The 56,867-nt window shown below is 32.8% G+C and carries 68 protein-coding genes, 3 tRNA genes and 1 rRNA gene (1 of these 72 running past the window's edge); 17 read left to right on the top strand and 55 right to left on the bottom strand.

The window, feature by feature from the left end; all coding sequences use genetic code 11:
• Nucleotides 1-644 carry the 5' portion of a glucose-1-phosphate adenylyltransferase subunit GlgD gene (gene glgD, locus BMY18_RS00360; RefSeq protein WP_092449433.1) on the bottom strand. It extends 478 nt beyond the left edge of the window, so the window shows 644 of its 1,122 coding nt (coding positions 1-644); the start codon lies at nt 642-644; the stop codon falls past the left edge of the window.
• On the bottom strand, nt 644-1,915 hold the full coding sequence (locus BMY18_RS00355; protein ID WP_092449431.1) for a glucose-1-phosphate adenylyltransferase: 1,272 nt from the start codon (nt 1,913-1,915) through the stop codon (nt 644-646). The genes glgD and BMY18_RS00355 overlap by 1 nt, the downstream gene beginning before the upstream one ends.
• 287 nt (nt 1,916-2,202) lie before the next feature.
• Between BMY18_RS00355 and murC the strand changes: the two genes are divergently transcribed.
• From murC to BMY18_RS00335, 4 genes are all read left to right on the top strand, one after another.
• Nucleotides 2,203-3,609: a UDP-N-acetylmuramate--L-alanine ligase gene (murC, locus tag BMY18_RS00350; RefSeq protein WP_092449429.1), complete on the top strand. Its 1,407-nt coding sequence runs from the start codon at nt 2,203-2,205 to the stop codon at nt 3,607-3,609.
• Nucleotides 3,610-3,858: 249 nt separating this feature from the next.
• Nucleotides 3,859-5,031 carry a DnaD domain-containing protein gene (locus BMY18_RS00345; protein WP_092449427.1) on the top strand — a complete coding sequence of 391 codons (1,173 nt, stop codon included), beginning with the start codon at nt 3,859-3,861 and terminating at the stop codon, nt 5,029-5,031.
• Between the two features lie 26 nt (nt 5,032-5,057).
• Nucleotides 5,058-6,065 (top strand): ATP-binding protein, encoded by a 1,008-nt coding sequence (locus tag BMY18_RS00340; RefSeq protein ID WP_092449426.1) that lies wholly within the window; start codon nt 5,058-5,060, stop codon nt 6,063-6,065.
• Between the two features lie 119 nt (nt 6,066-6,184).
• Nucleotides 6,185-7,366: a ribose-phosphate pyrophosphokinase gene (locus tag BMY18_RS00335; RefSeq protein ID WP_092449424.1), complete on the top strand. Its 1,182-nt coding sequence runs from the start codon at nt 6,185-6,187 to the stop codon at nt 7,364-7,366.
• Between the two features lie 69 nt (nt 7,367-7,435).
• Here BMY18_RS00335 and BMY18_RS00330 read toward each other — a convergent pair whose 3' ends face one another.
• Together BMY18_RS00330 and BMY18_RS00325 are read right to left on the bottom strand one after the other, a co-directional pair.
• Nucleotides 7,436-8,368, bottom strand: a complete 933-nt coding sequence (locus BMY18_RS00330) for a YwmB family TATA-box binding protein (protein WP_092449422.1) — start codon at nt 8,366-8,368, stop codon at nt 7,436-7,438.
• A 258-nt stretch (nt 8,369-8,626) separates the two neighbouring features.
• The gene (locus tag BMY18_RS00325) at nt 8,627-9,067 is read right to left on the bottom strand and encodes an ATP synthase subunit I (protein WP_092449420.1); all 441 of its coding nucleotides are present in this window, start codon (nt 9,065-9,067) and stop codon (nt 8,627-8,629) included.
• Nucleotides 9,068-9,184: 117 nt separating this feature from the next.
• Between BMY18_RS00325 and BMY18_RS00320 the strand changes: the two genes are divergently transcribed.
• On the top strand, nt 9,185-9,664 hold the full coding sequence (locus BMY18_RS00320; protein WP_092449418.1) for a ribonuclease FAU-1 family protein: 480 nt from the start codon (nt 9,185-9,187) through the stop codon (nt 9,662-9,664).
• A 240-nt stretch (nt 9,665-9,904) separates the two neighbouring features.
• Here the strand turns inward: BMY18_RS00320 and BMY18_RS00315 are convergent, their stop codons facing one another.
• From BMY18_RS00315 to BMY18_RS00270, 10 genes are all read right to left on the bottom strand, one after another.
• The gene (locus BMY18_RS00315) at nt 9,905-10,390 is read right to left on the bottom strand and encodes a deoxycytidylate deaminase (protein ID WP_092449416.1); all 486 of its coding nucleotides are present in this window, start codon (nt 10,388-10,390) and stop codon (nt 9,905-9,907) included.
• A gap of 46 nt (nt 10,391-10,436) precedes the next feature.
• Entirely contained in the window at nt 10,437-11,066 is a 630-nt protein-coding gene (gene upp / locus BMY18_RS00310; protein ID WP_092449414.1) for a uracil phosphoribosyltransferase, read from the bottom strand.
• Nucleotides 11,067-11,089: 23 nt separating this feature from the next.
• A complete protein-coding gene (gene rpiB, locus BMY18_RS00305) occupies nt 11,090-11,521 on the bottom strand; it encodes a ribose 5-phosphate isomerase B (RefSeq protein WP_092449412.1) in 432 nt (143 codons plus the stop codon).
• Between the two features lie 97 nt (nt 11,522-11,618).
• A complete protein-coding gene (locus BMY18_RS00300) occupies nt 11,619-12,080 on the bottom strand; it encodes an arsenate reductase/protein-tyrosine-phosphatase family protein (RefSeq protein WP_242940921.1) in 462 nt (153 codons plus the stop codon).
• Nucleotides 12,081-12,151: 71 nt separating this feature from the next.
• Entirely contained in the window at nt 12,152-13,207 is a 1,056-nt protein-coding gene (locus BMY18_RS00295; RefSeq protein ID WP_092449410.1) for an L-threonylcarbamoyladenylate synthase, read from the bottom strand.
• Between the two features lie 25 nt (nt 13,208-13,232).
• Nucleotides 13,233-13,961, bottom strand: coding sequence for an N-acetylmuramoyl-L-alanine amidase CwlD (gene cwlD / locus BMY18_RS00290; protein ID WP_092449408.1), 729 nt, complete (start codon nt 13,959-13,961; stop codon nt 13,233-13,235).
• A gap of 36 nt (nt 13,962-13,997) precedes the next feature.
• Nucleotides 13,998-16,070: a glycosyl hydrolase family 18 protein gene (locus BMY18_RS00285; protein WP_092449406.1), complete on the bottom strand. Its 2,073-nt coding sequence runs from the start codon at nt 16,068-16,070 to the stop codon at nt 13,998-14,000.
• Between the two features lie 309 nt (nt 16,071-16,379).
• On the bottom strand, nt 16,380-16,589 hold the full coding sequence (locus BMY18_RS00280) for a hypothetical protein (protein WP_092449404.1): 210 nt from the start codon (nt 16,587-16,589) through the stop codon (nt 16,380-16,382).
• Between the two features lie 82 nt (nt 16,590-16,671).
• On the bottom strand, nt 16,672-17,217 hold the full coding sequence (locus BMY18_RS00275) for a hypothetical protein (RefSeq protein WP_139197189.1): 546 nt from the start codon (nt 17,215-17,217) through the stop codon (nt 16,672-16,674).
• A gap of 37 nt (nt 17,218-17,254) precedes the next feature.
• Complete coding sequence (locus BMY18_RS00270) at nt 17,255-18,667, bottom strand: serine/threonine-protein kinase (RefSeq protein WP_170841237.1); 1,413 nt, start codon at nt 18,665-18,667, stop codon at nt 17,255-17,257.
• 300 nt (nt 18,668-18,967) lie between these two features.
• On the opposite strand from BMY18_RS00270, the gene BMY18_RS00265 reads away from it, so the two are divergent.
• Nucleotides 18,968-19,867, top strand: a complete 900-nt coding sequence (locus BMY18_RS00265; RefSeq protein WP_092449397.1) for an adaptor protein MecA — start codon at nt 18,968-18,970, stop codon at nt 19,865-19,867.
• 79 nt (nt 19,868-19,946) lie between these two features.
• Here BMY18_RS00265 and BMY18_RS00260 read toward each other — a convergent pair whose 3' ends face one another.
• Nucleotides 19,947-20,153 (bottom strand): DUF1858 domain-containing protein, encoded by a 207-nt coding sequence (locus BMY18_RS00260; RefSeq protein ID WP_092449395.1) that lies wholly within the window; start codon nt 20,151-20,153, stop codon nt 19,947-19,949.
• A 339-nt stretch (nt 20,154-20,492) separates the two neighbouring features.
• Here BMY18_RS00260 and pflB point away from each other — a divergent pair, with 339 nt between their 5' ends.
• The 5 genes from pflB to BMY18_RS00235 all read left to right on the top strand — a co-directional run bounded on the left by pflB (nt 20,493) and on the right by BMY18_RS00235 (nt 24,236).
• The gene (pflB, locus tag BMY18_RS00255) at nt 20,493-22,532 is read left to right on the top strand and encodes a formate C-acetyltransferase (protein ID WP_092450200.1); all 2,040 of its coding nucleotides are present in this window, start codon (nt 20,493-20,495) and stop codon (nt 22,530-22,532) included.
• A 71-nt stretch (nt 22,533-22,603) separates the two neighbouring features.
• On the top strand, nt 22,604-22,777 hold the full coding sequence (locus BMY18_RS00250; RefSeq protein ID WP_242940919.1) for a hypothetical protein: 174 nt from the start codon (nt 22,604-22,606) through the stop codon (nt 22,775-22,777).
• Between the two features lie 24 nt (nt 22,778-22,801).
• The gene (gene grcA3, locus BMY18_RS00245; protein ID WP_092450198.1) at nt 22,802-23,044 is read left to right on the top strand and encodes an autonomous glycyl radical cofactor GrcA3; all 243 of its coding nucleotides are present in this window, start codon (nt 22,802-22,804) and stop codon (nt 23,042-23,044) included.
• Nucleotides 23,045-23,211: 167 nt separating this feature from the next.
• Nucleotides 23,212-23,964 carry a pyruvate formate-lyase-activating protein gene (pflA, locus tag BMY18_RS00240; RefSeq protein ID WP_092449391.1) on the top strand — a complete coding sequence of 251 codons (753 nt, stop codon included), beginning with the start codon at nt 23,212-23,214 and terminating at the stop codon, nt 23,962-23,964.
• A gap of 101 nt (nt 23,965-24,065) precedes the next feature.
• Nucleotides 24,066-24,236 carry a DUF362 domain-containing protein gene (locus BMY18_RS00235; RefSeq protein ID WP_092449388.1) on the top strand — a complete coding sequence of 57 codons (171 nt, stop codon included), beginning with the start codon at nt 24,066-24,068 and terminating at the stop codon, nt 24,234-24,236.
• A 104-nt stretch (nt 24,237-24,340) separates the two neighbouring features.
• Here the strand turns inward: BMY18_RS00235 and BMY18_RS00230 are convergent, their stop codons facing one another.
• The 9 genes from BMY18_RS00230 to BMY18_RS00190 form a co-directional block, all read right to left on the bottom strand.
• The gene (locus BMY18_RS00230; RefSeq protein ID WP_092449386.1) at nt 24,341-24,949 is read right to left on the bottom strand and encodes a helix-turn-helix domain-containing protein; all 609 of its coding nucleotides are present in this window, start codon (nt 24,947-24,949) and stop codon (nt 24,341-24,343) included.
• A 171-nt stretch (nt 24,950-25,120) separates the two neighbouring features.
• Nucleotides 25,121-26,470 (bottom strand): replicative DNA helicase, encoded by a 1,350-nt coding sequence (dnaB, locus tag BMY18_RS00225; RefSeq protein ID WP_092449384.1) that lies wholly within the window; start codon nt 26,468-26,470, stop codon nt 25,121-25,123.
• A gap of 141 nt (nt 26,471-26,611) precedes the next feature.
• A complete protein-coding gene (gene rplI / locus BMY18_RS00220) occupies nt 26,612-27,061 on the bottom strand; it encodes a 50S ribosomal protein L9 (RefSeq protein WP_092449382.1) in 450 nt (149 codons plus the stop codon).
• Entirely contained in the window at nt 27,061-29,121 is a 2,061-nt protein-coding gene (locus BMY18_RS00215; RefSeq protein WP_092449380.1) for a DHH family phosphoesterase, read from the bottom strand. Before BMY18_RS00215 ends, rplI begins: the two co-directional genes overlap by 1 nt.
• Nucleotides 29,122-29,766: 645 nt before the next feature.
• A complete protein-coding gene (locus tag BMY18_RS00210; RefSeq protein ID WP_092449378.1) occupies nt 29,767-30,120 on the bottom strand; it encodes a type II toxin-antitoxin system RnlB family antitoxin in 354 nt (117 codons plus the stop codon).
• A gap of 14 nt (nt 30,121-30,134) precedes the next feature.
• Complete coding sequence (locus tag BMY18_RS00205; protein WP_092449376.1) at nt 30,135-31,226, bottom strand: type II toxin-antitoxin system RnlA family toxin; 1,092 nt, start codon at nt 31,224-31,226, stop codon at nt 30,135-30,137.
• A gap of 134 nt (nt 31,227-31,360) precedes the next feature.
• Complete coding sequence (locus BMY18_RS00200; protein ID WP_092449374.1) at nt 31,361-32,593, bottom strand: tyrosine-type recombinase/integrase; 1,233 nt, start codon at nt 32,591-32,593, stop codon at nt 31,361-31,363.
• Nucleotides 32,594-32,620: 27 nt separating this feature from the next.
• The gene (locus BMY18_RS00195; RefSeq protein ID WP_092449372.1) at nt 32,621-32,809 is read right to left on the bottom strand and encodes a hypothetical protein; all 189 of its coding nucleotides are present in this window, start codon (nt 32,807-32,809) and stop codon (nt 32,621-32,623) included.
• A gap of 166 nt (nt 32,810-32,975) precedes the next feature.
• Nucleotides 32,976-33,173 (bottom strand): helix-turn-helix domain-containing protein, encoded by a 198-nt coding sequence (locus BMY18_RS00190; RefSeq protein ID WP_092449370.1) that lies wholly within the window; start codon nt 33,171-33,173, stop codon nt 32,976-32,978.
• 108 nt (nt 33,174-33,281) lie between these two features.
• Between BMY18_RS00190 and BMY18_RS00185 the strand changes: the two genes are divergently transcribed.
• The gene (locus BMY18_RS00185; protein WP_092449368.1) at nt 33,282-33,503 is read left to right on the top strand and encodes a helix-turn-helix domain-containing protein; all 222 of its coding nucleotides are present in this window, start codon (nt 33,282-33,284) and stop codon (nt 33,501-33,503) included.
• Between the two features lie 180 nt (nt 33,504-33,683).
• On the opposite strand, the gene BMY18_RS00180 is transcribed toward BMY18_RS00185, so the two are convergent.
• The 5 genes from BMY18_RS00180 to BMY18_RS00160 all read right to left on the bottom strand — a co-directional run bounded on the left by BMY18_RS00180 (nt 33,684) and on the right by BMY18_RS00160 (nt 38,679).
• Complete coding sequence (locus BMY18_RS00180) at nt 33,684-34,574, bottom strand: sigma-70 family RNA polymerase sigma factor (RefSeq protein ID WP_170841236.1); 891 nt, start codon at nt 34,572-34,574, stop codon at nt 33,684-33,686.
• Nucleotides 34,575-34,640: 66 nt separating this feature from the next.
• Nucleotides 34,641-36,890, bottom strand: coding sequence for a hypothetical protein (locus tag BMY18_RS00175; RefSeq protein WP_092449364.1), 2,250 nt, complete (start codon nt 36,888-36,890; stop codon nt 34,641-34,643).
• The gene (locus BMY18_RS00170; RefSeq protein ID WP_092449362.1) at nt 36,887-37,141 is read right to left on the bottom strand and encodes a hypothetical protein; all 255 of its coding nucleotides are present in this window, start codon (nt 37,139-37,141) and stop codon (nt 36,887-36,889) included. The genes BMY18_RS00175 and BMY18_RS00170 overlap by 4 nt, the downstream gene beginning before the upstream one ends.
• 367 nt (nt 37,142-37,508) lie before the next feature.
• The gene (locus tag BMY18_RS00165) at nt 37,509-37,799 is read right to left on the bottom strand and encodes a hypothetical protein (protein ID WP_092449360.1); all 291 of its coding nucleotides are present in this window, start codon (nt 37,797-37,799) and stop codon (nt 37,509-37,511) included.
• Between the two features lie 58 nt (nt 37,800-37,857).
• The gene (locus tag BMY18_RS00160) at nt 37,858-38,679 is read right to left on the bottom strand and encodes a hypothetical protein (RefSeq protein ID WP_092449358.1); all 822 of its coding nucleotides are present in this window, start codon (nt 38,677-38,679) and stop codon (nt 37,858-37,860) included.
• A 210-nt stretch (nt 38,680-38,889) separates the two neighbouring features.
• On the opposite strand from BMY18_RS00160, the gene BMY18_RS00155 reads away from it, so the two are divergent.
• A complete protein-coding gene (locus BMY18_RS00155; protein ID WP_092449356.1) occupies nt 38,890-39,219 on the top strand; it encodes a hypothetical protein in 330 nt (109 codons plus the stop codon).
• Here the strand turns inward: BMY18_RS00155 and BMY18_RS00150 are convergent.
• From BMY18_RS00150 to BMY18_RS00120, 7 genes are all read right to left on the bottom strand, one after another.
• The gene (locus BMY18_RS00150; protein WP_092449354.1) at nt 39,216-39,425 is read right to left on the bottom strand and encodes a Thoeris anti-defense Tad2 family protein; all 210 of its coding nucleotides are present in this window, start codon (nt 39,423-39,425) and stop codon (nt 39,216-39,218) included. The two genes, BMY18_RS00155 and BMY18_RS00150, sit on opposite strands and share 4 nt — an antisense overlap.
• Nucleotides 39,426-39,496: 71 nt before the next feature.
• Nucleotides 39,497-39,721: a hypothetical protein gene (locus BMY18_RS00145; protein ID WP_092449352.1), complete on the bottom strand. Its 225-nt coding sequence runs from the start codon at nt 39,719-39,721 to the stop codon at nt 39,497-39,499.
• Between the two features lie 15 nt (nt 39,722-39,736).
• Complete coding sequence (locus tag BMY18_RS00140) at nt 39,737-40,873, bottom strand: AAA family ATPase (protein WP_092449350.1); 1,137 nt, start codon at nt 40,871-40,873, stop codon at nt 39,737-39,739.
• Complete coding sequence (locus BMY18_RS00135) at nt 40,789-41,184, bottom strand: hypothetical protein (RefSeq protein ID WP_092449348.1); 396 nt, start codon at nt 41,182-41,184, stop codon at nt 40,789-40,791. The genes BMY18_RS00140 and BMY18_RS00135 overlap by 85 nt, the downstream gene beginning before the upstream one ends.
• An 11-nt stretch (nt 41,185-41,195) precedes the next feature.
• Nucleotides 41,196-41,879 (bottom strand): hypothetical protein, encoded by a 684-nt coding sequence (locus BMY18_RS00130; protein WP_092449346.1) that lies wholly within the window; start codon nt 41,877-41,879, stop codon nt 41,196-41,198.
• A gap of 37 nt (nt 41,880-41,916) precedes the next feature.
• On the bottom strand, nt 41,917-42,120 hold the full coding sequence (locus tag BMY18_RS00125; protein WP_092449345.1) for a DUF6462 family protein: 204 nt from the start codon (nt 42,118-42,120) through the stop codon (nt 41,917-41,919).
• Between the two features lie 17 nt (nt 42,121-42,137).
• Entirely contained in the window at nt 42,138-42,323 is a 186-nt protein-coding gene (locus BMY18_RS00120) for a hypothetical protein (protein WP_092449343.1), read from the bottom strand.
• 195 nt (nt 42,324-42,518) lie between these two features.
• On the opposite strand from BMY18_RS00120, the gene BMY18_RS00115 reads away from it, so the two are divergent.
• Nucleotides 42,519-43,229 (top strand): helix-turn-helix domain-containing protein, encoded by a 711-nt coding sequence (locus BMY18_RS00115; RefSeq protein WP_092449341.1) that lies wholly within the window; start codon nt 42,519-42,521, stop codon nt 43,227-43,229.
• Nucleotides 43,230-43,260: 31 nt separating this feature from the next.
• Here BMY18_RS00115 and BMY18_RS00110 read toward each other — a convergent pair whose 3' ends face one another.
• The 3 genes from BMY18_RS00110 to BMY18_RS00100 form a co-directional block, all read right to left on the bottom strand.
• On the bottom strand, nt 43,261-43,497 hold the full coding sequence (locus tag BMY18_RS00110) for a helix-turn-helix domain-containing protein (protein WP_092449340.1): 237 nt from the start codon (nt 43,495-43,497) through the stop codon (nt 43,261-43,263).
• A 319-nt stretch (nt 43,498-43,816) separates the two neighbouring features.
• The gene (locus BMY18_RS21295) at nt 43,817-44,152 is read right to left on the bottom strand and encodes a helix-turn-helix domain-containing protein (RefSeq protein WP_092449338.1); all 336 of its coding nucleotides are present in this window, start codon (nt 44,150-44,152) and stop codon (nt 43,817-43,819) included.
• A 301-nt stretch (nt 44,153-44,453) separates the two neighbouring features.
• The gene (locus BMY18_RS00100; protein ID WP_092449336.1) at nt 44,454-44,696 is read right to left on the bottom strand and encodes a helix-turn-helix transcriptional regulator; all 243 of its coding nucleotides are present in this window, start codon (nt 44,694-44,696) and stop codon (nt 44,454-44,456) included.
• A gap of 383 nt (nt 44,697-45,079) precedes the next feature.
• Between BMY18_RS00100 and BMY18_RS00095 the strand changes: the two genes are divergently transcribed.
• Nucleotides 45,080-45,439, top strand: coding sequence for a hypothetical protein (locus BMY18_RS00095; RefSeq protein WP_092449334.1), 360 nt, complete (start codon nt 45,080-45,082; stop codon nt 45,437-45,439).
• Between the two features lie 333 nt (nt 45,440-45,772).
• Here BMY18_RS00095 and BMY18_RS00090 read toward each other — a convergent pair whose 3' ends face one another.
• The 11 genes from BMY18_RS00090 to BMY18_RS00040 form a co-directional block, all read right to left on the bottom strand.
• Nucleotides 45,773-46,171: a PBECR3 domain-containing polyvalent protein gene (locus BMY18_RS00090; protein WP_092449332.1), complete on the bottom strand. Its 399-nt coding sequence runs from the start codon at nt 46,169-46,171 to the stop codon at nt 45,773-45,775.
• A 293-nt stretch (nt 46,172-46,464) separates the two neighbouring features.
• Nucleotides 46,465-46,734, bottom strand: coding sequence for a 30S ribosomal protein S18 (rpsR, locus tag BMY18_RS00085; protein WP_092449330.1), 270 nt, complete (start codon nt 46,732-46,734; stop codon nt 46,465-46,467).
• Between the two features lie 17 nt (nt 46,735-46,751).
• Nucleotides 46,752-47,204 carry a single-stranded DNA-binding protein gene (locus BMY18_RS00080; RefSeq protein ID WP_092449328.1) on the bottom strand — a complete coding sequence of 151 codons (453 nt, stop codon included), beginning with the start codon at nt 47,202-47,204 and terminating at the stop codon, nt 46,752-46,754.
• 43 nt (nt 47,205-47,247) lie between these two features.
• Nucleotides 47,248-47,538, bottom strand: a complete 291-nt coding sequence (gene rpsF, locus BMY18_RS00075; protein WP_092449326.1) for a 30S ribosomal protein S6 — start codon at nt 47,536-47,538, stop codon at nt 47,248-47,250.
• A 102-nt stretch (nt 47,539-47,640) separates the two neighbouring features.
• Nucleotides 47,641-47,823 carry a DUF951 domain-containing protein gene (locus tag BMY18_RS00070; protein WP_092449324.1) on the bottom strand — a complete coding sequence of 61 codons (183 nt, stop codon included), beginning with the start codon at nt 47,821-47,823 and terminating at the stop codon, nt 47,641-47,643.
• Nucleotides 47,824-47,839: 16 nt separating this feature from the next.
• A complete protein-coding gene (locus BMY18_RS00065) occupies nt 47,840-48,574 on the bottom strand; it encodes an NAD-dependent protein deacylase (RefSeq protein WP_408644743.1) in 735 nt (244 codons plus the stop codon).
• A 47-nt stretch (nt 48,575-48,621) separates the two neighbouring features.
• Nucleotides 48,622-49,209, bottom strand: a complete 588-nt coding sequence (locus tag BMY18_RS00060; protein WP_092449321.1) for a P-loop NTPase family protein — start codon at nt 49,207-49,209, stop codon at nt 48,622-48,624.
• 32 nt (nt 49,210-49,241) lie between these two features.
• On the bottom strand, nt 49,242-50,057 hold the full coding sequence (locus BMY18_RS00055) for a YveK family protein (RefSeq protein WP_139197188.1): 816 nt from the start codon (nt 50,055-50,057) through the stop codon (nt 49,242-49,244).
• 26 nt (nt 50,058-50,083) lie between these two features.
• Nucleotides 50,084-51,004, bottom strand: coding sequence for a nucleotidyltransferase family protein (locus tag BMY18_RS00050; RefSeq protein ID WP_092449317.1), 921 nt, complete (start codon nt 51,002-51,004; stop codon nt 50,084-50,086).
• 51 nt (nt 51,005-51,055) lie between these two features.
• The gene (locus tag BMY18_RS00045) at nt 51,056-51,940 is read right to left on the bottom strand and encodes a hypothetical protein (protein ID WP_092449315.1); all 885 of its coding nucleotides are present in this window, start codon (nt 51,938-51,940) and stop codon (nt 51,056-51,058) included.
• A 46-nt stretch (nt 51,941-51,986) separates the two neighbouring features.
• Entirely contained in the window at nt 51,987-53,681 is a 1,695-nt protein-coding gene (locus tag BMY18_RS00040) for a diguanylate cyclase domain-containing protein (protein ID WP_092449313.1), read from the bottom strand.
• A gap of 248 nt (nt 53,682-53,929) precedes the next feature.
• On the opposite strand from BMY18_RS00040, the gene BMY18_RS00035 reads away from it, so the two are divergent.
• Both BMY18_RS00035 and BMY18_RS00030 read left to right on the top strand, forming a co-directional pair.
• Nucleotides 53,930-54,160, top strand: a complete 231-nt coding sequence (locus tag BMY18_RS00035) for a hypothetical protein (protein ID WP_092449311.1) — start codon at nt 53,930-53,932, stop codon at nt 54,158-54,160.
• A 39-nt stretch (nt 54,161-54,199) separates the two neighbouring features.
• A complete protein-coding gene (locus BMY18_RS00030; protein ID WP_139197187.1) occupies nt 54,200-54,484 on the top strand; it encodes a hypothetical protein in 285 nt (94 codons plus the stop codon).
• Nucleotides 54,485-54,693: 209 nt separating this feature from the next.
• On the opposite strand, the gene BMY18_RS00025 is transcribed toward BMY18_RS00030, so the two are convergent.
• From BMY18_RS00025 to BMY18_RS00005, 5 genes are all read right to left on the bottom strand, one after another.
• Nucleotides 54,694-55,803: a hypothetical protein gene (locus BMY18_RS00025; RefSeq protein WP_092449307.1), complete on the bottom strand. Its 1,110-nt coding sequence runs from the start codon at nt 55,801-55,803 to the stop codon at nt 54,694-54,696.
• A gap of 413 nt (nt 55,804-56,216) precedes the next feature.
• Nucleotides 56,217-56,287, bottom strand: a tRNA-Cys gene (locus BMY18_RS00020).
• A 58-nt stretch (nt 56,288-56,345) separates the two neighbouring features.
• Nucleotides 56,346-56,417 (bottom strand) — tRNA-Glu (locus BMY18_RS00015).
• Between the two features lie 31 nt (nt 56,418-56,448).
• Nucleotides 56,449-56,520 (bottom strand) — tRNA-Asn (locus tag BMY18_RS00010).
• 264 nt (nt 56,521-56,784) lie between these two features.
• Nucleotides 56,785-56,867, bottom strand: a 23S ribosomal RNA gene (locus BMY18_RS00005); the annotation flags it as partial.

Below are 56,867 nucleotides of genomic sequence, written 5' to 3'. Positions count from 1 at the left end.
AAATCATGCCTGTCTTCTTCAGCCGCCTTCTCAATCAGCTCAATCAACAATCTTCTTCTAATAACATATATTCCTGTTGAAACAGTTGAAAGGTTCGTTTCAATTGGCTTTTCTTCGATCTCTGTAATTCTACCTTCTTGCGTCATACTTACTAAACCAAATCTTCCAAAATCGGATTCATCATCAAGTTTCTTAACTACAAGCGTGATATCCGCTTTCTTCATAATATGATATTCCAAAACTTTATTGTAATCTAACTTATATACTCCATCTCCAGAAGCAATTACCACATATGGTTCATGACTAGATTTTAAGAAATCTAGATTTTGATATAATGCATCTGCTGTTCCTCTATACCAATAGCTGCTATCTGATGTGATTGTTGGAGTAAATACAAATAATCCACCTTGTTTTCTTTCAAAATCCCACCACTTTGATGAGCTCAAATGCTCATTTAACGACCTTGCATTATACTGCGTTATTACAGCAACTTTCTGAATATGTGAATTTGTCATATTACTAAGTACGAAATCTATACTTCTATAGCTTCCCGCTACTGGCATCGCTGCTATAGCACGCTTATTTGAAAGCTCTTTCATCATTTTGTTATTACCACCGGCTAAAATAATTCCTATCGCTCTCATTAATCTTCACCTGCCTTAATTATATTGCCGCCACTTACAAGAAATCCATCTACATAGTCCTCTTCTTCGGTAATCCCGAAGATAGCTGTATTCTTTCCGATTTTGACGCCATTGGGAATAATTGAGTTTTCACCAATAGTTGCGATTCCTGAATTATATACTTTAGGAAATTCTACATTCGGAGTATCTTCTCCTATTCCAATTTCAACATTATCACCAATCACAACATCTTCTGCAATAATTGCTTTATAAAGTGCTGAATTCTTACCAATAACGCAATTTTTCATAATAATAGAATCATGTATAACTGCATCTTCTTCAATTACCACACCTGTTCCTATAACCGAATTGTACACCTTTCCATATATTTCGGAGCCTTCACCGATTATACTCCGTTCAATATGAGCCTTATCGCCAATATACTGCGGTGGCAAGGTATCAGTCCTTGTATAAATTTTCCAAAATTCTTCGTATAAATTAAAGACTGGAATAATATCTACTAATTCCATATTTGCTTCCCAATATGAATTAAGCGTACCAACATCTTTCCAATAGCAATTATATTCGTATGCAAATATCCTCTTATTATTTTCAAAACAATATGGTATTACATGATTACCAAAATCACATTCGTTTTGATTTTTCAGCTTAATCAATGTCTCTTTTAAAACTTTCCAAGTAAATATATAAATTCCCATTGATGCCATATTGCTGCGTGGATTAATGGGTTTTTCTTCAAACTCTGTAACTCTATTGTCGCTATCTGTAATTAAAATTCCAAACCTACTTGCCTCTTCCACCGGTACCGGCATAGATGCAATTGTAATATCAGCATTATTTGCCTTATGGTAATTAAGCATTATCTTATAATCCATCTTTGAAATATGGTCACCTGATAAAATCAATACATATTCTGGATTATAAGTTTCCATATATTCTAGATTTTGATAAATAGCATTCGCGGTTCCTGTATACCACTCACTGCTTGTGCTCTTTTCATATGGAGGCAAAACGGTTACTCCCCCAACGTTACGATCCAAATCCCAAGGAATCCCAATTCCGATGTGTGTATTAAGCCTTAATGGTCGATATTGTGTGAGCACTCCCACCGTATCTACCCCTGAATTAATACAATTGCTTAGAGGAAAATCAATAATTCTGTACTTTCCCCCGAAAGCAACAGCCGGTTTAGCTACCTTAGCAGTTAAAACTCCGAGTCTGCTACCCTGACCTCCTGCCAATAACATTGCAATCATTTCTTTTTTAATCATGCCATTACCTCTGCTGTTATTTTTTCGTTTTTCCATACTAATTATATCACATTTCATTTTGCAAGTAAAAGTTATTTTGTACTTCTTTACATGTTTTTTTGTGTTTTATGTTTAATTGCAACCCTCTTTGTGGTATAAAATGCACAATTCGTAATATTTAGGTTAATTTTCTGATTATAACCAAAACCATATTCTTATAAGATTATAAATAATTTTGTTTATAATTTAATAAGATAGGTTTATAATAGAAGATATAGATAATTATAATCAGAAAGGTATTTAACAAAATGTACAAAATCAATTTTAACAATCCAATTCATGTTCACTTTATTGGTATAGGCGGTATTAGTATGAGTGGATTAGCAAAAATTTTATGTAATAAAGGATTTACAGTTTCAGGATCAGATTCAATGGAATCTGCCTTAACTGATGAATTAGAACAAGATGGCTGTATTATCTCCTATCCACAAGACGCTGATAATATAAATGCAAGTATAAATTTAGTGGTATATACAGCAGCAATACAATCAACTAATCCTGAATTGGCAAAAGCAGTAGAATTTGGTACACCCACAATTACTAGAGCTGAGCTTCTCGGTCAAATCATGAGCAACTACAAAGTATCAATTAATATAGCTGGCACTCACGGAAAAACCACTACTACATCAATGGTTTCTGAAATGCTAATTGCGGCCAATACAGACCCTACTATTTCATTAGGAGGAATTCTTGATAGTATCGGTGGAAACATTCGATTAGGTAATTCCGACATATTTGTAACTGAAGCTTGTGAATACACAAACAGTTTCTTATCATTTTTCCCAACAATCAATTTAATTTTAAATGTTAAAGAAGATCATCTTGATTTCTTTAAGGACATTGATGATATCCGTCACTCATTTAAATTATTTACAGAAAGACTTCCCGACAGTGGAACACTTATAATTAATAGCGATATTGATAACATCTCATATTTTTATCAAGACAGTAAATGTAATGTTATTACAGTAGGCTCGGATCCCTCTAAAAGTAAATATAGTGCAAAAGATATTATATATGACGCTTTGGGATGCTGTAGTTACACCTTGTTAATAGAAGGAACCCCCTCCGGAAACATCACTTTAAAAGTTCCTGGAATCCATAATGTATATAACTCATTGGCCACAGTGGCTTTGGGGTTTGAACTAGATATTCCTTTTGAAACGATTCAAATTGGACTTTTATCTTTTAGTGGTACGAAGCGTCGTTTTGAGAAAAAAGGTACGCTTAACGGATTTACCATTATTGATGATTATGCTCATCATCCAGATGAGATCAGAGCAACTTTAAACTCTGCACAGCACTATCCTCACAATAGAATTTGGAGTGTTTTTCAACCTCATACTTATTCAAGAACTAAAATTTTACTCGATAAATTTGCTCAAGCGCTTTCATTTTCAGACATAGTTGTTCTTGCAGATATATATGCATCCCGTGAAACAGATGATTTAGGAATCAGTTCTGTTGATTTAATGAATGAAATCAAAAAATTAGGAACCGAATGCTATTATTTTTCATCTTTTAACGAAATAGAAAAATATTTATTTGAAAATTGTATCAACGGTGATTTGTTGATAACTATGGGAGCGGGTGACATTTATAAAGTTGGCGAAGATCTGTTAAAACAAGACTTTTCCACCGATTCTAATATATGATCGCATAGTTATCCACATTATCCACCGAATCCACATATAAATTTGTGTAAAACTCATTTTATATGTGGATTTTTTGTTTATAACTTATAATTTTAAATTCTAGGCTTTACCCGATTTATTAACTATTATATGTTTTTATCCACATTATCCACATTATCCACAATCTTATCCACTTAATTTAGTGCCTATTTTAATTTCAAAATGACTGTGTTATAATTACGCTAATCAATTGAAAGGTACGTGTTCTATATGAAATCACTAATATTAAATAACAATAATTCAAACTCAATAATAGTATCTAATCTATTTTTAGATAATTTTATGCCTAATGCCAATGGAGAATTCGTAAAGATTTATCTCTATTTAATTAGATGCATTTCAGATCCCAGTATGCAGATATCTATATCATTACTTGCGGACAAGTTTAACCATACTGAGAATGATGTAATTCGTGCATTAAGATATTGGGAAAAATCTGGTCTTATTTCGCTTTTATATGATACTAGCAAAAAGGAGCTTGTTAGCATAACATTATTGTCTTCCGATGATACTAATTATATGAAAGAACTCTCTGATAAGAATTCTAATAATAAAAATAGTAACATTGATAATACAGCTGATATTAATAGTACTTCCAATAATAGTAACACTACGAATCATACGGCAAGACAGGATGTCCCAAATATTGATGTACCAATCATAATAGAATCTATTGCTGAACGTAAACCCAAACCAAGCTATACTTCAAGTCAATTAAAGCAATTTTGTGAAAAAGATGATTTAAGTCAGCTTCTATACATAGCACAGAAGTATTTAGGAAAAACACTTACTTCGACCGAAACGAATTCAATCATATACTTTTATGAAGCATTAAAGTTTCCATCCGATTTAATCGAATATCTAATTGAGTATTGCGTATCAAAAGAACATAAAAGCATGCGCTACATTGAAAAAGTAGCTATATCTTGGGCTGATGCTGGTATAGAAAGTATCTCACAAGCAAAAAAAGAAATCACATTTCATAATAATAACATTTATTCTGTCATGAAGGCATTTGGTATCAGTAATCGTAATTTAGGAATCCGCGAGCAGGAATTTATAAGCAAATGGAATGATGTTTATTGCTTTGATTCCGAAATCATTATTGAAGCTTGTAATAGAACAATTCAAGTAACACATCAACCAAGTTTTGAGTATGCCGATTCTATCCTTTCAAAATGGAAAGAAAAGAATATTACTCGTTTAAGTGAATTGAAATCTTTAGACGAACAATATGTGCAGTCAAAGAATACAAAGGAACGTATTTTAACGCAAAAGACAACCGGTTCATCAAATTCGTCTTCTAACAAGTTTAACAATTTCACTCAACGAGACTATAACTTTGATGAACTTGAGAAACAACTAATTGGAAACAACAGCTAGGACATCATAGAAAACTGAGGAAAATAATGGCACTTACGAATTCACAGCATGACGCTATTATGCGTATGTATAATTTAATTCAAATCAAAAATAAACACCTCCTTGATGAAAGAACTCTTGAAGTTTACGCGGCTTGTCCAAAAATCAAGGAATTGGAAGATGAAATCATTAATCTCTCTATCACAAATGCTCCATTAATTATCCAATTAGGCGATGTTGCACTCGAAAGTTACAAAACAAAGCTTAACGAATTAATTTCTAAACGAATTAGCCTTATGAATGATATGGGGTACTCTTACGACTATCTAGATGAAATCTTTGATTGTTCTTTATGTAAAGATACTGGAATCGTAAATGGAGAACAATGTTCATGTTTCAAAAAAAAAGTGATTGACGTATTTTATCTGCAGTCAAATCTCAAAAACATTTTGACAAAAGAGAACTTTGATAATTTTTCTTTTGAATGGTATTCAAAAGACTCAATTGATTCCACAACTGGTCTCACACCCTATAATAATATGCAAAAAGTTTTATTAATATGCAAAGATTTTATCCGAAATTTTGACTCTTCATTTAATAATCTATTATTTTTTGGCGATACCGGTGTTGGTAAAACGTTTTTATCAAATTGTATTGCTTGTGAAATTTTGAATTCCTCCCACAGTGTAATTTATTTGACTGCAATAGAACTATTTGATATATTTGCAGAACATGACTTTTCACATAATAAATTTAATAACGTTGGAGAAACTATGAGTACATACATTATCAATTGTGATTTATTAATTATTGATGATTTAGGTACTGAACTAAGCAATTCATTTACTAATTCAAAGTTATTTTACTGTATAAACGAAAGAATACTCAAACAAAAATCAACGATTATATCTACCAATTTATCTATTAGAGATTTAGCTTCTACTTATTCAGAAAGAATTTTTTCACGTATTTCAAGTTCTTATACTATGTTGAAATTACATGGCAGTGATATTCGTGTAGAGAAACGTAATAACAATAAAGTAAAAAATTCTTGACTTATTGATTTATAATGATAATATTAATGATGTTTGTTATTTTTATAAACATTATAATTTTAAAATATACCGAACAATTAAATTTTATTAATTGACAAAACACAATGGAGGAACGAATAATGCCACGCGACGAACGTCATACAGAAACAATCCCAGTTGGTACTTTAGGTCTCATCCCAGCAATTAGCTGCGCAAAATTGGGAGAGAAAGTTAATCAATACTTGGTCGATTGGAGGGAACAACGCCAAAATACACATGCGGAAACACTTGCTTTTTCTGGATATCAGAGTGATTCTTATATTGTAAGCGCCCAAACGCCTAGATTTGGTACAGGTGAAGGAAAGGGTGTTATTAATGAATCAGTTCGTGGTTACGACCTGTATATTATGGTTGACGTATGTAACTATAGTTTATCTTATTCTTTATGCGGATATCAAAATAGAATGTCACCTGATGATCATTACCAAGACCTTAAGCGTATTATTGCAGCTGTGGGTGGTAAAGCAAGAAGAATAACCGTTATTATGCCATACCTTTACGAAAGCAGACAGCACAAACGTACAGGTAGAGAATCTCTTGACTGTGCACTTGCATTGCAAGAATTAACAAATATGGGCGTTGACAACATAGTTACTTTTGATGCTCATGATCCACGTGTGCAGAACGCAATTCCTCTGAAAGGATTTGAAACCGTTCCTGCGTCTTATCAATTTATCAAACATTTATTATTAAATATTGATGATCTTGAAATTGACAGTGATCATATGATGGTAATCAGCCCTGATGAAGGTGGAATGGGACGTGCTGTATACTTTGCAAATGTTCTAGGAATCGATATGGGTATGTTCTATAAAAGGCGAGATTACACAAAAGTTGTTAAAGGACGTAATCCAATTGTTGCTCATGAGTTCCTTGGTGCCTCTGTAGAAGGAAAAGATGTTTTCATTATCGATGATATGATTTCTTCTGGCGAAAGCATTCTTGAGGTTGCTGCCGAGCTTAAGAGAAGAAAAGCTAGACGCGTATTTGCGGCTAGTACATTTGGTCTTTTCACGAATGGTTTCAATAAATTTGACGAAGCATATGAAAATGGGACTATAGATAAAATACTTACAACTAATCTTGTATACCAACCAGAGGAACTCCTCTCAAAACCTTGGTATATCAGCGTAGATATGAGTAAGTACATTGCGCTACTTGTTGATACATTAAATCATGATGCATCCATCAGTGAACTTCTAAGCCCAGTTGAACGTATTCAAACAAGAGTTAATGAATATAACGAAAAACATAATAGATAACCAGCACGAAAAAGTAGCTCCTTTTGATATTAAATATCAAAAGGAGCTGTTTTTTTTATTAGGTAATACCTAGTAATCTTCGCTACTAATCGGCGTTGCAACATACACATTCGTTTCATCTTTTTGTTCATCGTAATTCATCATAATATTTACATTTATTTTGTTTGAACTAACGGTTATATATTCATCAATATCTGAAGTATAACCATAGATAGTATACAAATCATCTGTTTTATTTTCAGCTACCACATTGACATCCATTGAGTCGATGAAATTACTCGCTATTGAATTTTTAAGCGCAATATCAAGTTTTCCTTTCACTGCACCCTTCAGATTAACAGTAACTGTTGTATCTATTTTAAGATTTTCAACAATATCTTTAACGATTTTTTCATATGAAAAGGCCGATTGAATCGAATTATTTAGTATTACATTAATATAAATATATTGCTTCGCTTGTATGACATTTTGCTCTACGACTGTTTCTACCGTAACTAGTTTACATATTACTTCTCCATTTTGCCCAGTTTGACTGAGTGTTGTAGTTGAGTTGTCATCTTCACGTGTAGTTTCAATACTATATTTATTTATACCAATTTTAGTTGCAACATCTTTTAATATCGTGTTTTTAGCATCTTGGCTTAAATATAACACTCCATATTCTCCAAATGTTTCAATAGATGCACTCATTTCCATAAGAGAAGCATTATTAAATGCTGTAACTATATTATTTGCAGGCATAGTAGATGTATTATCAAACCATATTATTTTCAATAAAGTGGCTATCCATAATGCAACACCAATATAAATTGCGATTCGTTTATATAAATAGCCTCTTACTCTATATTTATTTTTTCGTATTTTTTTATCAACAATATTTTTCTGTTCGTCTGTTCTAATTTTTCTATTATTAGAACTTTGACTTATATATCGTTTTCCATATTGTTTTCCATAACGTTTTCCAGATCGTTCTCCATATTGTTCACCATTCAAATATTTCATAAAAAAGCTCCTTCCAAATAGATTCCCAATTTATTTTCTAAATTGTTACCATTTAAAGGATATTTTATACATATTTTTTAATTATATAATTTTTTTCTATATTTCTGTAAACTGATTCTATATATTTTTCTAAATACTATTTCTATATATTTTTTCTCTATACTATTTTTATATATTTTTCTTTATACTTTTTCTATATACTTTTTCTCTATACTTTTTCTCTATACTTTTTCTCTATACTTTTTCTATATACTTTTTCTATATACTATTTTTATGGTTCTTTTCTATAATCTTTTTTATGATTTCATGTGTAAAAGATTGTAAATACGCAGATAATTTTAATGCAAACATCCCGATTAATCCAGCCAGAAGATTTCCTACTCCTGTAACATACATTCCACAAAATATTAATGCAATAAAAGACATTCTTATTACATATGCAACGATTGATCTTTTTACTGCTGATTTTTCTAAGTGATGTAATGCATGCTCTAATGTGATTTTCATATGAATTGTAGAAATAATGGAAATAACAACGCCAACTAAAAATCCTATTGCATAAAGTTTCTTATTTGGCAAAAAAGCCAAGATTACAATCTCACCTAAAATAAGATACAAAATATCCACAATTGTCATATCTATCAATACTGATGATGTATTTATATATACATTTATAAATGTTTTTTTTAATTTATTCATTATATCACGTTCCTTTCGGCCGAGAATCAATCTTTATCTTTATTTAATATTAATAAGTGATTGTGTTTTTTATGTCGAATTGTTATAATTTAGAAAAGGCGCAAGGAGGAATATATTATGTCAACACTTTATCGCAAAAGACTAATACCGGACGAATGCATTTGCCTTAATAATGACGATATTATTGTTCAAAATAATACTCAGATAATTACCATATGGAAAACCTTGCATCCTAAGACTGAATTTGCAAAAGGCATATCTTATTATGTAATTGATAAAGGCTGGAAAATCAGCAAATTTTACAGTGAGCAGGATGAATTGGTTTACATTTATTGTGATATTATTGATACTTTTTATGATGAAAATACTGATTCTTATACATTTACTGATCTTTTAGCTGACGTAATTGTAGAAAATAATGGCGATGTTAAGGTAATTGATTTAGATGAACTTGCAACAGCACTTAAATCTGACATTATTAGTAGTCACATGATTGTTACTGCTCTTAATCGTTTAGATGCTTTGCTTAAAATTATCTACAGTGGTGAATTGCAAGAATATATTAACATACTTGATCAATATTTGATTTTACTATAATTAATTGGATAACGGGCGAAAAAACATATATATAGCCTCTTGTTCGCGGATTGAAACGACTACCTTACAATAATGTTTGCATTTGGCTTGACACAAGTGTCAGCCACCTGCAGACATTATTGTAAGGTAGTCGTTTCAAATGCGGACAATTGAGGCTATATATATGTTTTTTCTACGATATGCCAACTAGTTTAGAGCAAAATCGGGGGCTTGGGGGGATGGCCACTCAGATACTCTATTTTATAAATCGATTGTGATTTGGCGGCCGGAGTTTATATACTTTGTGTATTTGACGCGGGATGCGTCGAACATTCGCTTGGATGCAACTACTGATGGAGTATCGGCATATTTGTCTATTGCATATACAACATCTTTAATTCCAGCTTGAATAATTGCTTTCGCACATTCATTGCAAGGAAATAACGATACATACATCTTTGCACCTTCAAGGCTTCCACCTCTATAGTTTAATATTGCATTAAGTTCACTGTGGGCAGTATATATATATTTATTATCCAAAGGATCACCTTCTCTTGACCAAGGGAATTCATCATCTGAACATCCACTTGGTAATCCGTTATATCCCATAGATAAAATCTTGTTATCTGAGCTTACAATACAAGCTCCAACTTGAGTACTCGGATCTTTTGAACGCATACCTGAAAGAACTGCTACACCCATAAAATATTCATCCCAGGATATGTAATCTTGTCTTTTCTCACTCATTTTACAAACTTCCTTTCTCCATAATATCAACGATTTAGTAATATAATTATTTTGTGCCAAATATTCTATCCCCAGCATCTCCTAGACCTGGAACAATATATTTATTTTCATTTAAATATTTATCAAGCACTCCAATATAGATTTTAACATCTGGATGCTCTTGCTGTAATCTTGCCAAACCTTCTGGTGCAGCAATAATACACATAAATCTTATATTCTTAGCGCCTCTTCTTTTCAACAATGTAACTGCTGCTGATGCGGAGCCACCTGTTGCAAGCATTGGATCTACCAAAAATATTTCTCTTTCAGGAATATCCTCTGGGAGTTTACAGTAATACTCAATCGGTTCATGAGTTTTCTCGTCTCGATATAAACCAATATGACCAACTTTAGCCGCTGGAATCATCGCAAGCATTCCATCTACCATTCCAAGTCCTGCTCTAAGAATAGGAACAATTGCAAGTTTTTTTCCTCTAAGTTGCTGAACAACAGTTTCACAAATTGGTGTATCTATAGTAATATCTTGTAATTTCAAATCTCTAGTAGCCTCATAACACATAAGCATTGCAACTTCACTTATTAACTCTCTAAAATCCTTTGATCCTGTTTCAACATTTCTCACCAACCCAATTTTGTGCTTTATCAATGGGTGTTCCATTACAACTACTTCTGACATTAATAATTCCTCCGTTTTTAAGTTTATTCTTCAATTAGACCAATTCTTCTGATATGCCTTTCATCATTAGAAAAGTCAGTGTGTATAAATGTATCGACGATTTTAAGTGCATGTCCATCTCCAGTAACACGTGCGCCTAGACATAAAATATTAGCGTTATTATGTTGCCTTGTGGCCTCTGCGCTAAAACAGTCTCCACATAACGCTGCCCTAACGCCGGTGACTTTGTTAGCGGCTATCGACATTCCGATACCTGTTCCACAAATAAGAATTCCTAACTTACATTCGCCATTTACCACTGAATTTGCTACTACTTTTGCATAATCAGGATAATCACAAGATTTTACATCATTACAACCAAAATCTTTAAATTCTATACCTTCTTTTTTCAGATAACTAATTATCTGTTGTTTTAACTCAAATCCGCCATGATCACATCCTAATGCTATTTGCATTATTTTCTCCATTCCTGTGGCTTGCTTTAGCAAGACACAATCAAATATTTGTGTTGCAAATGTAAATATTATTATAAATAAGGATGATACTCTTTATTTAATCAACTTCATCCTCAAATAGTATATCTGCTGCTTTATTAATCAAAATATATAATTTTTCGTAACACTTAATATATTCTTCAATACCTTTCCCATAAGGGTCTTCGATATCTCCATCCTGCGAGCCAACATACTCTTCCAATGTATATACATTTATTGCATTTTCAAATTGAGCATATATCTTCTGCTTTTGTGCATCGCTCATAGTAAGTACTAATGTATCATTATTAAAATCTTCTTTTTCTAGCTGTCTTGATGATTTACTTGGCATAATTAGCCCATGACTTGACACAACGGCAACGGCCTTAGGATTATATGGTTCTGGAAAAAGCACCACCATCCCCCTTGAGGAGACCAATATATCTTTGTCTTTTTTTCGGCTACTCATTATTGTTGCTGCCATCGGGCTTCTGCAAGTATTCGCTGTGCAAACAAATATTATCATATTATATTTCTTCATATTCTACACCACTGCACTAAAAATCGCAATATTTAGTCCTTTCATTAATAAAATCATAATATCTTCTACCATTAAACATTTATTATAGTATGTCCTGCTGCTTTAATGAGTCTATTCATTACTGCTTGTCCAACATTGTCCCTAGAGAATCCTTCAGAATATATATAATCCACTTCTAATTCATCAAATTCTCTTAAAACTTCATATAAATGTTTTGCGACAGTCGCTTCATCGCTTCTAGTTCCTACGCTTCGAACATCACCTTGTGTATACCTATGAAAGCTTTCGTCAGTAGACATAATTCCAATTTTAAATCCTTTTGTAATTTTTTCTCTTGCAATGCTGTTTATCTTAGCAATAACATCGGTCTCTTTACCTTCCACAATAGTCAAATCTGCTTGTGGTGCATAATGTTTATATTTCATTCCCGGTGCTTTGGGCACTGCCGAAGTTACTCCACCTTCAACAATTGCCATATCGACTTCGACTTTTCCGAGAACTTTACCAAGCATTTCCTTTGTTATATAACCTGGCCTTAATATGATTGGAATATCTCCAGTCAAATCAACGATGGTTGATTCAATTCCGATATCCACTGTATCATCTTTAATTATCATATCAATTTTACCATTTAAGTCTTTCATTACATGTTTTGCCTTCGTTGGACTCGGATGTTGTGAAGTATTGGCACTAGGTGCTGCGATATACAATCCTGACCGTTCAATCAAATGTCGCGCAGTTGGATGGCTAGGCATTCTAATCGCAACCGTTCCAAGCCCACCTGTAATTTCATTAGGAACGATATTCTTCTTTTTGAGAATCATAGTAAGTGGACCTGGCCAAAATTCATCAGCAACTTTCAAAGCCATTTCATTGACATCTACAGATAAATCATAGAGTGCAGAAACATCCGCAATATGAACGATTAAAGGATTATCTGAAGGTCTTCCTTTCGCGGCATATATTTTCCTGGATGCTTTAGGGTCAAGTGCGTTCGCACCTAATCCGTATACTGTTTCTGTCGGAAAGGCTACTAGCCCACCTTTTTTTAATATTTCTGCTGCTTTACTATATATTTCCTCGTCTTTTTTATTATTTCCACTAATCTCTAAAATTATAGTTTCCATTGATTTTCTCCTGCATTTTCTTAACTCACTCATCAATTAAGTATGTAACTATCCCATTATACAATGCCTCTGCGATACTATGTTGATATTCTTCTGTATTAAGAAGTGCATCCTCTTGCGGATTAGACAAAAATCCACATTCTGCAATTACGATTGGTATTTTCGTATTTACAAGCATGTAGTATGATTTATTTGCCTTTTCAATTCTAGTATTATTATTGTTCACCGTTTCTTTAAACGAATTCTGTAAAATACCAGCAAGTTTCTTGCCTTGTGCTGAATATGTATAATAAAAAACTTGAGCTCCACTTACATCTGAATCAGGGAAACTATTTTGATGGATGCTAATCGCCAAATCCGCATTACTATTATTAATCATCTGGCATCTTTTTTTCATATCTGATACTTTTTTGTTAGAATCATTCTCATTATATAGCCCTTTATCATCAGTTCGAGTCATTATCACATTAATTCCATCTGCCTCTAAAATGGCTTTTAATTTCAAAGCGATACTTAGGTTAATGTCTTTTTCAAACACACCAGCTTTACTTTCTTTTCCGCCATCAACTCCGCCATGTCCACTATCGATTACAACTGTTTTACTATTGTCCGATTTAGTGGAAGCCGCACCTTCCGATGCTAATTTTTTGTTATTTGCAGAAGCCTGTGCAATTGGGAGCCCGTAACTCACTGTAATATATACAGCTACAAGTAATATAATAGACATCACAAGTTCAATACTATTATGTTTCATTACATAACCTCAAAATAAATACCTTTATACATTCTATTATTGGTTATACTTTGCTATTACACTCCAAACCGATTTATTTTCAAGTCCTAACTTCCATTGGGCTACGCCAGCCAATTCATAATGCTGAATTAATTTCATTTTTTCTTCTATTGAATGATCTTCTTCTAACCATATTTTTACGACTACATTATCTAATTCATAGGAACCAAAGTATTGTCCTACGGTTTCATCCCAAATTGCTGGTGCTTTATTCGCATTTAAATTATCTATTGCTACTTGCATTCCAACCGCTTTGCTCGTTGTAACAGTTTCTCCATTCGTTGTTGTTAATGTCCAAACTCTAGTGAAGAACGGAATTGCATCAATTAACTTTTTACTGGAGACTTGCGCAAGTGCACCCGTAATTCCTTCTTCAACGAATCCAATGGACGCGACTGATCCACTTTCTGATCCTGAATAATGCTCATCATATCCCATAATTACTAAATAATCAACAAATGCATTCTGTTCTGCCAAGTCATAAAATGAATTAAACTTAGCTGGTTTATAATTATCTGTTGAAAGTACAATATTATTATTTCTACAAGCAACAGATAGTTCTCTAATAAACTGCAAATAATGTTTTGCGCTTTCTATAGTAACTTTTTCAAAATCAATATTGATTCCATCATAGCCATATTTTTTTGAATCATTGATCAAAGTACTAATCATCTTTTTTCTCGCCGTTTTGCTTGAATACAACGTAACACCATTAATGCTAGAATCAAAATCATCCACTAGCGGCCATACTTCAATTCCTCTTACATGCATCTTATCAACAAAATCTTTCGTAGCCAAACAGCTCATATCGCCATTATTACTTGTAATAGAATACCATGTTGGCGAGAGCGTCGTCACTTTTTGTGTTCCATCCAAATAATTTCCAATACTATTATTTGCGGTTGTATTGGTAACTTGGAACCATGCTAAAGATATCTTATAATCCTTTATAATTGATGAAATATTATCTGTATATACATTTTCTCTTTTTTCAGTAAAAGTTTCGCTTACACAATCGCTTTTGATATATCCCAAAAATCCAGATTCAGTAGTAACTTCCACCCAACCGTCTATACTCTTATTATAGCGGATCTTCGTATCTTGGGCTACCTCTTCAAGCACTAGACTTTTTATTCCACCTCTATATCTTACAACTGTGTCCTTCGTTACTGTAACATAATCCACATCATTGAAATCGTTACTAATCACAACTCTATTGGGATCTTGATAGTAGCTATATGTAAAATTTGAGTATTTGCTAACGTATTCAAAGTCAATATATAGTTTCCCATTAACTTCATCCACTATATCAAAGTCCTCAGAGTAGGACTTTCCTTTTGAATCTGTATATGTATTATGATTGATATTATATGTATAAATATCTGTAGCAGTTGTATATAAAATCGTCTTGCTCTCTGTGTCAAAGTAAAATCTTTGGTTTAATTTTTGCGCGATAAAATCACAGGAAAGATATAATCTTCCATTATTGTAAATTCCCGTAGTATCTATGGTTTCATTATTTAACATAACGAGTACATCATCACCTTGAATCACATCAAAATAGGTATACCCTGACATATGTTCCTTTGTTGGCGTATACTTATTAATGATAGCAATAACGCTAATAATAATTCCTATAACAACCGCACCCGTCATTCCAAGTAAAACAACTTTTCTTTTTTTTCGCTGTTTAACTGAACGATTTGATCCTAAACCTATTCTTTTCTTATCTTTTCTAACGCTTACATTTTTCCCCTTTTTAGATGTTAACTTTCCAAAAGCTTTTAACTTTTTATCCTCATCTGTTAAGGCATCCTCATCACCAATCTGAAAGTTGTCATCTTCAAAATTATCATCTAATAATTCATCATCTTCAAAATCATCATTATCTAGCAATCCATCATCATCATCGATCAATTCATCTTCACTATCATCATCCAGTAATTCTTCATCTTCACTATTTTCATCTAGTAGCTCTTTATATTCAACATCATTGTCTAATAATTCTGTATCCTTAATATTATCATCTAATAATTCTTTATCTTTTTTATTAACTGTATACTTCTCCATATCTTCCCTCCAAATTTACACTTCAGCCCCTAATCGTCTGATTTCTCAGGCCCCTAATAATTATACCGACTACGTTTTATTTTTAATATTACTAACTTAATAAATAGATTAAACTTAAAATATAATAATTAGCTCTATTAAAAATAACCTTTAATATTATACCATTATTTTGATGATTAGTCACCAAAATAATATGACGTAACATAAAATCCCCATTTTGTGCAGCAAGGGGATTGCCTACAAAACAGGGATTTTATACCGGTACATAAAGGGGATCTCATTGTCCGGGTTACATTTTAGTAAATAATGTCAAAATGATGTAAGAATATCATAATTAACTTGTATACACTCACCATCATCGTCTTCAATATAATCTTTCATGCAACAATCTTCTTCATGTAAAATGTCACTTGAAATATCTGTTTCTTTTGTTATTTCATAACCATTGTAATTCACCTTAATACCTGAACCAAGCAGTTCCAATATCTCTTCTGTGACTGCTTTTACTTGCTGTCCCATTTACTATTCTCCTTAGTTTACCTCCAATTTTTTTGTCTAATATAATATTTGTGATATACTATTTTCCAAAAGATATTGGATATTAATTTAATTTTTTCTCAATCCATTCCATATGGTTACTTCCTATATAAAATGGATTTTCTTCAAATGGAATTTGTCCTATTTTGACTTTATATTTATCTTTTATTATTTTATCTACTTCACGATCTTTTGATAATGAAAGAAATTCACATGCAGAAATTTCTGAGATTTTCTGCATATTTTCAAAACAATCAAAATATTCCTGCGCCTTCCATTTACTCAAACTCCCCACTATAATCTTTTTATGGCTCCTTAAAAATTCATTTCTTCCTAATATATAATTACTTGATACATCTAATATTAAATAATCATAATTACTAGCCATAATTTTAGGGATATCTTCGTATGAAATATCCTCATAAAAGTCCATTCCATTTACTTCAAAACATGTTTTGTAAATATTCGAACACTTCATATTCTTAATTTCCGTATATGAATTATTTCTATTAAGTTCCAATAATGCCACTTTTTTTCCCAAACCGTTTACAAGATAATTTCCCATCATAATTGTCAAGTGTGTGGTCCCTACACCACGTCCAACTCCCATTACACCAACTATGTAGGGGTTTTGATGGTAATTTTTCTTAACTTTTTTTCTTTTTAAGAATTTCAGAAATACATCTCCTTAATATTGTATTTTTTTTACTTTTTATTCCATACCAATTAGGAAATAAATCGTTAAAAAGCTCTTTAAATACTTCATCGGTTATCTCATCATTAGAATACCAATCATATTTACATGGCATTCTGTACATTTTTTGCTTGGGGCTATTATTTTGTATGTATGAATAGAACTGTTTTCCACTGATATGGTTTAAAATACATACACAGTTTTCATACTTATCAAGTGCATTTTGTAACTCGTTTTGTTCGTAATACTTTCCAACCCCTACTAATATTAGAGCCTTGTTATTACCTTCTGGCAAACTATTACTGTCGATTTCGCTAGTTACTCCTAGATCCTTAACAATTATTTTATATTCCTTTTCTAGTTCAACATTAATACATTGATTATAATTTGGTAGCAGGTATGCCCCGTATAACTTGTATGTGCCAAACGAAGTAATATTTCCTTTTTCAACAAGACCTAGCATATTATTAGTATTAGTACAATCCATACATACTGTTTTTATACCTATCTTATTCAAATAATTGGTTAGGCAAATACTAATATGTGTAGTTCCAATTCCATGTTTTATTCCAACTATATTTATTTCTAGAGATTCTTTAGAGCATTCCTTAGATAATTCATTCAATATTTTTTGCAAATCCAGTTTCACTTTACAAACTTCATTATATCGCTGTATTGAATTATGTTTCGTACATTTTTTGATTATTTTTTTTAGATTCTTGTGACGTAATGTTTCAACGCAAGACTGTATATATCCACTTGTTGACATATACAATAATAGAATTCCTAAACCATATATATCTGCAGTCTTTCCTACGTTCAGTCTGTGATACTGTTCAGGTGCTGCAAATCCTTTACTTCCAATGCATTGTTTCAATTCTTGATTTTGATATGAAGCATTATCGTAGTCAATGATTTTAATTATATTATCATCATTTATCATTATGTTATCTGGCTTTAAATCCAAATGTAAAATACATTCATTTTTTTCGCTTTCTTTTCCATTTGAATGCAAATAGTCTAAAATATCACATATTTGTATCCCAAACTGACAAATCGCTTTTAAAGACAGTTGTTGTTTTTCTAACATAAATGATGTCATTGATTTTCCAGAAATATATTCTTCAATAATACATATACTATTTTCATCTTCATCAATATCATAAATAATTGGAATTCCGGAATGTTTAAGATTCTTAATTAGATTAGCTTCTTGCAAATACCTTATACTATTTGCTTCGCTTTTTTTGATATACTTGACAGCACGTAATACATTAAGCTTTTTGTGTTTTGCTAAATATACTTTTGTGTGAGTTCCGTGCCCTAACTCACTAATGATTTCATATTTATCAGATATTATATTCAAAATTTATCTTATTATTTCAACCTCCTTCTCACTAAAGAATCTATAAGCATCTCATAATCTAATTATATCTCTTGTTTATAATTTATGCAACAGTTATTTATCAGAAATCGTATATTTTAATTCGTAATACCGTATATTTGTTCATTAATTATTATAGTTCATTTTAATAGGTAAAAAATGTTATAAATGTGGGAAAAATGTACTTGGAAATAATTAAATTTTTATATATTTCCTTTACAGATCTATCTAAAATGGTATACTATTAAAACAAGAAATATTTCAAAGTTAGGAAGTGATTTTATGAAAATAGAAAAATTAAGTGACAATCAAATACGCTGTACCTTAAACAAATCTGATTTGGCTTCCCGCGAGTTGAAAATCAGCGAGCTTGCCTATGGAAGCGAGAAGGCTAAAGATTTATTTCGTGATATGATGCAACAGGCTTCCTATGAATTAGGTTTTGAAGCGGAAGATATCCCGTTAATGATTGAAGCTATTCCAGTTTCTACTGATTGTATTATACTTGTAATAACGAAAGTTGAAGACCCTGAAGAACTTGACACAAGATTTTCAAAATTTGCACCAGATATTTCTGATGATGAAGATGAGGATATGGATTTTTCATATGAAAATGATTCTTTAGATATGATTGATCATCAAACCGAACCTGATAATAGAGCTGATGATGTTATTAATCTATTTAGTAAAGTCAAAGACTATTTAAATAGTAATGTTGACGATATAATTGAAATACCTAAGAATAAAACTGATAATTTTATTCCATTTAATAAATCTCTAAAAAATTCAGCGATTAATTCTACACCTAAAGATTTTAATACTACACCCAATACATTATCAGACACAACTAGCAAAGATACGAATGATTCTACAAAAGAATCTGAAGTTAATGTAATTCGAATATTTCAATTTGATGATCTTAACATTATTAATAATGCTGCAAATATAATTAGTTCCATATATTCAGGCGATAATTCTTTATATAAAGATGTTAAGAATAACATTTATTACTTGGTTATTGAAAAGTCTGATTGTTCGCCTACAGAATTTAATAAAGTATGTAATATTCTTTCTGAATACGGAAACAAGATACATTTTTCATATGCAAGTCATGCATTCATTGAAGAACATTGTGAAACTATTATTAAAAGTAATGCAATTCAAATTCTTGCAAATTTGTAATTCATGGGTTAGCATTTATTTACCTAAAAAGAAGCCTTTAGCAATATAACAGAGCTAAGGCTTCTTATAGTAAGTATAATTAATTATTAGATTCTATATAGTCATTGATATCTGACATTAATGCATCCGCATCTAAACCATGAACCATTGCTGCTTCTTCAATGGATTCTCCTTGCGCTGATGGACATCCTATACAGTGCATTCCTGCGCTCATAAGAATAGGAATGATTCCTGCATCTATCTTAATTGCATCGCCAATAGTTGTTTCTTTCGTTATTTTATTCATTGTTGATCCTCCTATTATTATAAAATTATGTTTTCCTCCAAATGGAAGGGTAAACTATGTATATCATAATATTCATAAATATAAATGTCAAGGTTAAGTGCTTATAATTTATGCAATTTTAATATAAATTGTTTTTTTTCTAGTAATTGATAAATTATAGACGATTGTTTTTAATAAAGCACAAGCATCCTATTGACGTGTATACAGTATTCTTATATAATGAACCTGTCGTAAAGACGTACTATAGCATTAAAAAAGCCAGTATTTATGGGCTTTCTTGGGAATTGTTTACAGTAATCACATATTATACTATATTTATCATAGGAGGAATTTTAAATGATTAGAACAGAATGGAAAGATTTCGTAGGCGGCAATTGGACCGAAGAAATTGATGTAAGAGACTTCATCCAAAAAAATTACACACCATATGATGGTGATGACAGCTTTCTTTGCGGACCTACAGATGCAACAAAAACTCTTTGGGCACAAGTAATGGATTTATCAAATCAAGAACGTGAAGCAGGTGGTGTTCTTGACATGGATACTAAAGTTGCTTCAACACTCCTTTCACACGGAGCTGGTTACCTAAACAAAGATCTTGAAACGATTGTTGGTTTCCAGACAGAAAAGCCTTTTAAGAGATCTATGCAGCCTTATGGTGGTGCAAGAATGGCTCAGAAAGCATGTTCAGATAATGGATATGAAATGGATAAAGAAGTATTTGAATTTTTTACAACACATAGAAAAACACATAATGCTGGTGTTTTCGATGCCTATACTCCAGAAATGAGAACAGCTCGTTCAAACCATATTGTTACTGGTCTTCCAGATGCTTATGGCCGTGGTCGTATCATTGGTGATTATCGTCGTATCGCTTTATATGGTGTTGATGCGTTAATCATTGATAAAGAAGAACAAAAAGCTACAACAAAACAAGTTATGACCGCTGAAACAATCCGTGACCGCGAAGAATTATCAGAACAAATCAAAGCATTAAAAGAACTCAAAAAATTAGCTAACATCTACGGATGTGATATTTCAAAACCTTCTACTAATGTAAAAGAAGCTATCCAAGGATTATATTTTGGTTACTTAGCTGCTGTTAAAGAACAAAACGGCGCTGCTATGTCACTTGGACGTACTTCAACATTTGTTGATGTATATGCACAAAGAGATTTGGCTAATAAAACATTTACAGAAGATCAAATTCAAGAATTCGTTGATCATTTCATTATGAAATTAAGACTTGTAAAATTTGCTCGTACTCCAGAATATAATGCAATATTCGCTGGTGATCCTACATGGGTTACTGAATCAATCGGTGGTGTTGGTATTGATGGACGTCATATGGTTACTAAGATGTCATTTAGATATCTAAATACACTTCATAATTTAGGAACAGCTCCAGAACCTAATCTTACAGTTCTTTGGTCAACAAGATTACCAGCTAACTTTAAGAAGTTCTGTGCTAAGGTATCTATTATGTCATCAGCAATACAATATGAAAATGATGATTTGATGAGAGTAACTCATGGTGATGATTACGCAATTGCTTGTTGTGTTTCTTCAATGAGAGTTGGTAAAGAAATGCAATTCTTTGGTGCTCGTGCTAACTTAGCAAAATGTTTATTATATGCCATTAATGGTGGTGTTGATGAATGCACCAAAATACAAGTAGGTGCTAAGTACAGACCAGTTACAACTGAATATCTTGATTACGATGATGTTATGGAAAAATATGATGATATGATGTCTTGGTTAGCTAGCCTTTATGTTAATACATTAAATGTTATTCATTATATGCATGACAAATATTGCTATGAAAGAATTCAAATGTCTCTTCACGACAGAGAAGTAAAACGATACTTTGCAACCGGTATTGCTGGTCTATCCGTAGTAGCTGATTCACTTTCAGCTATGAAATATGCCAAAGTTAAAGTTATCAGAGATGAAGACGGTTTAGCCGTAGATTATCAAGTAGAAGGAGATTATCCTAAATATGGTAACGATGATGACCGTGTTGATAAGATTGCTGTAAATATCGTGAAAAAATTTATGGCAAAAATCAAATCGAATGAAACATACAGAAATGGTGTTCCAACTACTTCAATATTAACAATTACTTCAAATGTAACTTATGGTAAAAATACAGGCTCGACTCCTGACGGACGACATAAAGGCCAACCATTTGCTCCAGGTGCTAATCCACTCCACGGCCGCGACACTCATGGTGCAATTGCATCATTAGCATCAGTTGCCAAGCTTCCTTTCAAAGATGCTCAGGATGGTATTTCTAACACTTTCACAATCGTTCCTGGTGCTCTCGGTAAAGCAGATCAACTTTTCACTGGAGATCTTGATATTGATTTAAATTTATAATTTCAAAAATAATACCAAAAGGATCGTGAACATAGATGGATAACGAAAAAAATATCGATGATATTGTATCTATGATAGATCAATTTATGGCTGGCAACGGTGGACACCTTAACGTGTCCGTTGCCGATGCCAGCAATATAGATTTACAAAAGACTACACAGACTACAAATTCTTTAGAATGTGCTGCCGGGAACTTAGCATGTAATGTACCAACACTTCATAACGGCCTAGATGGTGAAGAATAATTTTTAGAAGGAGAAATAACTATGATGAATCCAAGTGAATCACAAATCGATAATCTTGCAGCAATGCTTGACGGCTATGTAGCCAAAGGTGGACATCACCTTAATGTTAATGTTTTAAATAGAGAAACACTTCTTGATGCGCAAGACCATCCAGAAAAATACCCACAATTAACAATAAGAGTTTCAGGTTATGCTGTAAACTTTATCAAATTAACAAGAGAACAACAAAATGACGTTATATCACGTACATTCCATGATGTAATGTAATTACTCATTGTTAAGATACATATAATAACCCCCAGCATAATCTGTGTTGGGGGTTATTATCATTATTGAGATATTATCACGAATGATATATTATTTATTGAGATATTATCGTTATTGGTATATTATAATAACGGACTATATTTAAACATGAAAGGAGTAAACGTATTATGAATGGACGTATACACTCAATAGAAACATTTGGTACAGTAGATGGTCCCGGCACACGTTTTGTTATATTTTTTCAAGGCTGCCCTATGAGATGCAAATATTGTCACAACCCCGACACCTGGGAAACGAATGGTGGTACTGAAATGACTTCAGACGAAATATTAGAACAATATGAAAACAATAAGGTGTTCTATACAAAAGGTGGTATCACGGTTACTGGTGGTGAGCCCCTTCTGCAAATTGATTTCTTAATTGAATTATTTGAAAAAGCTAAGAAAAAAAGCATTCATACATGCATAGACACTTCTGGAATAACATATAATCCAAACAATAATATATATAATGAAAAGTTAGATAAGTTAATGGGATTAACCGATTTAGTTATGCTTGATATTAAGCACATTGATCCCGTAGAGCATATTAAGCTTACAGAACAACCTAATGATGGTATTCTTGCCTTTGCAAAATATCTTGATACAAAGGATGTAGATATATGGATTCGGCACGTAGTTGTGCCAGGCATTACAGATGATCCAAAGTTTCTCCATGGACTAGGGTTATTTATTGGACAACTTAAAAATTTGAAGGCTCTCGATGTTTTACCTTACCATGATATGGGTAAAGTTAAGTATGAGCAACTTGGAATTGATTATGTTTTAAAGGATGTTGAGCCAATGAGTGAAGAAGGTGCAATTATGGCAAAAAAGGTAATTATTGATGCCATCAAGGAAGTTCGAAATAATATAAAGTAAAATATTACTTAATTACTAATTAAGTTTGTAAAAATATTGTTTTTTCTATCAATTTAACGTATAATTGTAACTGTAAAATAAACTATTAAGGAGGTTCTATTATGGCATATGTAATTAATGACGAATGTATCAATTGTGGCGCTTGCGTTGCTGGATGTCCTACAGAGGCAATTTCAGAAGGCGACGTACATATGGAAATTAACGCTGACACATGTATCGATTGTGGTGCTTGTGCAGATGTTTGTCCAGTTGGTGCTCCAAAAGCAGAATAATATTTCAAGCAATTAAAACAAAAATAGTGATGTAATTAAATTAATTACATCACTATTTTTTTTCTTTTATCTATTACGCCGATATGCTTGAACCAATTCCTGTTCTATGCATGTCCCATTACCCTTTTTTGTTTTTTCTTGATTAGGTGGTTCTGTCTCTTATTTTCCTTATAAGATAGTCCGATCTCTTGTCTATCTTTTTGATAACTTCTTATCGTCTCGTCTAGCCTTCTAAATCTCTCATCCTCGAGTTCTTCTTGCATTCTTAATAAATAGTCCACCTGCTTAATTACTTTGTCGCTAATCTGAATTCCCATTTCCTTTCCATGCTCATTCATTGTCTGCAACATTACCTCACTAAGAATTTGTCTAAATTGATTCATTTTATCATTAGGGTTTTTAACTTCTATTTGATTTTCTTCTTGATTTCTATAACTATTTGTAATTGATGGTATTGGCATTGGGATAATATTATTGGTATTTGTTAAATTATTATGGTAAATTGCATTTTTTATTGCCTTTAATTGATAACCTTGTTCTTTTAAATTATGTATTTTATTAAATATTTCTATATGGCAATCTAAATAGTACCTATGTCCTAATTCGTTACGTGGTATTTCCAAATCTAATTCCTTTTCCCAATATCTAAGCACATGTGCTTCTAATCCTGTTTTTTTTGCAACATCTGAAATAATCCATCTATTCTTTTCCATAATACTTTTCCCCTTTTTATTTACATCTACCGCCCTGTAACTGCTTTAGTTTTCCTATTAGCTACAATATAAATTATAGCAAATGGTCTGATAAACAACAAGAGAAACTGTTCAACAAAAAATGCTACAAATCGCCATTATATGCGGTTTATAGCACTTTTATTACTTTAATTATTCGTTTTGTGTATTGGGCTGTCTTTGCATATCTGCAAACTTTGTTTGTTCAGCAATCCAAGCCATATTTATCGTACCAACTGGACCATTCCTCTGTTTCGCAATGATTACTTCAGCCACTCCAGGAATATCTGTATCCTTATTGTAATAATCGTCACGATATAAAAACATAACAACATCTGCATCTTGTTCTATAGCTCCAGATTCACGCAAATCAGAAAGCATAGGTCTATGATCTGGTCTTTGCTCAACCGCACGGCTTAACTGTGACAACGCTACTACTGGCGCCTCTATTTCTCTAGCCAAAGATTTTAATGAACGTGAAATATCTGAAATTTCTTGCTGCCTAGATTCTGACTTTCCACTGCCAGCCATCAACTGCAAGTAATCAATGATAACAAGTCCAAGATTCTTTTCCATTTTATATTTTCTACATTTTGAACGTAGCTCCGCAATTGATATACCTGGTGTATCATCGATAATCAAATTAGATTTTGCAATATTATCTGCACCCTCTATAAGCTTACCCCAATCAGATCCATCAAGGCGACCTTTTCTAATCTTATCAGCCTCAACACTTGATTCTAATGAAAGCAAACGATTTACAAGCTGAACATTTGACATTTCCAAGCTGAATACAACCGTAGAAATACCCTGTTTTAATGCGACATAGTCTGCAATATTAAGCACAAATGCAGTCTTACCCATAGATGGTCTAGCTGCAATCAAAATGAAATCTGATGGCTGCAACCCTGATAATTTGAAATCCAAATCTTTAAATCCTGTTGGTATTCCAGTAACTGCGCCCCTATTCCTTGCTGCCGCTGAAATCTTATCAAGTGCTTCTAATACAACTTGATCAATTGGTGTATAATTATGCTGACCTTTATTCTTAACTAACTCAAATATTTTTTTTTCAGTATCCGCTAATATATCTTCCGTTTTTTCACGTCCAACATAACAAGCATTAGATATCTCTTCATTAACCTTTATAATATTTCTTAAAATAGCTTTTTGTTTAACAATATTCGCATATTGACGGATATTTGCAGAAGTCGGAACTGCTTCAAGCAACTCGCGTACAAACTCGAGACTGTATACTTCCGGTGGAACATCTTTTTCCTTAAGTCGCGCCTGAAACGTAACCAAATCGACTGGTTTACTTTCGTTATTCATTTCAATCATTGTCTGAAACATGATTCCGTATTGTTTGTGATAAAAATCTTCTTGTACAAGGATTCCACTTGCAACAATAATCGCCTCTTTATCCATCAACATAGAACCTATTACCGACTGTTCTGCCTCCACGCTGTTAGGCATAACTCGTTTAATAAGAGCCTCTTCCATAAATTCCTCCGAATCTTACTATCGCTTATATCTTTTGCATTCATTACTTTTCATTCATTACTTTGCATTCATTACTTTGCATTCATTACTTTTCATTCATTACTTTGCATTCATTACTTTGCATTCATTACTTTGCATTCATTACTTTGCTTCCGTTACTACAACTGTAAGTTGTGCGGTTACATCTTTATGAAGCTTAATTGAAACACTATGTGTTCCTAATGTTTTTATCACATCGTCAAGGTGCATCTTCTTTTTATCAATTTCAAGACCTAATTGATTCTGTAAAGCTATTGCAATTTCTTTTGTTGAAATGGATCCAAATGTTCTTCCGCCTTCGCCCACTTTAATTGAAAGTTTAACTGGCTTTTGTGCGACCTTAAGTGCCAATGCCTTCGCTACATCTAATTCCTCTTGCGCTAGCCTTGTTTCTTTTACTTTTGTAAGTTTTAAGTCATTCAGATTTTTAGGTGTAGCCTCAAGACCTAACTTTTTAGGCAATACAAAATTTCGAGCATAGCCTTCATTTATCTTTACAATCTCACCCTTTTTGCCAAGTGACTTTACATCTTCTAATAATATGATTTCCATTATATATCTCCTTCTTGTAACATACTGTCTAAAGTGTTTTTAATCGTCTGAACAGCCTGACTAGCGGTACAGTCTTTTAATTGCGCTCCTGCGATGCTCATATGACCACCACCGCCAAATCTTTCCATAATCAATTGAACATTAACTTCATCGATTGACCTTGCACTAATATATATCTGCTCATTATATTTTGTCACAACAAATGATCCTTTTATTCCTTTAATATTAAGCAGTTCATTAGCAGCCTGCGCTCCACCGATTGTAGGGCTCTTAAGTCCATCCCCTTGGAAAATCGTTATTGCAAATGCTTCTTTATATACTTCTGCCTTACTAACAGCCTCAGCAATCGCTTTATGCTCTTCCATATCATTACGAAGCATTTTACGCACACGGGTTATGTCTGCTCCACTTCTTCTAAGTAAAGCTGCCGCTTCAAATGTCCTTGGTCCTGACTTGTTGTTGAAGTTATCTGTATCAATAATAATACCAGCATATAATGCATCTGCTTCAATTGACTTTAATTTAATTCCTTCATCAATATACTGAAGCATCTCTGAAACCATCTCACATGCAGAAGATGCAGCTGGGTCAACATAAGATAATACAGCGCCTGTAATCGCCTCACTCGTCTGTCTATGATGATCAAATACAATAATCGTTTTACATTTTTCCAATATCTCTGGGCATTCTGTCATCTTTAGTCTGTTTACATCTACAACTATCACTACCATTGATTGATTAATCTTTTCAATTGCCTCTGCGCTTGTCAAAAACATATCTTTTTCATAATCACTATTATTAATAAACTTATCCATAAAAGGTCTTACCGTTGTAGATATATCATTAATAACAATGTGTGCTTTTTTATTCATTTTTTTAGCAATCGCATATATACCAATTGCTGAACCAAATGAATCTACATCACTCATTTTATGACCCATAATCATAATATTATCATTAATATCTAAAATTTGCTTCAACGCATGTGCTTTGACTCTTACCTTAACCCTAGTGTTTTTTTCCATCTGCTGGGTCTTACCGCCAAAATAGTTGATTTTTTCACCATCTTTGATAACCGCTTGATCACCACCACGCCCAAGTGCAAGATCCATTGCGGCCTTAGCTATGTCGTAATTCTTTGCATAATCATTAGCGCCTGTACCAATACCAAGACTTACTGTAATAGTCATCTCATTTCCTATTTTAACACTTTTTATTTCATCCAGGATACTGAACTTGTCCGCAATTAGTTTTTCAAGATACTTATATCTAAATACTGCTAAATACTTATCCTTCTCTAACTTTCTTACGATTGCTGCACCTGATGTGAAGTATTTATTCACTCTTTTATCAATCAATCCGACAAATAAAGAACGTCTAATATCATCAATACTATCTAATGCTTCCTCATAATTATCAATATATATTAGCCCTGCAACAAATCTTTCATCTTTTATCTTTTGAATGTACTTGTTAATATCAGTCTCATCAAACATATACATCGCAATTAAACTCGAATCAGGATTTGCCTCAATGATCGTAATATTATTCAAAATTCTATCAAAGGGGGTTCTCTTCAACTCAACTCGGAAATCCCGATTACCGTATGTTAGTCTTATTTCCTTTTCTTGCTCCCCTATAGGCAAGATATTCCCTATGATTTCAGGGAAAATTGTAGAAATGCTTTTTTTATAATCTTTATTTTTATCAATTAATTTCATCATTGCATCATTAATCCATAAAACTCTGCATTTATCATCTAATAATGCATATGGAATAGATAATTCTCGTATAAGAGATCTTTGTACCTGCGAATATCCAGATGCAAACTCAATCATATTATGAAGAATAGCTGGTCTGTAATAAAATATCATTAATGATGCTACAATCATATATATAAGCATAAAGATTGCCATAACTGTACCCGCTGCAACATTAATAAAATACATCGATATCGTTAATATAAATAACAATATCCCTGTAAAAATAGGCCACCACATGTATGCTTTAAGTTGTCCAGATATTCTAACTGACTGTTTTGATGTATTACTAAGTTTCATAATTATCCTCATTTCTGCGCTATTTTCTGCGCATACTAAGTTTGTGTAAAGTATTGCAGACACAGGCTTTCTGTGTTACTACTAAGCTTTTTTTACACTAGCTCATGGTCTCGTGCTTTTGCAAAACACATCCCAAGTTTGCGCCATTGGCACAAATCTGGTGTATAAAAGATTGGAAATCTTTTATACTTATATTATGAAATTTTGAGCAAAATTCTACCTTGTATTATATCATTTTTTCCTGTTAAAGTAAACACTATAAAAAAGTGATGACAAGCAATTGTCTCTTGATTTTTACAACCATATTATTAACTAAAAATATGGTTTCAGTACAAAAAGAGAGCCAGTTTACTACTTTCATAGTATACTGGCTCTCTAAAACTAACTATTAAGTTGTATCCTAGTTGTATGATTTTACAACTAATCTTTCAACCCCTTGTAAAGTCAAGGATTAATCAAGTGTATAAGGCATTAAAGCAATATGCTCAGACCAATTTTATCAAGCTTTGTCATACTCTGTGATGCCCTAAAATCAAGGTTTTCCGGTGTTGGTGTATTTATCACGCTTTAACATTTATTATCATTATATCAAAAAATTGTATCAACTTTTTGTATCAAAGGTCATGGCTTTAGAAATATTTATGTTCAGTTTAATATAAAGTTAGACGCTTCTCCAAATGACAGCACACTTTTACTTAAATATTTTTTATGAATTTTATAATATTTATACGATTCATTTTTTATGTCTGTATCAGCATCAACAATTTCAATAGAATTAATATCAATTTTTTCTCCATCAAAAAAACCCTTAGCAAATCTATTAAATGAATCCCCGTTCGCTAATAATAAATCAAAGATTATATTAGTAGGTTCTTTAACCATTTCTCTTAAGTTCTCGGATAGCATTTTTGTGTTTGCTATAGGATTTAAATAAGAAGTTAAGAATACCATATAACCATATTCAATACCATTCATTTTTTTTATCTCTATCTCTTTCATTAATATCACCCTACTTATATACAATTTATATAACTGGTTTTCATTGCATCAATTAACTCTCTAAATTTACTATCGGCATCTTTTCTCGTTACTATTATACTTGTATCGTAATCTCTTTCCGTAGAATGCGAATATGGATGCCTTCTTTTATGATAAAGCCTGTATAATGTCGTTATTGATTTTGTTCGATTCTCGGAATTGATTTTTTGAATATAAATTTCTTTTAATAGAAATTGATTTTTGCAATCATCATAGTAAAAATAATTTCCAAGCTTTCTTTCATCCATAATAACTCCGCTTTGGGAAATCAACTTTAATATATACCCTTCTAATGCTCTTGCTGCCGGTATAATCAATGATGAATAGTCGTCCATATCTATATCAATCTTATTAAATATAAACGCTGATGATAATATTGCTTTTTGCGTTGTAGTTAAAAAATTATATAGATCATTGCCTAATGTGGATTTCATCTCTTCATATATATCATTTTTAGGAATATCAACATTGCAGTATTTAAGATGTGCATCAACTAATCCATTTACCGTCTTTGGATCGGTAACAAGAATATCTTCAACGCAATTAAAAAGATATAATGGTTTCCCTTGAATTTGTATTCTGGAATTCGATTCAAAAAATTTTATAACTATACTGTCTCCAAGATTACTTTTATATTTGTATTGCTCGTATTTTGCTTTGCCTATCTCATTAAATTTATTATACCCTATTTTTTCAGCTTCATCAAATTCATTTAAAAAATCTATAATCGCATTAAAGGTTTCTTCATTAGAAATTACTGAAAATCCGTTATTAAAAGCTGACTTTACCTTAGAGCTATTACTTCTATCTAATATATATTCTGCTATTTGTTCAGATATATCAATATTGCTCCCAACTTTATAGCATATAGTAAATCTGCCCTCTGAACATCTAATTAAATCTATTTTTATTTCCTTATAATTGGAAACTATAGTATAACATATTCTTTGTTCTGTTTCATTGACACTAAGTGCAAAATCATTATTTAAATTTTCTTCACACCAAATTCCCGCCCACTCTTTTACTTCTCCACTTTTTAAATATATTTTTGAATATTTATTTATCATAAGTCATATATCTCCCCATAGTGATATTTCTCTTCATACTATCACCTAGTTCGAGGAATTTCAAGTTTTAATTTAACTTAAAGGACAGCCCGCTAGAATTCAATCAAGCTAGGCTACCTTTTTTTGTGAAGAATCTACGATATTTTAATCTTTCCATTTAAATTATTCATTACTTCTTCTGCTTTATCTTTAGTTACATGCGTATATATATTAAGTGTTGTATCTATTCTACTATGCCCCATTATCTGTTGAATAACTTTTACATTGTTTTCGTTCTCGCAAAACCTGGTACAGAATGTATGCCTTAGCGTATGCGCCGAAAATCTAGGCAATATAATAGGATCCCTATTTTCCTTATCTGCTTTTATCTTTTCTTGTTTATTACTAGCTTCAATAATGTACCTTATTACTCTATTAATGGATTCCTGAGTATATGGCTTGCTTGTATGCGTTGTGAATACAAACCCCTTGCGTCCGTCCACTTTGTATTCTTTAGTTATTCCGAATGCTAATTGATACTCCTTTTGCTTTAGTAACTGCTTTCTTAAATCATCGATAATTGGTATGGTCCTTGTACTCGCCTTGGTCTTGGGCGTTCCTATAAAAAACTTATGTTCCTTATTAACTGCCTTATACGATAGTGTATGGTTTATTGATATAGTGCTTTCTTTCAAATTGATATCGCTCCATGTTATTCCGGTTGCTTCTCCTAGTCTGCAACCGGTACCTAACATAAAAGAAAATAAAGGAAGATATATTTTGTAAATATCACTATTCGAAATAAAGTCTATAAATAAAGCTTGTTGTTCCTTCGTGAGCGCTTCTCTTTTGACTGGTTCAGTTCTTTCTATCTTGCTAATAGCTCCATCGCTCGGATTATCCGGGATTATTTTATCACCAACTGCATCTTGTAGACACGAATATATTAATGAGTTAACATATTTAATCGTTCCATATGCAAGGCTTTTCACATCCGCTAAAGACATATACAATTCTACTATGTGGGTTCGTCTTATTTTCCCCATTTGCATATTTCCTATTTTACTGTCTTTAACATACCATTCCCAATAGCTATTATAATTCGCTTTGGTGGCTGGCTTTATATTTCCTTTGTATAAATCAATCCATTTATAAAACCATTGGTTCAAGGTACTCTTGTCCAAATCTCTACAAGTATGATTCTGCACATCCGCTTTTTTCTGAATAATTTTCTTTTTCAATTCAACTAAACTCTTATCTACTATAGTATAGGAGTTTCCATCTATTACCTTTCTCCATGTATAGCGCAAGTCTGATAATTGGTTTACATTAGCGGGTAACACAGTCCCTTTATTATCCTTCCTACTTGCTTTTTTATCTGCTGCCATATTATTAATTCCTCTCGCGTTGCTTATTTAACTTGCATTGTTCATTATCTTCATAGCATCATTAAAACCCTTCTTGTAACATAATACTTCTGCATCAGCTTGTAATTCATCCGGATCCGCATCTGCAGAGCGTTCCTTATTCATATATTTCTCGCACTCTAAAAGCGCCGCCTCACATCTTTTTATAATAACTTCTTCAAATTCTTCATTCATCATAGTTATATCCTCGCTTTCGATTTAATGTATCACTATTTGTTTTAGTTTTTAAATTACTTACTATTCTAAGTTGTTACTTAGGCATGGCTTTTCTTATGCGGGTAATCCATGCACCTATTAAATTTTTCCTTTCACATCTTTTATTATAGTTCTGCTTGTGTTAAAATTAATTATCATTTGATTCGGACAGTAGACTGCTTATATCATTATCAAATATTCCTTGTAGCTTTATGATAACTTCATATGAAGGCTTTCTTTCTCCGTGTTCGATGTATTGGTATGTTCTAACTGTTATACCTAATAGATGCGCCAATTCATCTTGGGTTAGATTCTTTCCCAACCTTGCAATTTGCAAGTTGCTCATTTCATCACTTCCTTTCACGTATTATTGTGCGTGTTTCATATGTTTATATTAACACGTACTATTGTGCGTGTCAACACTATTATTTTATATTTTATTGGGGGTAAATTCATGTCTAATTTTGGTGATAGATTACGCGAGTTAAGAAAATTAAATAAAATAACACAAAAGCAATTATCTATAGATATTCATATAAGCGAAAGGGGTGTTCAGTCTTATGAATCAAACGAAAAGAAGCCGGGCCTTGATGTATTAATTGCTTTATCAGATTATTTTAATGTATCTCTCGACTACCTTGCCGGCCTTTCAGATAATCCAAAGATAAATAAATAATCTCATACTTTTCGTATCAATTCCTTGCTGCATATACAATCACTTTTTATATTTCAACCTCGTAATTTGACCGTATAGACATTCTTAGTTATCACTCAAAGAAATATGCCTATACGGTTTTATTACGCCTTAAATCTTGTCTTGTTCGTTCTAATGCATATAGAACTAGTCTAATAATCCTCACGAATACATTAATCTTTCTATCTCCAAGTTCCCCAATGCTGCCCGCTCCGTTGATGAAGTCCAGTCACGTTTGAATCCGCTTACACTTCCCCCATATGCCCTAGCATAATTAACTTCAAACTTTTCACTTATATCCTTACTTACTCCAACGGTCCTTAATTTTCTCATTGCCTTAAGTTCAGTTTGTCTTATACCTTCCCTGGTTACTCCAAACGACATTCCTATTGCAGCCAATGTCATATTGCCCTTGTATCTATCAAGAATAACTTTATTTTCCCTCTCCGTCACATTACTCTCTACGATTTTCCACAATTGCGTTTTTAAATCAGTTTCCATTATTCGATTAATAACATCATCTTCAATATTAACGCTGTCCGGAATAGAATCAACCAATGACATACCACCATCTTCGCTGACTACATCCCTGTCCAGGCTATCCAAGTCATTAACCTCTTGTATTGTTTGTCTTACTGTTTTAAGTGCCTTAGATTTTATATTAAGAGCTTCGCATATCTCTATATCTGTTGGCTCTTTGTTTGATTGCCTTTTATATGAGCTGATAAATTTCTTATATTCATAGACTTTCGCTTGTAAACGCGTTGGAATTCTTATATTCTTTCCATTGTTTTCAATATATCTTTTCATTGCGCTCTGTATCCAAAAGGTTGCATATGTAATAAAGAGTACTTCGTGGTCGCTTCTGTATTTCTGCGCCGCCTCGTATATACCAAAATATGCTTCTTGCATCAAATCTTCTATTTCAGCAAATTTACTGTATCTTACCGCCATTTTATGTATTACTCCACTGTTCTGATCGTATAACTTCTCTAAATTATCCCTTGAGTTAATACCTTGCTGTATCTCTTTTACAAGTTCTTCGTTTGACATATCAAGTCCCTCTCTGTCCATATTAGGCGGCGCATATCGCGATAGACACACACCATCTTTTTATACTTATTTGCCTTGCAGTTCCAATATTAATTCACCTTGTCTGATAATCAGTCTATCTTGCTCTTCATTTTTAGCAATTAATTGTTGTATTCCTTTAGTTAATACCGAAATCATATCTCCTAAACTTCTTCCGTCTTCTTCTATGATGGGAGGTATCTTGATAAATTTTATATCTTTGATTTTTGCCGATTTGAGACTAGCTTTAACTTTTACGATTTTTACTTCTCGCTTATCATTAATCAGTTTTTCGTATTCTTCATTTTTTCTAGTTATTTTCTTTTTGGCGCATTCCGGTAATGAGCTATGGTCAATTTCACCATTTCCATCATCTGATATTTTTACTATTTCATTTAACGCATCGCCGTCGTAAAACGGAGTATGGTCAGAATATGTATGAGCTGAAATATCTCCGGCAACATATAGGTCATCATTCATAACCGCGCGTTTCCTTATCATCAATCCGCCTTCTGCCCATAAATCTCCACTTGTATATATAAACATAGTTCCATCTGGTTGCTTGCTAAATTGGCAGATATAATCTTGACCAGGAGCGCCATATACCAATAATCCCCTATCACTAATTGAAAATGGGCCAATACCTCCACTTATTGCATTAATGTTTCCACTAATATCTGCGTTAGTCGCTTTGAGGTAGTTCAATATTGTATTTCCTAAACTATCGACGCTAAAATTCTCTCCCACTGTAAAGCTAGTCAATACCTTAATCCACTCAGCGTTAATTCCCCTGGCCGTAATAACATTAAATAACGCATTCCCCTCAGTATCTTCCGCCGATGTGATTGTCCATACACCATTAACTTGATTCTGTTGTATCATTCCGCCCGAAGTAACATATTGTCTCCATTTAGATTCCGCCATTTTCGGTTGGTCATGTATGTATTCAATCTCTCCACCGTTATCCATAGGAATTACTGTCCTAAACACCCCCATTGCATTAGCTATTAAATTGCTGAATTGTTGCTTCGCCAAATCATAAAAATTCACCTCTTGCTTTGCCACTTTTCTAGCTTCAACCGCAATTTTCGATGTAGGATCATAACTCGATTTCTTTTTTGAAGGTGTTTCCGCATCCGATGCAACTGTATCGTTTGATCCAAATTGATAGTGATAATTTGAGAATATAATCGGATAAGTATTGTTTTTATGTGATAAGATTCCGATGTCCCCAGCTTCACGACTTGGATCAGTAATCACTTGGACTGCAGCCGTTCTGAATCGCATCCCAGCTATCTTTTTCCCGACCGTATTAGCGATTGTTTCCGCCATTCCCTCTTGTATCAAAGGATTGTCTACTATCTCAATAATGTATCCTTCTGAGCCATATAGGAAGGTTTCTCCATAGTCTGAATCTATTCCCATGGCTTTAACTCGAACGCCGGTAACAACAATATCATCCGTTCCAATCGTTGGCTGAGAACCAAATGAATATAAGTGATGATAATTCTTTAGGTCCGTAAAGGCACCGGCCGATATAATATCTTTTGATGGTGCGGTAAACGTTCCCGCCGAAATTGTGTCCATTGCCGGGTTAGTAAATGTACCCGCGTTGATTATGTTTAACTTGTCCATTGTTGCGACATCATACCATTTCAGTTCTACCGCACCGTCAACATTGCACCTTGCGAAATTACCGCCCATCTGTGCAATCCAACCGATAATTGACCGACAAGTTAAGGCTTCGTCTGTTGGCTTTCTTGTTATCGTTACGGCTGAATTTAGGAATGTTGAGTTAAATAATACCACTCCGCAATGTAGACATACGGCTTGTGCTAATACTAACGGAGTAGTAGGAAAACTTATTGCTACTCCGGAAAATGGAACATCTAATTTGTTCATGTGGTCAAGTGATATCAGCGATATAATCGACGCTGAAACTGTTGCTTCATCCACTGTGAACGTACCTTTTTTTAGCCATTCCGTAGCGGTCGATTTATTCAATCCCACATAAGGTATTACTACCGCATCGGTGAAATCTACATCATCAAATTTATGTTCGATGTTATTCAGCAATATATCATTTTCATTAATGAATGCCGTTCCGATTTGGAATAAATTACTTGCTGACACACTGTCTATGATGCTTAATCCGCCCACAACGATATCCGTTTCCGTAATAGGTAATGTTGTCCCATTTGCTAATAATATCGTTGCTTTAGCGGTAAAATCGGGGACAGTTTCATCTTGTGTCGCATCTGCAACTATTGCTCTCCATTCATTGCTTACATTAATCAATTGTTTAGTCCTTTCTCGTTCTCTTTGTCTAAAGAAGTATTATTATCCAATAGATTCTTTTCTCTATATCTTCTAACTCTTTCTCTTGACTTCTCATTTTTAATAAACTTGGCGCATTCAGGACAATTCTTAGATGCGTATGTATTACCACTCGAAAACTCTTTATTACATCTTCCACACGTTTTAAATGGCATATTAACAGTGCGATCATCGCTTCCTTTTATCTTCTTCCAATAAACTACATTTCCCAATTTATACCCCTTTCTTTTCCTTTATATTTGTAAATTGCTTTAACTATTGCTAATATTTGCGTTTAATTGTAACGTGCATACTACAGGGGGTCATGCGAATGACCTGTGTGTTACATCAAGGTTCATCATCGGTTCTTATGTATATGTGTACGTATATTTTGAACGGGGGCAGTGCCGCTATCTGTATCCATGCCTTATTAAATATGTATAATATAATTTGAAAAGCTGATGTGGGAATATTTTATTGATATAACTCTTACGTCGGTGTCTAAGCATTTTATATTTTAGAGTCCACTACCCTCCGGGGGATATAGGTAGAGTGTGTGAGTTATACTATCGCCTCGCTCTACCTTATACATTTCCTTTGCTATTGCATTAGCTTCACACTACGCCCTTCTCGTATCTCTACAGTTATTGGCTCTATCCTGGATATGTACTCTTTGCTTATATAATAAGTACCATCATTAAATCGTACATCGCGCGATATCATTACGTTCTCCACGATTTTATCAGCTCTAATATACCAGTTATCAATACTCGTATCGTTTCCTATCTGTACTTTCCCGAACGTGTATCCAACTAAATGCTTTAATACATCGCATCCTGGCGTTATTGAAACCATCGATTTCGTCATATCATTTCTTAAATCTTTTCTCATATCTTTTACCTACCTTTTCATTTTCTTATATTGTCAATAACTGACTACCATTTGCATTCTATATATTCCATTCTTGTTTTAACTGATTCAATAATTGCATCTGTTTTGATGTGTCCACTTCCGGATTAACGTCAGGGTGAAACTTCTTTGATAGAACCCGATAGAACTGTTTCAATGTTTCCTTGTCCAGTGAACTGGGTTTACTTGCTATACCGCTTGAATAACTATTACTGTAGTTACTATAATATTCTTCTTGGTAACTACTACTTCTTTTCTCATACTCTTGCCTAACCACATAATCTGCCTTTATCTTGTCCAGGTATGCTTCATTCATTAGATTACCAAATACGTCATAACACTTATCATATTCGGTGCTGACACCATCAAAGCCATACTTATTATTGAATTGAGTTTTAGTAACTGCGTACTCTGTAGTTATATTTTCGTACTCTTGATGTGTTTTATATTCCTCTGTCTGCTGAAATTCCCTTTGCACTGTTTCGCTCAATGGATCTAGCTTTACATCCACTAACTCATAGACTTCATCTGACGTAACTCCAAGTTCTTTCATAATAATGTTTACTTTTCTATCACAACAATCATAAAGGCTAAACCAACCATCTGCTAATTCATAATAATTCGCTGTACCAAGTGGATACTGTTTCTTTTTAACCTTGCCATCTTCCCTATAACTCCTATGTATGCTTATCTTATATGCTTTTTTAATAAGGCGTTCAAAGCGTTCATAACCGTAATGATGGGTGTAATAACTTAAGTCAGTTCCATTCAAAGAAGAATTATGTATTTCAGATATTAGTTCTTTAAAATATCCATATTTATTAGGCTTTTTCGTTTCTATCTCCTGGATAACGCAATACATTTATTTCAACTCCTTGTGGTTACTAGATTTATATTTGCGATAACTACTGCAATTTATATAAAGTTATTTCTGATGCTGCATCTCTTAATATTAATTTTCAATTCTTAGCAATTACTATCTATTGTCTATTATTGGCATATTTTGTTAATAGTGTTATAATCTCCTTATCAGCTGGGGAGTTGAAATAATTATGAAAGGAGGATTCTCATAATGACAAACTTAACAAAAGATGCAGATAAAATGATCTGTATACTTTATAAAGAATTTCTTTCTAGAAGAAAAAGTGGTTTATCCAAATCGAGTGCTTGCGAATTTGGAAGTTCTGAAACTGTACATTCAACATTATTTAACAAACAATCACTAGATGATATTGATGAAACACTTCGTGAGCTTAGTCGTGCTGATTACGTTTCTTGTTTTTTCGCCGATAATACAATTTATAATTTCTCTATTACGTCTGATTGTATTATCTATATGGAAAATCGTTTTAAAACTGGATTAATTGAAGTAACTGATTTTATTGCTAAACTTATCCCTTAATCTACAACGCACCAATCATTAGCTGTTAAGTCGTCTGCTTTAGGCTCCCAACCTCTAGCAGTACGGCTTTCTTTTATGTTTATAACCTCACATGGAAGATTGTTATTTTGGGGTTTTATTTTAATTCTTCCACTCCGGCCCTCTTTTCTTCTTGCAATAAACTTATCCTTTTTTATTGCTTTATTAGTTGCTTTTTGAATATTCATCTTTTCACCTTCCTTCTGCATATATTTTCAGATATAAGAATCATCTACTCCGATGGTGCAGTTTATCAAATTTACTTCAATGGCATTTCATAAGTCGATTTTCCATCACTTATAAGTTGAAATATTTCGTTTAACACTTCCCTTGCTCTTTCTTCCGTTGGATAGCTTCCTAAGTAGGGAAGAAATTCATCTGATCCATTGCGGATTATAGAATAATTGTCTTTCCCATTTAATACCGCCCAACAATCGCGTCTAATCGTGACAATCGCACTTCCATCTTGCATTAATATCTTCATTTAACTCACCTTCTTTCAATTTTTAAATGGTATCTCTGTATTATCAGCACCGATAAAACCGTTTTTATCCCTTTCCCAAAAATAATGCTTTTCTTCTCCTATAGAATTTAAAAATCTCTTTGATTCTTTTTCATAGTAGGCACCAATAAATTCATCTGCTATTCCTAAATCTCTGTTCTTTGCCACCTCGATAACATTGTCAAATTTAAGCAATAAGTTGTCTTTATTTACGCCCAAATGTTCCATAATCCCTTTTTTAAAATCAGTGTTACATCTATGAATAAGAAATACATTATCCGCAAGATTTGTTATATCCGCAGTTCCGCTTATGTCTTGCTTCCGCAAGAAGCCTAATGATTTTCTAGGATGGGCTACAAAATGTATATGTATGTTCTTTTTCTTTGCAAGTTGCGATAATGCAATTACTAAATTAGTTTGTTTGTCATACTTTTCGCCCGTCACTCCAGTAAGGTCTAGCGACATCAAATTATCAATTATTACCACATCAATCTTGAATTTTTCTATACTATCTGTTACGGCCTTTAAAACATTTTCAACCCTTGCTCCATAATCGTTGTTATAGATATATAGGCTACTTTCTAACCATTCATTTATCTTTGCCCTTATTCCTTCCGGTACTGTATAAAAGTTTTCATATTTTGTACCGGTTACATTCTTTATTCCCGCAGCTTGCAATTGCACCCAATTCAGAACTCGATCTGCTCGTAATTCCCCACTGTATAAAGCCACCTTAAAGTTATTTTCAATACTTTCAATTGCTAACTGTGAAAGTATGCTACTTTTTCCGCTTCCATTACTCCCACTCCACACACTCAATTCGCCTTTATTGAATCCCATTATTCTTTTATCTAACAAGTGTATCCCGCTTTTAATTACTTGGCTTAAATCACGTTTTACAGTCTTTATTTGTGTTGGCGTAAGAAATACTGGCTCCTCTATCAGCTGCGGTGTTGCTTGTAGGTTTAATTCCTTGCTTAAATCAACATTGTTCCGCTTTCCTTGCTTCGCGCTACTTGCAAATTCTTGTCCGGTATCTCCTAGCTCATTTAACTCTCGGTTAACTCTTGCAATTTCTTCATCAATAAGAGTTTTTTCTGTTTTAATAACAACTCCTTTTGTTTCGGCTTCCATCCTTCGCTCAGCTCCTCTTTAATCTCTCGATTATTTCTTTGTAATTGTTCATACCGCTTGGAACATTCCTTTAAAAACCATGTGGAAACCTCTTTCATATGCTCATAATATGATTTTTTATAATCCACAAACCAATTGTTGTAAGCCAAAATTAATTCCTTCCGCCCAACCCTTACCAGTTTTATAGCTATCTGATTTAAAAAGTCCTTATCACAAAAGCTATATCCGTATATTTTCTTGAAAAAATCCTCGCTTGCTTCTACGTCTGCATTAATATTTGTAATAAATCTTTCTTTACAAGGGCTGTCCAATTCCGATCCTCCTAAAATTTAAATGTTCCGTCATTTGTTACTGTCAACTCATGATCCGTTGCGTTATCATCTTCATCCTCCCATCTGCGACTATTTAACCAGGTGGCTGGATATGGTATAAACTGTTTGTCTTTCCATTGTTTAGATTGGCTTTCCAAAACTCTAAGCATAATTTTTAGAAGTTCCTCGGTAACCTTTAATTTTTCAAAAGCCTTCCTTGCAGTTCCCTTAGATATCTTCCTGGGATAGGCGTTCCAAAAAGTATCAAAATGAGCAATATCTATTTTCTTTTCATTCTTACATTCTTGATAGTTGCCGGTTGCTTGCCGATTGCTTGCCGATTTGTTTGCCGATTCATTTTCTTTTACTTGATAAAGCTCCCAATTCAGTATGGTTATGAGCCTATTTTTGTTTGTCGATTTGTTTGCCAAAAATTCATACTTTTCAAATTTATCTATTGCCGTTCTCACATTTTTTATTGATATTCCTAGGCCAGAATTCTCGGTAATGGATTTTAAACTTGTGATACATTGTCCTGGTTTAATAGTGTACTTTTCCCCATTCCAGTTCCACTCGTTTGGCTTATGGCTTACCATCATAAGCAGTGTAATTAGAATTACTTTCTGCTCAGGCGTTGAACATTTCCATATAGGTTTATCAAGTAGCTGTCTATGCAGCTTAACCCAACCTTCCATTCATTTTTTCACCTTCTCTCTTTGTTCTTTTTTTTAATTACACTAACTGTTCATCTAAGTACTTATCAATTTTGGTCTTATCGTATAAACTGCGTCTGCCAATTTTCACTTCACTACCAATTTCTTTTGCAAACTCAACTGCCTTATTTTTTCCTAGTGATAAATAGATACATACTTCGCCAATATCTAATAGACGCTTTTCGCTTAGGTTCGCCCCTGGTCGAATATCTCTTTGTCTCATACTTTCTCCTTTCCTTATTATTCATGTATTGAATTACTCGCCAATTCTTCAATGATTTTAATTATCTTTTTAGCTTTTTCATCCGGTAGATTGTGTCTTAAAAGCCGGGAGAAATTTCCATCGCTAAGATTTAACTTTTCAGCTATGCACCATAACTTGACACCCTTTTCTTTCGCCATTCTTCTAATTTCTTGATTAACCATATTTGCTCCTTTCTAAATAAAATTGTATTGACAATTAGCTATATCAATGTTATATTTTAAATAACATTTGATGTTGTTGTTATCTATAATTGAATTATATCACTGCCAAATCAATATCTATGAAAATTATATAATGTTTATCATTCAATAACATTCTCATGCTTTGTTATTAAATAGATAACAGAAGGTGGGCATATGGCTACAGAAAAAAGGCGTAATTTTAATGATAAAGAAATAAAAGTTATTCATTCTCATTTCAGGAAATTGAGAGAAGATACCGAAACCAACGACAGCGGTTGCATTAGTCAGCGTACGCTTGCGGCTGAAATAGGCTTAATGTATTCAAGAATTAGTAATTTAGAAAGTGAAGAAGGTATAGACGAACCTTCAGTAAAAGACTTGATGGCATACCACAAGAAATTTAATGTTCCATACGAATACTTATTAGGTGAAAGTAATAACATAGAATATCAAAATATGAAAATCAGCAAAGAACTTGGACTATCAGACGGTGCTATTAATAACATAACTAAATTAAACGAAGCTATGGCGCCTCATGCTTCAGATTATATAAATAAAATCTTAGAGTCTGAAACCTTATCTTGGTTAATTGATGATATATTAAAGTATATTGATGCAACATTAAAAAGCGAAGGTTCATTTAAAAATAGCAATACGTGTTCTGATAAAGATGCACTGAAATACACTCAAGAAATAAATCATATTATTAAAGAAAATGGATTACCCTCTGCCTTATTGAGTAATTACAGTGCTTCTACGCACTATTTGAGAATGGCCGAGTACACGATGGGCGTAATAATTGATGATATATATAGAGATACAAGAAAGAACCTTGTGAGCGAAGGAAAATACGTACTGGATCCCAATCGCAGAAAAAAGGAGTGAAAGCCGTATAAGCCAACACTCCTTTATTGTTTTATTCTTCTATAAACATTTCCTCAAATGTTATTATTTTATCTCCTTGCTTTAATGCTTTTGCATTGAAGGTATTCATTATAATCATAATTTCATCAAACATAAACGGAACTCGGTGGTTAACTCTATGGCTATACGAGCTTACGCTTAACCCTATTAGTGATGCTATTTGTACCCTAGTAATCTTGTATTTTTTCCTATAGTATTCTAATTTAAAAAACTTTTTCTTTTCCCGCATAACTTCTCCTTATTATATCGTTTTTCAGCAGTATAAAACTGTATAATAAGTGTATCATTTCTGTTATGAAATAGTCAACAACCCCGCTCGTAGCCTACAATTGCGCTTACGCAACTTTAACTAATTAAACAAATCCCGGAAAGGCCTCTATTGTTGATTTGTGATAATATTATTTTTAGATATTTATGATTTCATACAACTTTCGTTGCTTTTACGCAACTATGACTAAAAAATATTTTTAAAAAAGTTACACACATCTCTGTCTGACGCCTTATGAATAAAGAATATTTGTCGCTAGATTGTTTTTCTATATTTACTTTTATTCAATTTTAGAAACTTCTAATTCTACGATATGGCTAGGGTCAGTTAGATCCTTCCCTTCATATTTCGCCAGGAACTCGCCAAGCGATGTTTTTCTTATTTTGTAAGAACCTAATTTAAGTACTGGTATCAATCCGGCATTAACTAACTTATAAACATATGAAGTATTAGTTTTCATTATCTTGGCCGTTTCCGCTATCGTATAAAGAACGTCTTGGTCGTCGGCAATGTAATTTACAGTCACGTTTTGAGCTTGCTCCGTTAATAAATTATGCCTCTTCAAATCTCCAATTACCTTATCAATAATTTGTTTTTCATCTAATTCAATATTCATTGTATCTCCTCTTCTTTATATTATTGGCTAGCTACGCATTAAATGTATCACTCCAGTAATAATAAATCAATGAAATTCTATAGGCTGCAATAAGTTGTTTAAATGCAACAATATCATCAATATTTGTGCGTGAAAAAGGCACCCCCATTTCTGCAAGGTGCCTTTAGGATCCGTGTATTTTAGGCACATATACAAAACAATACCCATCCGGAATAGCTAGCAAAAAAGGAATCGAAGCCATATCAGCTAACATTCCCTTTTTCATTACACACCTTATAATTTACATATACTACTGAACTAATTATTTCATATGCTCTCTTTCAAATATTTCATCGATGGTCATAGCTGGAATCCCTTCTTTTTTTAGCATCTTATTTAAAGCGTTCCTTATTGTAAAACATTCGTCTAGCGAGAATCTAGTTCTTCCCTTTTCCTTTCCGCAATAATTCACGTTGCTATATCCTAGTAGTACCCCCATATCTTCTTGAGATAGATTTAGATATTCTCTCCAATATTTTAATTTCAAAAACTTTTCATTTTTCATCTTTTTCCCTCGTATTCTTATATAGTTATACGTTAAATATAGCACTCATTTAGAGGAAAATCAAAGGTATTTTATATGCAACAATATACGCCTATATGTAGTTAAAATGCAGTCATACGTTGATTATTTGCAACAATATTCTTAATACTTATGTTCGAAAAAGGCACCCTATATTTCTAAAAATATTTATAAATATTTATTCGTAATAGATGGCTTGATATTAATAATTTAGAACTTATTTTTATGTTAAAAATGCAGATTCAATACATTCTATAATGTGAATTTATGTTGCTAATTAATTCGATAGACAAACTGTGTTATTTGGTATATAACTAATTTAATGGTATTTAATGCCAAATATACTATAAGAGAGGGATTTATAAATGAAAACAGCAAGATTGGTTATTGGGATTGTATCTATCGTATTATTTGTATTAGTAGCTCTTCAATCGTGCGCTGCGGGATTGGGAAATGCACTGCAAGAAAATGGAGAAGTAAGTGGAAGTGCCGGTTTAATGTTAGCATTTTTCTTGCTAATTGCTGGCATAATAGGAATAGCAGCGAGAAAGACTAAAGGGGGAACTATAACAGCTGGATGCTTTTATGCCGTTGGCGGTCTAATTGGAATTAGTAATGTAGGGAGTTACGGAGATTTAGCAATATGGTCAGTACTATCTTTTATATTTGCAGTTGTTTTTATAGTTGGTGCAATAGTTCAAAAGAAGCCAGCGCTTATATCATAATTTTAATAAAAAAAACAAGCCCCTAATCCATTTCCGGAAAAGGGGCTTTACCTTTGCTTTAATATAAAAAGATATTGATCTCCTAATAAAATACAAATCATTAATTTAGTGATTGCTACATAAGTTTTCAGTTCATTTCAGCTTGAATTTTAGACATAAAAAAGCACCTAGAAATTAATCTAAGTGCTTTCACTATAACAAATTATATAAGATTTTTTGGATGGGCGGCGTATCCATCATCTCAGGTACTCTTGCGAGTGCATCGGGAGCCATTTCCGAAACTCAATAATCTTATACAACAAAGTATATGTTGTTAATATCATTATAATACACCTATAAAGATGTATTGTCAATCTCATTACTAAATATTTTCAATCTTCCACTAAATAAACGGTTAGATATTTTAGATGCCGTAATATCATGCATTGTTGATACATATAAATAATTATCCTCTACGTTTAATTTTATACCAATCATAACATTATCATTATATTTCTTTACAAACTCAATACTGATACCACTCTCATTAGGGTTCACTCCAATATAATCTGGATTATTTATTATGTCAGAAATATTATTAATATATTTCAAACATTTATAATGTTGTCTTTTAATCATATGAGTAGGCAATCCCTTTGATTGATATATTATTTCAATTGGTAAATCTGTTCCCAATATCTTATTAAATTCTTCTCTAAATACCCCAACATTTATAAAATTGTCCTCATCCATTAATTTCCCTCTTTAGTAAACATAATAATTTATTATATACCACATTCTGGTAAAAGGAAATAAATATTAATTCTATATAGTTTTACGCAGATGTTGTGTAGACGCTTAGATTGTGGAGTTTGGTTTTTCAAATGCTATGGGCGCATATTTTTATCTTTCGCCATAATTGAACATAATTATAAAAAAGCACCCCATACTATTTTATTAGTATAGAGTGCTTATGATTTACAAAAATTGTATCAAAATTGTATCAAATAACTTTTACAATCTCTCAACCCTAGTAAATACTATGATTAATCAAGTGTATAAGGCATTAAAGCAATATGTCTTGATCTCTTAATTGATACTGTAAGAGCTCTCTGATGTTTTGCACAGTTTCCTGTGATTCTTCTAGGAAGAATTTTTCCTCTTTCAGAAATATATCTCTTTAACATATTAACATCTTTATAATCTATTTCTTTATTCTTGTCTGCACAGAAAACACATACTTTCTTTCTTCTACGCATAGGTCTTCTTCTCATTTGAGAATCTGATTTATCTGATCTCTCTCTCGTGCTTGGCATACCTGCTACCTCCTATTTTAGTTAAAAGGCAAACCTTCATCTTCTACTCCGTCAGGAATATTCATAAATCCATCACCAGCTGCTGCGCTTGGCTCTGGTCTTGATGGAGCATATGCTGCTTCATTACTTGCAGCTGAAGCTTTGCTCTCCGCAAATTCTTGCTCTTCAACGATAACCTCTGTAGTGTAAACTTTCTGACCGTCCTTGTTCGTGTAGCTTCCAGTTTGGATTCTACCTGTAACAATAACTTTAGTTCCTTGGTGAAGATACTTCTCTGCAAATTCTGCACTTCTTCCGAAGGCAACACATCCGATAAAATCAGCTGTCTGCTCAGTACCATCTCCATTAGTTTTACGTCTTCTGTCTACTGCTACTGTGTATCTGGCAATTGCAGTTGATCCGTCTGCGCCCTGTGAATAACGGATATCTGGATCTCTTGTCAATCGTCCCATTAAAATTACTTTATTCATACTATTCTTTCTCCTCTTCTATAAAAGAGTTGTCTGCTAGTACCTATTTCTTTTCGTCTCTAACACATAAGAATCTGATGACAGGTTCCATAATACGGATTCTGCTTTCAATTTCAGCTGGACAAGTTGGTTCTGCATCAAATCTGATGAAGTAATAAAAACCATCTTTCATTTTCTGAATTTCATAAGCTAATCTTTTCTTACCCCAGTCATCAACATTAGTAACTGTACCAGCAAAACGAGAGATTAATTCTTTAATCTGCTCAACTGATGCAAGTCTAACTTCTTCTTCGACGTTTGCACTAACAACAACTGTTAATTCGTACTTATTCATTTACGTCGTACCTCCTTTTGGTCTCTGGTCTCCTAATCACAGTAGGAAACAAGGAAATTATAATATATCACAAGTTATAATTCTACCATAGAGTGCATTAATTTACAAGCTGTTTCTGATATTTTTTATATTTTTTTCGACGAGCTTTCTAGGAACCATTATTTGATGTCCACATCCAATACACTTTAAACGAAAGTCTGCACCAACTCTAAGTACTTCCCATTCATTGCTTCCACATGGATGTTGCTTTTTTAATTGAATAATATCAGTAACATTAATATCCACAATAGCTCCATTCTGCCTAAATGTTATTTTTCGTAATTACTTGTCCAAATACTTTTCCTAAGCTATCATTAATTAACAAATCTGCCTTTTTATCATATGAAGTAGCCGATTTATTAATCAACACTAATTTATTACCTTTGTAATAATCAATTAATCCCGCTGCTGGGTAGACTCCTAAAGATGTGCCACCTACAATCAAAACGTCAGCCTCACTAATTAATTTTATAGCCTCTCTCAAGCTATTTTCATTCAGACCTTCTTCATAAAGGACAACATCCGGTTTAACCCTGCCACCACAGCTGCAAACTGGTATATTATCACTTTGAATTATATAATTAACATCGTAAAACATACCACATTTTTCACAATAATTCCGAAGTACTGAGCCATGCAGTTCAATCACCTTCTTGCTTCCAGCCTTTTGGTGAAGTCCATCAATATTTTGAGTAATAATTCCCTTAAGCTTTCCATCTTTTTCAAGTTCAACTAATTTTTTGTGCGTAGTACTTGGAATTGCTTCTGGAAAAATCATCTTATTTTTGTAAAATTCAAAAAATAAATCTGGTTTTTTTATATAAAATGTATGACTTAAAATCGTTTCTGGGGGATATTTATAGGCCTGATTATATATCCCATCTGCGCTTCTAAAATCTGGGATGCCACTTTCTGTGGAGACCCCTGCTCCACCAAAAAAGACTATATTACTTGATTCTTTTATCCATTTAAGAAAAATTTGAACTTGTTCCTGAATCTCCATAGAACCATCTCCATACCAATAATACTTAGCTTATCATTAAGTTACACGTTATTTATAACTACTCCAAGAATTAGACAACCTTCACTTGAAAGTCCATTAACTTCCTTTTTCGCTTTCTTTTGACTGTAGTCGTCATTATTCATAATGAGCAATGCGCCATCACACAGCTTCGCTATATCTATCCCGCTTCCGACCTCTAAGATAATATAATCATAATCATTCTTATACAGATCCATTAGTTTGCAAAAAGCGATTTCATTTTGTTCCAAAACAGAATAATTATCAACGTCTCCAGTAAATACAACATTGATATCTTCTTTGTTTGTAACACATATTATTTTGTCTGGCAGTTCACTTCCAGCAAAGTAATCGCTAATTCCTTTTAGATTTTTACCCAACTTATATTTATTCATAAATACTGAAGTCGAAAAATCTGCATCAATAAACAAGACATTGTTTTCGGATTTTCTAATTGTATCTGCCAATTTAAGTGCAATTCCATTTTCACCGATTGCTGCTATCGTTTTAAATTTTCTTCCTTTTGCAAGAATGCGGTTACAAAGTTCTTGATATGCCGTTTCTTCCTTCGGCGTCATGCTTACTAACGTATCTATATTTACACTAAACAAATTATTCATCTCCTTTGCAACACAAACAAAATTTATTTTGGTATTTTTCCAATAACCTCTGAACTTGATTCTTCATTTATAAAATCTGGTTCTTCGTCTGCTTGCGTATCAATAAAAACATCAACGCCAACTACCTCTGAGTCATCTAATAATAAATCATCGTCCAAGGATGCTGCTGATTCTTTCGTCGCTTTTTTTATTTCTTTACCTACATCTGATTTTTTGGGGTTTTCATCATATTTAACTACATTTCCATAATATCGGTTGTATTCCGCTTCATCATCTTCTTCTTTATGTTTGCTAAATGCGCTAATTAATAATGCAACTATAAGTTCTATAAAGAAACATATGAATGCGCCGGCGAGAAAAAGATATGCCGTATATCTATATAAATGTGGCTTATATGCCACTCCTGTAGAAGTTCCTTCTGCAAGAATTGATATCTTCTCTACTGGAATAATCGTTGTTGTCTTCAACGCACTTTTTGCAACAGCATCAACATATTGCTTGGCAGTTGCCTGATCTGGATCATAACAAATTATTTCAATAACATTACTATTTCGTGGTGTATTAACTGAAATATATGACGCCAAATCTTCTGAAGTTCCAACTGATTTTTGTGCATCCGAAATAACAAGATTACTTTTAAATACAACAGCAAAATCTTCTTTCAACCCACCATCACTAGCACGAAGAGAGGGTTCTGACGTTTCACCTGGCACTACATAAAGCTGAGTAGTTGAAAAATATACTGGAGAAATCTCATTCATTAACCACAGGTATCCAGCTACTCCACTTAAAATACTAACTATTATCCATATCAGTAAAAATCTTGAAAATTTCTTCATCTTAGCTCCCATCTTCCGGTGTATCCTTATTTGTATAATTTGTTTGGATATTTTCCTTCTGATATTAATTTTTGAATTGATTTTACTACGATTGGTTTATCTTCTTTATATGTTACTCCAAACCATTTATCTTGCGTTTCAAGCACGGTTGCCACTGCTCTTTTTGACTTTATCAATTGGTCAACAATCGTTGGAAGTAAATATTCACTCTTGAAATCACCTGCTTTTAATTCACCAAGAAACTTTACAAATCCACTTTCAAGTTCATCTAAAAACTTTGGATCAAATCCCCACATATTCATAGATACATAACTATTAGGGTCAATATTTACCATACTTCCATCACACTCATATGATGCTCCACCATTATCATTTTTTACAATGCCTGAAGTCTCTCTAACACTAACCAAATGCTTGTTATCATCAACTAGACAAACGCCTCTAGTAACTGAACCATTATCACTTAATGTATTACCAAGAATAAATCCGGCCATACACATAACTTGTTCCACTTCCGTACCATGTTCTTCCACTAAATAATCATGAATCTTTTTAAATCCAGTTTTACCATAATAATCATCGGCATTAATTACAAGAAATGGTTCATTCACTATCCCTTTACAAGAAAGAATTGCTTGTCCTGTTCCCCAAGGTTTTTCTCTTCCCTCTGTAACTTTGACACCTTCGGGAGTATTTTCCACTTGTTGAAATACATATTCAACTTTGACTACTTGTTCAATTCTATTCCCTATTATGTCTTTAAATGATTCTTCCAGATCTTTTCTTATAACAAATACTACTTTGTTAAAACCAGCCTCGATTGCATCGTAGATTGAATAATCCATGATGATCTCTCCATTAGGACCCATCGGCTCAAGTTGCTTAACTCCGCCACCAAATCTACTTCCAATTCCTGCTGCCATAATTACTAAAGTTGTGTCATTCATTTTATTAATCTCCCATACAAATTTTCTTATTTAATTCCTCTATCCTAGGAATTATTTTGAAGTATTAATTTGAGGATAGTAATACCATCTAATTCCTGTAATAATTCCTTTTTCATCAATATCAAAAGCAATTTGAGCAAAATCATCATTATACGTTGCATATTGTTCTTTATAAGGTGGTTCAAAATATGTAAATTCTAATATATATGATTTCGCTGTCTCCATCGAAGTATAACCATTATAATTAATAACTCCATACTGAATCTTATCTGATTTTTTTACAGAAGCCAAATTATCAAGCGTAAAACTTCCATATAGATACTTCCCTATGATACTGGAATTATCTTCTGTCATCATATTATTATTCAGACAATTACTGTCTCTATAAAAAAGTTCCATAATTTTATCTTTGCTATCACCAACCTTAATGCCTCTTGAAAATATGTCATCATCACCTAATGATGCAGCAGCACATAATTTGTAGATATTATCAATTGACATAAATATCAATGACAAATCATTATAAGCATATACTTTTTCATCTAAAACTTCATCTGGCCTAACGCCATTTTCTGTTTGCGCCTGAACCTGTGTTACTTTCTGCGTTTCTACTTGTGTCTGATTCTGGGTTTCCTTTTGTACGGCCGGAGTTGTACTCGACAAAACTTCTTTTGAATCGTAATAATTAGCAGGCTCACCTAATAACGCCTTAACTTGTTCTTCTGTCATTCCCATTTTTAGTTTATTAACAATCAAATCATCATAAGAAAACATTTCCGCAGAACTCACACCCAATGTTTCATAAATAGAAGACTCTTGCTCAATATACCCATCATCTACTATATTTTCACTTTTACAAGCAACCGTTAAAGATGAAGTTATAATAATAACTGCAAGCAATCCATATATAAATGTCCATTGTCTCAATTTCTTCATAACTGACCTCATCTCTCAAAATTAACAATTTAACAATTTAACAATATTAAGTTCTTATATCTGTAATTTCAAATTTGATTTCTATCTTTTCACCAAAATTCTGTTTAAATATATCATAGATTCTTCTTGCCACCAATCGCCCATTATGTTTATCTGCGTCCAGTATCATTACTAGTTGCTGATAATCACTATATCTTGTTGTGACATCTCCTTTTCGGATTGATTTTACAATTGCTGTTTCTAATGTAATCATACATTCTGCCAATACAGCACTATCCAGTAAATTCCCATTGGTTTCAAAAATCGTATATAACACTAAAATACCATTTTGTTCCGTTCTTTCCATACTTCTAGAGACAAACTGGTATATTTTTGTGAATCCATCATATCCTACTCTATAAGCGCCAGAAATAATTCCATCTTCTTCTAATTTTTTTTTCAAATATAAAACATCAGCTTCTACGCCTCTATCATTATGTAAACTAAATTCTCTATCATCATATGTATGACAATGACCTTTACCATGCTCCTTTACATAATACAAGGCTTTATCTGCATTATCAAATAATTTTTCAAATGAATTAATTGCAATATCAGATTGCGCGATTCCTATAGAAACCGAAACACCGCATCCCTTTCTAGTAGGCCCGATCTTTGATTTCACAGCATTAATAATCTTTTCTGCAATTATTCTAATATAATCATTGTCATCTTCATTCGGGAAAAATACTACAAACTCATCTCCTCCAATTCTTGATATAATGCCAATATCACCAATGATTTCTTTCATTGTATTTGCGAGATTTATTATAATATTATCGCCTGCACTGTGCCCGTATATATCATTGACACTTTTAAAATTGTCCAGATCAAGCATAAACATAATGCCACGATTCAATGGAGTACTCAAATATCCGTCAACATATTTCTTTATATAATCACGATTCCACACATTCGTCAACGTATCTTTGTAAATATTATTATAAGTATCTTGAGCATAATCTTTCATAAGGCGTTGTAGAATTAGAATATTATCTGATGTTGAATCAAAGTCTTCTACTTGCTGTTTTGTATCTATGCTAATGTTAAATCCCTCATCTAACATTTCTAACAGTATATCTGCTACTAGTGGATCAAACTGTGTTTCCCTGCATCTAAATATCTCTTTTTTAACTTCTGTAAAAGTATACTCTTTTCTATATGATCGATTAGAAACCATAGCATCGTAAGCATCTGCCATTCCAATAATCCTAGCATTCATTGGAATTTCTTCTCTTTTTAATCCATCTGGATATCCTTTTCCATCAAAATGCTCATGATGAGACCTTGCGCCATCTCTAAGTTTCGGAAAAATATCAATGCCTTTTAAAATATTATCGCCAATTAATGTATGGGTTTTTATAATTTCATATTCTTCTAATGTAAGACTAGATGGCTTTCCAATTATAGCATCTGGTATTCCTATGCTGCCAATATCATGTAATAATGCTACATAATATAAATTAGACAATTCATTCCCTTTTATGCCAATCCTTCTTCCGATTTCAACAGAATACTTTGCTACTCTTTCAGAATGACCATTTTTATAGCTATCTTTAGCATCGATTGTATGAGCTATAGTCGCCATCGTCTGCAAAGAATTATTTTCAACTTCTTTAACTCTTTGCTTCAATTTTTGTTGCATATTTTGTTCTAATTTCTCATTTCCCAATAACTCATTATACGACCGAACATCTTCCATAGTTAATTCCCCAATTTACTATCACCAAAATACAGTTCCTTTTTCACCTTTAACAATCTTCCAAACGCCTTGTTATTATATCATATATCAAGGAAATTATAAACTAAATGTTTATTATATTTATCATGTATCTCATTTAATTTTCTCTACATTAATAGATAAAAGTGTCATTGTTACATTCTTTGAATATTGTATTGTATGGGATAAATTATCCTATATCCTAATAAAAATACGTGGAGGAAATAAAAATGTCAAACTGCCTATCAGTTAAAGAATCACTAAAATTTGCCGACATTACAGGTCAGCAAGTCACGATAACGCTAAAAAGTTGTACAAAATTAGAAGGTTGCATCGTTGAACGTTTATGGTCTACAGCATGCCGAGTATGGCTTGATCCAACTGACCGAGATGATATTGATAAAGCAATTGTTGCAATTCACGCAATTAAATCCGTTGATTTTATATGTGATGAATGTTAGAAGATGATAAATTTGAATTTGGAAAGGGTGGAAAAAGATATGACGCAATTAAATAACGATAATTATGATGTATCGATTATGAGTACAGATACCGATTGTTTAGAAGGTATTCGAGAGGCACTAAAAATTGCAATGCTTACAGATCAAATAGTTGAAGTTGGATTGAATTGCTTTGGAGAACCTGAAGTAGTTGAAGGCCTTATTATTGAGGTATGTTCGCGCACTTTTTGTATTAAAATTGAAGATAGCCGCGATAGACGATGCGGACATGATGAGATTTTAAAATATGATATTGAAAATGTAGAATATGTTGAGTTCTGCTAATTTTTAAAAACTAAATTATAGCTAGCTATTAATGTGGATTAACTCACAAGATAAAAATATAATTTTAGTCAAAACAAAAGCTCCAGTAAATAAATGCATATCGCATATTTACTGGAGCTTTTGTTTTGAGGCGACAATGAGATTTGAACTCATGATCAAGGTGTTGCAGGCCGTTGATAGAAATCTATTCAAAAATAGATGCGATTCTGTTATTGAATATTTTGTTGTACATGAATATTAACTTTAGTTTTTATGTAGTGAACACCTATTGATGATGAGATGAAAGACACGACCAACATGAATCCTATATAATCCCATGAAATTCTCGGCGGGGTCTGCTCATTTTCAAATAAAACACGATCAAAATAGCGTATGTTAGCTAAATCAGTATTTTCAGGATCTGAAACATATATCCATCTAAGATCTTCTGGACTAGCAACCCATTTGTTGCCTTCTTCATCTATAAAAACATAGGTGTCTTTATTGTTATTAATTCGACTTACATATCTGTTTATTTCTTTTGCATCTGTATATACTTGATAGTCACTACTATGTGGAAAGGTCCATAATACAATCTTAGACTTGGTTTCATAGCCTTTTATTTCACCATTATAATTCGTATAGTTATCTTTATGATCATTTAAAAACATATCTTTCGAATATTTTAACTTTTGCCAGCTCAGATTAACCCAACCTTGATATTCACCAATAACATTACCCCATATTATTCCATGACTTTCATAAGTCATATGAATAAGAAAATCAGTTCCATTTGGAATAGAATCAACAACCCAAGGTGTCTCGGGACTTTGGTAAAGCTTCAATTCGCCACCTTCCCCATTGGCACTATACGTGTCTCCAGAAAATAAGCACTCATCTTGGTGATTCCTTAAAAATGGATCGTTTGTAACCATTATCGGATTGGCAAAAACGGTTGTAGCACCAAACGAACTACTGAGTATAAATGCGACCAACATCGGTAGGAAATAGGAAATTCCATTCGCTAAAACAGAACATTTTAATGGCCTTTTGATGCGCGTAACATAATTTTTATAAAACTGCCATTCTACAATCACCACAATTGCTTCAAGCGGAAGCTGTACCCACCATTTGCTTATATTGGTTGATAATACGAAACTATTTGCGATTGTAACCACAATTGGATTTGTAACAACATTGATGAGCATTACTAATACCAAATCCGATTTTATAGTGAGACGTTCATAAAAATGTACAAATATCACTTCAATAATAATTGCCAATACCAAAGAAAGCGCCATTTCAAATAATAAAAATAATAAGATATACCCTATATCCATATCGTTCCCCCTTCTTCTAATTAAATTTATTGGTTACCATTTCTTGTTAAAGAGAATAATATTATACCATATTTTTACAGTTACAATCAATATTTAAGTTCTAATATAAAAAGTTGTTATTGTTACAAATAAATTTTATTTAAATTTATACATCAAACTCAACTATATTTAAATACTACTCTTAATTATTAGTACATACGCTGCATTTCACATTGAAAATAAATTATTAATTTTCTAGTCATTTTTGATCCGAATCAGGCTATTTATTGAAATTGTAAAGATATCTATACACAAATATTACACAAATATAGTTGGTAAAAGACATTAAAATACGGTATTAAACGGTATATCTACTCTTACCTATAAACGCAAAAAAGCCCCACAAACCGAGGGTTTATGAGACTTTTCTATAGAGGCGACAATGAGATTTGAACTCATGATCAAGGTGTTGCAGACCTACGCCTTACCACTTGGCTATGTCGCCATATTAACAACTATATTATAACCAACACTTGATTATTCGTCAAATGTTTTATTTAAAATGACTCCAAGGGGATTTGAACCCCTGTAACCGCCGTGAAAGGGCGGTGTCTTAACCGCTTGACCATGGAGCCTTATCGTGAACTGCCAGAGCGGTTCAAAAAACTCCCTGAGTAGGACTCGAACCTACAACATCACGGTTAACAGCCGTGCGCTCTACCATTGAGCCATCAAGGAATATTTGTTTCATTTATAAACAAATAGGAAGCCATTTCATAACTCCCAAAGTCAAAGAAACCAAATCTTAATTCGTTGGAATTATAAGTTTGTTCCTTCAAAACTGCATATTAAATATATCTATCATCCGTTTTTTATCTTTATCTCTAAAGATAACTCTCTTGTATGTTCTATCCTATGACCATTGTCTTTGCTTCGCAAAGACGTTGCAAGTTGCAAGCAACTTACTCAACTCTACTTTTAATAGCAAAGACAATGTTTCGCTTGGTTAAGCCCTCGACCTATTAGTATTAGTCAGCTGAACACGTTACCATGCTTACACCTCTAACCTATCTACCTCGTAGTCT

Source organism: [Clostridium] fimetarium (assembly GCF_900111235.1).
GTDB classification, from domain to species: Bacteria; Bacillota; Clostridia; order Lachnospirales; family Lachnospiraceae; genus Clostridium_N; species Clostridium_N fimetarium.
Note: the sequence above shows the minus strand (reverse complement) of the source record. Positions and strands in the feature narration are given on the sequence as shown.

Bases quoted from the DNA above. Each gene is read 5' to 3' on its own strand.
- BMY18_RS00185 (WP_092449368.1), top strand. From the start codon at position 33,282: ATGTCTAATTTTGGTGATAGATTACGCGAGTTAAGAAAATTAAATAAA.
- grcA3 (WP_092450198.1), top strand. From the start codon at position 22,802: ATGAATCCAAGTGAATCACAAATCGATAATCTTGCAGCAATGCTTGAC.
- BMY18_RS00265 (WP_092449397.1), top strand. From the start codon at position 18,968: ATGAAAATAGAAAAATTAAGTGACAATCAAATACGCTGTACCTTAAAC.
- rplI (WP_092449382.1), bottom strand. From the start codon at position 27,061: ATGGAAATCATATTATTAGAAGATGTAAAGTCACTTGGCAAAAAGGGT.
- BMY18_RS00090 (WP_092449332.1), bottom strand. From the start codon at position 46,171: ATGGATGAGGACAATTTTATAAATGTTGGGGTATTTAGAGAAGAATTT.
- rpsF (WP_092449326.1), bottom strand. From the start codon at position 47,538: ATGAATAAGTACGAATTAACAGTTGTTGTTAGTGCAAACGTCGAAGAA.
- BMY18_RS00320 (WP_092449418.1), top strand. From the start codon at position 9,185: ATGTCAACACTTTATCGCAAAAGACTAATACCGGACGAATGCATTTGC.
- murC (WP_092449429.1), top strand. From the start codon at position 2,203: ATGTACAAAATCAATTTTAACAATCCAATTCATGTTCACTTTATTGGT.
- BMY18_RS00110 (WP_092449340.1), bottom strand. From the start codon at position 43,497: ATGCGGGAAAAGAAAAAGTTTTTTAAATTAGAATACTATAGGAAAAAA.
- BMY18_RS00205 (WP_092449376.1), bottom strand. From the start codon at position 31,226: ATGATAAATAAATATTCAAAAATATATTTAAAAAGTGGAGAAGTAAAA.
- BMY18_RS00155 (WP_092449356.1), top strand. From the start codon at position 38,890: ATGACAAACTTAACAAAAGATGCAGATAAAATGATCTGTATACTTTAT.
- BMY18_RS00330 (WP_092449422.1), bottom strand. From the start codon at position 8,368: ATGAAATATTTGAATGGTGAACAATATGGAGAACGATCTGGAAAACGT.
- BMY18_RS00285 (WP_092449406.1), bottom strand. From the start codon at position 16,070: ATGGAGAAGTATACAGTTAATAAAAAAGATAAAGAATTATTAGATGAT.
- BMY18_RS00100 (WP_092449336.1), bottom strand. From the start codon at position 44,696: ATGAAAAATGAAAAGTTTTTGAAATTAAAATATTGGAGAGAATATCTA.
- cwlD (WP_092449408.1), bottom strand. From the start codon at position 13,961: ATGAAACATAATAGTATTGAACTTGTGATGTCTATTATATTACTTGTA.
- BMY18_RS00215 (WP_092449380.1), bottom strand. From the start codon at position 29,121: ATGAAACTTAGTAATACATCAAAACAGTCAGTTAGAATATCTGGACAA.
- BMY18_RS00160 (WP_092449358.1), bottom strand. From the start codon at position 38,679: ATGTATTGCGTTATCCAGGAGATAGAAACGAAAAAGCCTAATAAATAT.
- BMY18_RS00025 (WP_092449307.1), bottom strand. From the start codon at position 55,803: ATGGATATAGGGTATATCTTATTATTTTTATTATTTGAAATGGCGCTT.
- rpsR (WP_092449330.1), bottom strand. From the start codon at position 46,734: ATGCCAAGCACGAGAGAGAGATCAGATAAATCAGATTCTCAAATGAGA.
- BMY18_RS00315 (WP_092449416.1), bottom strand. From the start codon at position 10,390: ATGAGTGAGAAAAGACAAGATTACATATCCTGGGATGAATATTTTATG.
- BMY18_RS00040 (WP_092449313.1), bottom strand. From the start codon at position 53,681: ATGGAAGATGTTCGGTCGTATAATGAGTTATTGGGAAATGAGAAATTA.
- BMY18_RS00095 (WP_092449334.1), top strand. From the start codon at position 45,080: ATGAAAACAGCAAGATTGGTTATTGGGATTGTATCTATCGTATTATTT.
- BMY18_RS00125 (WP_092449345.1), bottom strand. From the start codon at position 42,120: ATGAGACAAAGAGATATTCGACCAGGGGCGAACCTAAGCGAAAAGCGT.
- upp (WP_092449414.1), bottom strand. From the start codon at position 11,066: ATGTCAGAAGTAGTTGTAATGGAACACCCATTGATAAAGCACAAAATT.
- BMY18_RS00275 (WP_139197189.1), bottom strand. From the start codon at position 17,217: ATGGGAGTTGGACGTGGTGTAGGGACCACACACTTGACAATTATGATG.
- BMY18_RS00055 (WP_139197188.1), bottom strand. From the start codon at position 50,057: ATGAAGAAATTTTCAAGATTTTTACTGATATGGATAATAGTTAGTATT.
- BMY18_RS00115 (WP_092449341.1), top strand. From the start codon at position 42,519: ATGGCTACAGAAAAAAGGCGTAATTTTAATGATAAAGAAATAAAAGTT.
- BMY18_RS00325 (WP_092449420.1), bottom strand. From the start codon at position 9,067: ATGAATAAATTAAAAAAAACATTTATAAATGTATATATAAATACATCA.
- BMY18_RS00230 (WP_092449386.1), bottom strand. From the start codon at position 24,949: ATGGAAAAGAATAGATGGATTATTTCAGATGTTGCAAAAAAAACAGGA.
- BMY18_RS00335 (WP_092449424.1), top strand. From the start codon at position 6,185: ATGCCACGCGACGAACGTCATACAGAAACAATCCCAGTTGGTACTTTA.
- BMY18_RS00035 (WP_092449311.1), top strand. From the start codon at position 53,930: ATGTCAAACTGCCTATCAGTTAAAGAATCACTAAAATTTGCCGACATT.
- BMY18_RS00210 (WP_092449378.1), bottom strand. From the start codon at position 30,120: ATGAAAGAGATAGAGATAAAAAAAATGAATGGTATTGAATATGGTTAT.
- BMY18_RS00165 (WP_092449360.1), bottom strand. From the start codon at position 37,799: ATGAGAAAAGATTTAAGAAATGATATGACGAAATCGATGGTTTCAATA.
- BMY18_RS00045 (WP_092449315.1), bottom strand. From the start codon at position 51,940: ATGAAGAAATTGAGACAATGGACATTTATATATGGATTGCTTGCAGTT.
- BMY18_RS00300 (WP_242940921.1), bottom strand. From the start codon at position 12,080: ATGAAGAAATATAATATGATAATATTTGTTTGCACAGCGAATACTTGC.
- BMY18_RS00295 (WP_092449410.1), bottom strand. From the start codon at position 13,207: ATGGAAACTATAATTTTAGAGATTAGTGGAAATAATAAAAAAGACGAG.
- BMY18_RS00140 (WP_092449350.1), bottom strand. From the start codon at position 40,873: ATGGAAGCCGAAACAAAAGGAGTTGTTATTAAAACAGAAAAAACTCTT.
- BMY18_RS00200 (WP_092449374.1), bottom strand. From the start codon at position 32,593: ATGGCAGCAGATAAAAAAGCAAGTAGGAAGGATAATAAAGGGACTGTG.
- BMY18_RS00150 (WP_092449354.1), bottom strand. From the start codon at position 39,425: ATGAATATTCAAAAAGCAACTAATAAAGCAATAAAAAAGGATAAGTTT.
- BMY18_RS00130 (WP_092449346.1), bottom strand. From the start codon at position 41,879: ATGGAAGGTTGGGTTAAGCTGCATAGACAGCTACTTGATAAACCTATA.
- BMY18_RS00260 (WP_092449395.1), bottom strand. From the start codon at position 20,153: ATGAATAAAATAACGAAAGAAACAACTATTGGCGATGCAATTAAGATA.
- pflA (WP_092449391.1), top strand. From the start codon at position 23,212: ATGAATGGACGTATACACTCAATAGAAACATTTGGTACAGTAGATGGT.
- BMY18_RS00145 (WP_092449352.1), bottom strand. From the start codon at position 39,721: ATGAAGATATTAATGCAAGATGGAAGTGCGATTGTCACGATTAGACGC.
- BMY18_RS00120 (WP_092449343.1), bottom strand. From the start codon at position 42,323: ATGGTTAATCAAGAAATTAGAAGAATGGCGAAAGAAAAGGGTGTCAAG.
- BMY18_RS00280 (WP_092449404.1), bottom strand. From the start codon at position 16,589: ATGGGACAGCAAGTAAAAGCAGTCACAGAAGAGATATTGGAACTGCTT.
- BMY18_RS00250 (WP_242940919.1), top strand. From the start codon at position 22,604: ATGATAGATCAATTTATGGCTGGCAACGGTGGACACCTTAACGTGTCC.
- dnaB (WP_092449384.1), bottom strand. From the start codon at position 26,470: ATGGAAGAGGCTCTTATTAAACGAGTTATGCCTAACAGCGTGGAGGCA.
- BMY18_RS00180 (WP_170841236.1), bottom strand. From the start codon at position 34,574: ATGTCAAACGAAGAACTTGTAAAAGAGATACAGCAAGGTATTAACTCA.
- rpiB (WP_092449412.1), bottom strand. From the start codon at position 11,521: ATGCAAATAGCATTAGGATGTGATCATGGCGGATTTGAGTTAAAACAA.
- BMY18_RS00190 (WP_092449370.1), bottom strand. From the start codon at position 33,173: ATGAGCAACTTGCAAATTGCAAGGTTGGGAAAGAATCTAACCCAAGAT.
- BMY18_RS00050 (WP_092449317.1), bottom strand. From the start codon at position 51,004: ATGAATGACACAACTTTAGTAATTATGGCAGCAGGAATTGGAAGTAGA.
- BMY18_RS00030 (WP_139197187.1), top strand. From the start codon at position 54,200: ATGACGCAATTAAATAACGATAATTATGATGTATCGATTATGAGTACA.
- BMY18_RS00080 (WP_092449328.1), bottom strand. From the start codon at position 47,204: ATGAATAAAGTAATTTTAATGGGACGATTGACAAGAGATCCAGATATC.
- BMY18_RS21295 (WP_092449338.1), bottom strand. From the start codon at position 44,152: ATGAATATTGAATTAGATGAAAAACAAATTATTGATAAGGTAATTGGA.
- BMY18_RS00340 (WP_092449426.1), top strand. From the start codon at position 5,058: ATGGCACTTACGAATTCACAGCATGACGCTATTATGCGTATGTATAAT.
- BMY18_RS00195 (WP_092449372.1), bottom strand. From the start codon at position 32,809: ATGATGAATGAAGAATTTGAAGAAGTTATTATAAAAAGATGTGAGGCG.
- BMY18_RS00355 (WP_092449431.1), bottom strand. From the start codon at position 1,915: ATGATTAAAAAAGAAATGATTGCAATGTTATTGGCAGGAGGTCAGGGT.
- BMY18_RS00345 (WP_092449427.1), top strand. From the start codon at position 3,859: ATGAAATCACTAATATTAAATAACAATAATTCAAACTCAATAATAGTA.
- BMY18_RS00235 (WP_092449388.1), top strand. From the start codon at position 24,066: ATGGCATATGTAATTAATGACGAATGTATCAATTGTGGCGCTTGCGTT.